Raw genomic sequence first — 57,671 nt, 5'->3', positions numbered from 1 at the left:
AGTGGTATACAATGCATCAGGCAAATCCTATATATATTCAGATGGTCAGCTGCATCCGATTCCATCCAATTCGGTCTTTGGCATTCCGGGAACCATTGAGGCATTAGCTGAGAGCACGCTTGTTTCAGCTGAGGGGAAGGTTGCGGCTTTAAAGGATTTTTATACAAAAAATGAACACTTTACAGAAGAAGATTCAATTGGAAAATTTCTAGAGCACTTTTTCGGGAAAGAGCTGGTAGAAAAGCAAATCGCTCCTGTATTATCTGGCGTGTATTCGGGTGATCTGAATCAATTGACGATTTCAGCGACATTGCCGAGTGTGCTCAAATACAAAAATGAATATGGCAGTATCATAAAAGGCTTTGAAGCCAATCTGGCGATGTATCAAAGCAGCGGCGAAAAACGGTTTTTATCATTTGAAAATGGACTCCATACCGTTATTGATGCCTATGCAGATCGTTTAGAGGACGTGCATCTGCTTATGAATAGTAAGGCTGAGCGAATTGAAAAGCAGGATGGCCACTACAACGTGACGTTTACGAATGGGGAAGTGGTAACTGCAGATCATATTATTTTAAGCATTCCGCATAAGGCTGCTGAAAACATGCTTGCTGACCAGAAGTTGCAGGATAGCTTTCAGCAATTAAAGTCCAGTTCTTTAATTAGTGTCTATCTTGGCTTTGAAGTGCCTGATAGTATACTGCCTGCTGATGGAACAGGCTTTATTTCAGCAGATCCTGATGAATTAACATGCAATGCTTGCACATGGTCCAGCAGAAAATGGTCTCATACGTCAAAAAGCGGAAACCTTCTGTTAAGACTATTTTATAAAAGCAGTCTGACCAATTACGCTTCTATAGAAAAGATGACAGAAGAGGAACTGCTGCAGACAGCCTTAACAGATGTGAAAAAGGCATTAGGAATTGAGGCGGCACCTGCCATCAGCGAAATTACCCGCTGGGAAAACAGCATGCCCAATTACTTAATTGATCATAAAGAAACAGTAACCAGCCTGGAACAAAAACTTGCGGAAATCTATCCTGGCATCGAGCTTGCCGGCTGCTCCTATTACGGAGTAAGTCTGCCGGATTGCATTGAAAATGGAGAGAAGACAGCGCAGAAGGTTATAACTGAATTAGTGTGAAGAGAGGAGGCAGCCAGTGGGGCTGCCTTTTCATTTTTGTATGGAGACAAAAAAAACAGCGATTACTCGCTGTCTTTTTTCAATTATTTAAATATAATCGATACCAATTCGTCCATGGTCATGCCGCTCTCAACTTCAAATGTACCTGGACGCAATTCGTTGGATAAGCCGCGTTTTTCAACTTCTTTGAAAAAGTCGTTGGCGTTTTTGATGACGTTCGCTCTTTCAAGTGCATCACCGACATCAATGCTTGTCATTCCGGAAGTAACAGTCAGCATCGTACGGTATACGACTTTCTCAGCTGATTCTGTTTCCTTCTCATCTTCTTTGGCAGGTTCTTCTGTTTTTGCAGGTTCAGCAGAAGCTTTTGCTTCAGCAAGCTGCTTGCTCCATTCATCCTCTGTAAGAATGATATAGTCTTTATCAGTTAACTCTGCTTTCATCTCATCTTCACTTAAAGCTATGGCTTCTTCTTGAACTTCTTTTGCTACTGTTGTTTTAGCTTCACTAGGACTAAGGAAATAAACGATGGCGACTAAAGTGGCAGCTGCCAAAAGGCCCGCTGCAAAACTGCGCATTGTACCAGCTGTCATTGAGCAACCTTACTCCTTTCATCCTTTTGTTTCATATAAGGAGCGAGAACCTGCTGAACTTCATTTGGCGTCAACTTCATTTTCATTGCAATGCTTTCAAATGAATAGCCGCGGCGATGCATCTCGAGCATCTCTCTCAATGTATTCTTACGTTCTTTCTCATCAGCGGCAATGCCAGCTTCCGTATCAGCAATTTCGCTGTCTAGTTCAAGATTGCGGATTTGCTGCTTCAATTGATGAATTTCATCCATTAGTGAAAAAGAAAGCTGATCGATCTGCTGATCTGTGCTTGCAGCTGTTTTTCTCGCTTTAATAAAAGATAATACGAGTAGTACTGCGGCAGCACCAAATAAAACTGCGATTACCCAACCCATAAAAATTCCTCCTAAAATTAAAGATACATCTATCAATCTGTCATTATGTGAAACTGAATATTAGCAGCAATGGTATGTACCATATAGCATTTTTGATGGCTGTCATTAAACCTATTTTATTATACACTGCTTACTGCCGAATTTCGATGACATTCGCCAAAATACCACAATAGTCATATCTTTATGAGAATATAAGGAGAAACTGCTACTTTTTTCTGTATGGCCGGACACCTTGCCTTCATACAATGTACTCATGCTGGGGAGATGCTTTTGCCTTCTAAAAAGGCGGTTTGATAGGAAAACCGGTAAGTTTGATAGGAAAGTCGAAAAGTTTGATAGGAAAGTGCAGAAATTTGATAGGAAAGCTGAAAAGTTTGATAGGAAAGTCAGAAATTTTGATAGGAAAGCTGAAAAGTTTGATAGGAAAGACAGAAATTTTGATAGGATACCACAGATATTTGATAGGAAACCCCCAATTCATATACAAAAATCTCAAAGATTGAAGGTGAAATTCAATTATAGCTCAGAATAAACGATCTGGGTCCCTAACTTTAGTATAAAACCCAAGGATACCAACATTTTCAGCACATTTTCTCACTGAATCAAACAAAAGTTCATAAATTCACATTACCTTCATGCAAATTTGCTATAATACACCATATCCTTTTTAGACAGGTGGTTAGTTTAATGAGAACTAAAGATCATCAGATTCAATCATTTAAAAACAAGATGAAGAACCGGGGCAGACTGTTAATTCAATGTCCAGATCAGCCAGGCATTGTAGCAGCTGTTTCACAGTTTTTATTTGAAAATGGCGCGAATATTATGGAGTCAAATCAGTTTTCAACAAATCCAGAGGGAGGAACGTTTTTCATTCGTATTGAGTTCGAATGTCAGGATTTGCTGGAGAGAAAGAGCTATCTTCAAGAAAACTTTGCCAAGATTGCAGAAACTTTTTCGATGGAGTGGAAGCTAACGTTTGTTCATGATCTTAAAAAAACGGCGATTTTTGTATCAAAGGAACTGCATTGTTTACGCGAGCTTTTATGGGAATGGGAAAGCGGTGAATTAATCACAGACATTTCGCTTGTCATCAGCAACCATACGGAAGCAAAAGAACTGGTAGAATCGTTTGGCATACCTTTTGTTCATATCCCGATGAGCAAGGACAACAAACGGCAAGCAGAAGAGAAACAGCTTCAGCTTCTGCAGGAGTATGAAGTGGAGACCATTATTTTAGCGCGGTATATGCAAATTTTATCGCCTGATTTTGTGGAAGCACACCCTTTTAAAATTATTAATATTCATCATTCCTTCCTGCCGGCGTTTGTTGGTGCACGCCCATATGATCGGGCGTATCAGCGTGGCGTCAAGATTATTGGAGCGACTTCGCATTATGTTACAAATGAATTAGATGAAGGTCCGATTATTGAGCAGGATATAATACGGGTTGATCATCGAGATCATGCCGAAGATTTGAAAAGGACAGGAAGAAGTATTGAGCGCAGCGTGCTTGCGCGTGCCGTTAAGTGGCATCTGCAGGATCGTGTGATTGTTTATGGAAATAAAACGATTGTATTTAATTAAGCATGAACAAAAGGGCGCATGAATCCAGCGCCCTTTTCACATCTGTAGAATTGGAGAAATTCTATTTACTCTATGAAAGGTCTGTCATTCCCGAAAAGAACGGAACCCACAGATATCAGGAATAACCCAAGGCGAGTCATTCCCGAAAAGAACGGAACCCACAGATTTCGGGAATGACCGAAGGCGAGTCATTCCCGAAAAGAGGAGAAGACACAGATTTCAGGAATAACCCAAGGCGAGTCATTCCCGAAAAGAGCGGAAGCCACAAAGTTCAGGAATCACCCAAGGCGAGTAATTCCCGAAAAGAGCGGAAGCCACAAAGTTCAGGAATGACCCAAGGCGAGTCATTCCCGAAAAGGGCGGAACCTACAGATTTCGGGAATGACCGAAGGCGAGTCATTCCCGAAAAGAGCGGAAACCGCAGATTTCAGGAATTACCCAAGGCGAGTCATTCCCGAAAAGAGGAGAAGACACAGATTTCAGGAATGACCGAAGGCGAGTCATTCCCGAGAAGAACGGAACCCACAGATTTCAGGAATGACCCAAGGCGAGTCATTCCTGAAAAGAGCGGAACTAAAGATTTCAGGAATAACCCAAGGCGAGTCATTCCCGAAAAGAGCGGAAGCCACAGATTTCAGGAATTACCCTCACCCCATTTATTCTTATAATGAGCAAGTGCGAGCAGCGGAAATATATAACGATAGCTATGATAATGAATATATAACTCGCCAGCCATCCCTTGGCCGTGCGGATAATCTGTTGTCCAATCATCTTGATCGAGGTTTTGAATTAGGAAGGATATTGCCTTTTTAATTTCAAGAGTTGGGTGGTCTGAGATGGAAATCAGTGCATCAGCTGCCCAGGCTGTATGCGTTAATGTACTTGTTCCTAGCGGAGTGTAGATCATGTTAGAGTCACTTTTACACGACTCTCCCCAGCCTCCATCAGCATTTTGTATTTTTTTAAGCCAGCTTTTGCCTTTTTCAATTGCTTTATGCTTTGGAGAAACGCCTGCTGCTGCTAATCCTGTTAAGGCTGCCCAGGTGCCGTATATATAACAAATTCCCCATCTGCCATACCACGAACCGTTGCTCTCCTGATTTGAGACAAGCCAGCGGATACCATCCTTCATTGGTGCTAAAGTTTTCCCCATATTTGTATATTTCCCCAAGTATTCAAGCGTTCTTCCGGTCAAATCGGCACTGGAGGGATCGGTCAGAATAAATTCTCCTTTTTCAATCGGCAAAAACGAGAAAAATCTGCTGTCCGTATTTTTTTCAAAAGCGGGCCAGCCGCCATCATCATTTTGCATCGAGGTAACCCAGTTTGTGCCTTTGTCCCATGCGTATAAGAGAGGGCTATGATCTGTTGCGTCTGTGGTAATGGCACGCAGAGTGGCCGTGCTGTCATCTACATCAGGGTTAATGGTATTAATGTTCGAAAAGCCCCAGCCGCCAGGCAGACTTTGTGGATTATGCACCGCCCAATCACCATATTTGCAATGCTGTTTTTTGAGTAAAAAATTATTTGCTTTCGCGATCATGGGATCGTGGGAAGAAACTCCCGCTTCTTGAAGCGCATGACTGATCAAGCTTGTATTCCAAATGGAAGCGGTCGTATATTGCATATGTGTGGTTCCTTTAATGGCTGTTCTCATGGATTTCAAGCCATTGATGGCATTTTGGATAGTGGGATCATTTTTAGAATATCCAAGCGAAATCATTGCATAAATCATAAAGAAGGTGGAGCTGAAGTAGCTGTAAAACGTACCATCCTCTTCAATTCGGCCAAGGATATACTGCTTTGTCTGATTCACTGCCATACTGTGCAATTGGGCGGGCAGGCCGGCAAGATAGGTGAGGCTGTTTTTGATAGCAGTAAAAACCTGCTGCCATTCATTTGAGCGGGACCAGCTGAAAAAAGCATCTTCGCGGTTTCCATACAGTTCACGGAGGTCGGGGCGATTTTTTGTTTTTAACCGGAATCTTTTATCAGCTAAGATCATAACGGGTGCAATGTTAGAGCGGCCATAAACGGAGAGACTGTAAAAGTTGATCGGAAAGGATGACGGCAAAAGAATAAATTCAATGGGAAGCGGAAAAAAAGCAGGCCAGCGCTGCTGCCCTGTCAGGGTAAGCATCATTTTCGTGAACATATTCGCTTTTTCCATTCCGCCGTTGTTTAGGATAAATCTTCGGGCTGCACGAAGGCGCGCATCATTTTTCTGATAATAGCGTGAGTAAAGAAGGGCGTAATAGGAGTCAATCGTTGCCGAAATATTTCCGTCGAGCTCATCGTGAAAAAGCTTCCAAGCTCCGTTTTGTTCCTGTCTGCTCATTATCCGCTCTGCTAATTCTTCAATCAATTGTTCATCATCAATCTCTAAGGACCTTAATAAAATGATCATATAGGCATCTGTCGTAATCCCCGTCTCAAATGGATATTCCCATGAACCTTGCTCTGTTTGGTCGTGTTTTAAACGTGTAACCAAGTTATCAATTGACTGAGTAATGTTCATCTTTCAAACCTCCTCGAAACAATCTTCCATAATACATATTCTGAAGTGGGAAACACCATTCACAAAGATAAGGAGGCTGAAGCATGGACGTACTTTTAAAAGTGCTAAAACAACTAAGATTGCCCCCTGAGCTGCAGCCGCTCAAAAAAGAATTGAAAAAAGTGCTGAAAGAGAAGCACAGTGTGAAAGTGTATTCAGCCGAGGACGAAGAACTAATAGCTAAAATTAAAGCTGAGACAATCAGATTAAATAAAAATAATGTGACCAGAACGCAGGCCTACTACGACTACTACCAGGAATGTCCGGAGATTCATTGGTCCTTCTTGGCACATATGGTTTCAAGAAATGCAGGCTGGAACATGACCGATTTACGCGGTGAGTTTCTATCCAGAATTTTAAACGGAGAAGAACAAAAAGCCTTTTTTGCCTTCTTGGAAAGAGGAAACTGGCTCATTTTCCAGGATGCATATCCGCAGCTTCTGCTTTATAGAGAATGGAAAAGAACACGTAAAAATAGGTTCCATTTATTAGCTGATTTTCATGTTTCGGCTTTTATGGAGGTGGTTTGGAACCATTATCTGCAAAGTAAAGATGTTGGGATCTTAACACATGGATTAATCATCAATGAACAGAATTATATCCAAAGCAGAGTGATGAATAATGCTGTCTTTCAAAAGAATGTTGTAGATACATTGGAGTTTAAACTGCAGGATTATTTGGCATTTAATCACATTCTTTTTCCATACATGCAGGATGGCAATGTTTCGTTAAAAGGGGATACTGTTCATCAATTCCAGCATGTGGAGGCACGGATACGATTCGGGAAAAAGCTGTACCAGATCCTTTATAGCACTGAAATAAAACAAGCGGAGCAATGGTCAGCTGCAAACCAGCATACAGGCTCACGAAAGGATTATTGGTCACATCTCTTTAGTGATATACAAGACAAAGTGCCAGATGCTGCTTATACAGCCAAGCTTCAGGGATGCCATCTAAAAAACGCCAGCAGTCGTTTATATAGTCCGCAGCTTTTAGCAGTATGGGATACGTTTGACCATGAACCAGCACAGGCAGAAGAGTGGTGTAAGGATTGGCGAATATTATATTTAATGAAGGAAGAAGAGGCTGCAGGAGACGGAAGAATTGAAGCTGATTATTGTCAGTCCTTAGAGGGGTTAGAGCTTGCAGCTCTTGCAAAAAAAGTAATTTCCGCCTTTACTTGAATTTCAGAAATAATTTTGTGCAAACGTTTGCTCTTTTCTCTGTTTTTGTGGATAATGAAGAGAGCGTTTACATTAAATTATATAGAATTAGGTGATACGTAATGGAATGGTGGAAAAAAAGTGTAGTATATCAAATCTATCCGAAGAGCTTTATGGATAGCAATGGAGATGGAGTCGGGGATATTCCAGGCATCATCAGCAAACTTGATTATTTAAAACAGCTTGGCGTTGATGTCATCTGGCTTTCACCGATCTATGATTCTCCGCAAGAAGATAATGGCTATGATATTCGTGATTATCAGGAGATTTTTCATCAATATGGTACAATGGCAGATTTTGAACAGCTGCTGGAAGAAATGCATAAGAGAGAGTTAAAGCTTGTGATGGACTTGGTTGTGAACCATACGTCGGATGAGCATCAGTGGTTTGTGCAATCAAAGCAAAGTAAGGACAGTGATTATCGCGATTATTACATATGGAGAGATGGAAAGGATAATGGAGAGCCGCCGACAAATTGGGGTTCAACCTTTGGCGGATCGGCATGGACATTGGATGAGGAAACCGGTCAATATTATCTTCACATTTTTGCTAAAAAACAGCCTGATCTAAATTGGGAAAATGTTAGCTTGCGAGAAGATGTTTATAGCATGATGAAATTTTGGCTGGATAAAGGCATTGATGGATTTAGAATGGATGTCATTAATTTTATATCAAAGGATCCAGATTTCCCAGAAGGTGAAAAAAATCCAGGTGATGCTTATGGAAACGGTGGGCAGCATTATATTAACGGACCGAGAATTCATGAATACTTACGCGAAATGAATCAAGAGGTTCTCTCCAAATATGATGTGTTAACAGTCGGCGAAATGCCAGGAGCAGCTCCGGAAGATGCACAAATTTACACAAACCCGGAGAATCAAGAACTGAATATGGTGTTTACGTTTGAGCATATGGACTTAGACAGTAAGAATGGCGATAAATGGAGTTTTACTGATTTACATCTCCAAGATCTAAAAGAAAACTTTGAAAAGTGGCAGACATCTCTGCATGGTGTCGGCTGGAACAGCTTGTATTGGAATAACCATGACCAGCCGCGCATTGTATCACGCTTTGGGAATGATGGGGAATATCGTGTCAAGTCAGCCAAAATGCTTGCCACCTGTCTGCATATGCTGCAGGGAACTCCGTACATTTATCAAGGCGAAGAAATAGGAATGACCAATGTACGATTTGATGAATTAGACGATTACCGTGATATTGAATTGATCAATATGTACCATGACCGCAAGCAGCAAGGCTGGAATCATGAGAGATTAATGGCGGCAATTTATAAAAAGGGGAGAGATAATGCCCGCACGCCGATGCAATGGAACAGCAGGGAAAACGGCGGTTTTACAACAGGTACACCATGGATCAAATCTAATCCAGTCTACACTGATATCAACGCTGAGCAGGCTTTGGATGATGAAAATTCAATCTTCTACTATTATCATAACCTGATTCAACTAAGGAAAAAGCATGACATTATAACAACAGGTAAATTTGAATTGCTGCTGAGAGAGCATCCTCATATTTTTGCCTATAAGCGTGTGGAAGGAAATCAGCAGTTATTGGTTCTCTGCAACTTCTCGGATCAGGAGCTGGTGATTGAAGATGAAGAGATTCTGCAGTTCATTGGAGAAGCATCTGTGTTGATTGCGAATGAAGATGCTCGGGAAAATGAAAAGCTGTCTCCTTATGAAGGGATTGTTTATTCATTATAGTGATTTGGGAGAATGGCGGATAAAGTGCTGTTTTTGGCGGATAAATCATAAATAACCGCGGATATCCTGGTTATTAATCTATTATTTAATGATAAAAAGATAAAATTTGAAGGTCAGAGGGTGTTTCTCTCTGGCTTTTTTATATTTTTCGTTAATAAGAGACTGGGACAAAACGAAAATATTATTTCTAAAACACGAATATTCATAGTCATGGTTTGCGAGTTTACATAAGCCCGTTCCATTGCGCTGCGGACACTCGCTTTCCGTGGGGAGGAAGCTGAGCCTCCTCGGAGCAAGTGCACTGCCCCCCTATTGTTGGACACTCCAACAATAGGAGGCGAACTCATAAATGACTCATCTTACCAAGGAAAAGAAACTTCAAATTGCTAAACGTTATTTAAACGAAATGATTAGTTATCGAGAACTAGCGAATCAGGTGGGCGTAGATCATTCCACTCTCCGTTACTGGGTGCTGCTCGTTCGTTACCATGGGGATCAGGCTTTTTCCTTTCCCTATACAAACTATCCTTCTGCCTTTAAAATGAGGGTAATTCAATTTATCACGGAAAAGAATTACTCCATTCGAGAGGCATCCGCGATTTTCCATCTCCCTGATCCATCTATGCTTCGCAAGTGGAAGAAAACGTGGGAGACAGCTGGAGTAGGTGCCCTTGAACCAAAAGAAAAGGGGCTTTCTATTATGACATCTAATCAGAGGAAAAATAAGGACAAGAGTAACTCTCAGAATCCATCGGTAGAAGAGCTGATAGAAGAACTGGAATACCTTCGTATGGAGAACGCGTATTTAAAAAAGCTGAAAGCCTTAGTTCAGAAAGAACAATCACCAACCAATATAAAGCGAAAGTAATATATGAACTAAGGAAGGACTTCCCGGTGATTAAAATGATCAAAATAGCCAAGATGCCTAGAAGCACTTACTACAGCTTCATAAAAAAGTGGAATCAACCAGATCCTGACCGCAAATGGAAAAGAAGAATTTCATTCATTTACCGCAAACACTCAGGTCGGTTTGGATATCGCCGCATTACGGACGTGCTTCAGGAAAAAGGATATCAGATCAACAAAAAGAAAGTACTTCGAATAATGAGAGATCTAGGGCTTAAATGCATGGTGCGTATGAAAAAGTATAAATCGTATAAAGGGGAAGTTGGAAAAGCAGCTCCAAACATCCTTAACCGTGACTTCCGTGCCCAGAAACCGAACCAAAAGTGGGTGACGGACATTACAGAATTTAAAGTGTTTGGAGAGAAGCTTTATCTTTCTCCCATTTTAGATCTATTTAATAGCGAGGTCATCACCTATACACTCCAATCAAGGCCGACGTTTGATTTGGTCGATAGGATGTTGGCCCAAGGATTAAAATACGTAAAAGAAGGCGATGAGCTCTTACTACATTCCGACCAGGGATGGCACTATCGAATGCCCAAATACCGAAGGACGCTAAAAGAACATAAGATTACACAAAGCATGTCTAGAAAAGGAAACTGTCTTGACAATTCTGTCATGGAAAACTTTTTTGGGATCTTAAAATCAGAGTTTCTTTATTTACAAGAGTTTGAAAGTATCGAGCATTTTAAAGCCGAGTTAGAAAAATACATCTATTACTACAACCACTTGAGAATTAAATCAAGATTAAATCGGAAAAGTCCAGTAGCTTATCGGGTTAGTACTGAAGTAGTAGCTGCTTAAGCTTAAATATAAGTGTCCAATTTTATGGGTCCAGTGCAAAGCTCCTGCGGGGTCTCACCTTTTCCTCTATTGCCCACAGGAGTCGAGTGTCCTCCGCTCCATTTCACTCATGTTAATAAAATATATTTTATAATCATAAAAAAACCGAATGATTAGAAAGATGACTTCCTAACCATTCGGTTATATGAGAGTGTTAAATACTAATGTCCCAGCCTCTCCCTGTATTATTTTAACGCTTCCTCAAACTCCTCAAATTCCTTTTCTACTTCTACTGAAGGTTTAGCTGTAAGCATACTTACAACAACAACTGCCAGTAAGCTAGCAGCGAAGCCTGGAATCATTTCATATAAGAAATCGGACAGATCTGCCATTGACCAGATAATTACCGTAGCGGCACCAACGATCATTCCGGAAAGCGCGCCAGCTGATGTCATCCGTTTCCAGTAGAGACTTAAGAGAATGAGAGGTCCAAAGGAAGAACCAAATCCTGCCCATGCATAGCCGACTAGGTCAAGGATCGTTTCATTTTTCTCCCATGAGATGAAAAGGGCAATGACTGCGACAACTAGCACTGATAAGCGCCCAATCAAGACAAGCTCCTTATCTTTTGCCTCGCGGCGGAAAAATGTTTTATAAATATCTTCCGTTAATGAACTGGATGTTACCAAAAGCTGTGAAGAAATTGTGCTCATGATGGCTGCTAAAATAGCGGCGATCAGGAACCCTGTAATGATCGGATGAAAAAGAATTTCGCCTAAAGTAATAAATACCGTTTCAGGGTCATCGAGCGTTTGGCCAGCCTGAGAAAAGTAGGTAATGCCCAGGAAACCAGTAAACATGGCTCCAATGATTGAGAAAATCATCCAGCCCATTCCAATGTTTTTGGCCTTTTTGATTTCTTTTACTGACGAAATGGCCATAAAGCGCACGATGATATGCGGCTGGCCGAAATATCCGAGACCCCAAGCGAAAAGGGAGACAATTCCAAGTACGCTTGTGCCTGTAAAGATATTAAGACGAGCAGGATCAATTTCCCGCGGAATCTCCACTGCAGGTCCAATGCCGCCAATATGAAAAATCGTTACGAGCGGAACAAGAATAAGTGCAAGAACCATAATAATTCCTTGAATAAAATCGGTCCAGCTTACTGCTAAAAACCCGCCAAAAAGCGTATAGGCAATAACAACAGCAGAAACCATCCAAAGCCCTGTATGATATTCAAGTCCAAAGATGCTTTGGAATAAAACTCCGCCTGAAACCATGCCAGATGAAACATAAAAAGTAAAAAAGATTAAGATAACTAAACCAGAAATAAGGCGAAGCAGCCTTGAGCGATCTTTAAAGCGGTTTTCAAGATAGCCTGGAATGGTAATAGAATCATTGGCAATCTCTGTGTAAGTACGCAGGCGCGGAGCAACATAAATCCAGTTTGCCCATGCACCCAATGTAAGGCCAATGGCAATCCAAGAAGCACTTAAACCGGAGGCGTACATTGCACCTGGCAGCCCCATCATGAGCCAGCCGCTCATATCTGAAGCACCGGCACTTAGCGCGGTAACCGCGGGTCCAAGCGTACGACCTCCCAGCATATAATCTGATAGATTGGAAGTCTTTCTATAAGCCCAGATTCCAATCCCGATCATCCCCGCCATATAGACTGTAATAGAAATGATTAAGCTATAATCCATAATATTCTCCCTTCTTCCCCTAGTAAATGATATAAAATTATGAATTTTAAATCATTTGCCATATTATACAACACTTTAATGCGTCTAGGTGATAAATTTTTCAAACAGAAGAAACTTTTTAAAAATAAAATTCGTCTAGTTTAGGGAGGGAGGGATTCTGGTGAATCTGATGAAAAGTTTATTATTTCTTGCACTATGCGGGGTATTACTGCTTGGATGCGGTAAAGAAAATCAGGTTGATACATCAGAAGCTCCTCAAATCGATTACGAACTAATCGCAAGCGAGAAAACACTGCCTGCTAACTTTGATGAGATCGCTTATGAAAGAGAAGAATCTCCTGCTTTTCAGTATTTAATCAAAGCAGCATACAACCCAATTGACTTTGAGCAGTTGTGGAATTTATTTGATTTTGAGAAAAAGATCCCAAAAGTGGATTTTGAATCAAAGAATGTCATGATTGTCGGGCTGCATGAATCCAGCTGTCCCACTCATATAGAAGAGATTAATAATGAACAAGAAACGCTCACCATTAATGTGGCTACAAAGGAAAATACTTGTGATGAGCTTGCTGCACCAAGAGCCTTTGTGATCGAATTAGATAAGGGGATTTCTGAATCTCTGCAAGAAGTTATGATCGTTGAGAGCGAAATAAAAACCATAGTTCCTATTCAGTAAAAAAATTGGGAAAAGCCTAGGAATGTCCTAGACTCTGGTGAATGGTTCCTATTTCCCAACGACTTTATTAACAGCGTCTTCTACATCGTTTCGGCTCATTTTTTCTTTGCCTTCCATTAATGCCTGTAGCGTTCCATGTGCCAGTGTTAATGGAATTTTGCAGAAATGCAGGATGGTTGTATTGTCGATGTCCTTAATATAGAGGTCTGCTAATTCAAGATTGCGCTGTGCATAGGCAAACATCTCATCAAGATTCCAGCCTTCCGGAAAAAAGCTGACACCACGTGTTTCATCTTCCTTATAATTGCGGAGAATGTTAACGGCCTGGAGTCCTCTGCCAAAAGCAATGCCAAGATTTTTATCCGCGGTTGTGCCGTCATACCAATTCCAGATATCTGTCAGCATGACACCAACTAGCCCTGCAACCGTATAGGTATAATCATCGAGTTCTTCCTCATTGGTGATCTTCCATTCCTTTTCCACCCACTTTGCCATCCCCTCGGCCATTATTGAAGTGGATTTAAGAACCTCTTTTCGAATGCCTTCAGGACAATACGTAACCCAGTCTGAAATCCGGCTGGTTACTTCCGGAAGTCGGTTTTGATGTGGCTTTAATAATTCATTCAGCTGTTCGCGAGGATCATCTACTTTAAGAATGGTACTGATTGAAGAGAGGAGCTGTATTTTCAGACTGCTTTCCATTTCTGGATCATCTTCAATTTCATCAATTGCCCTCATGCATAAATAGGCTGAACCAACGCCTTCCTTTAACCCTTTCGGCAGCAGGCTAATAGGAATAAAGAAGGTTCTGCTTGTTTCCTTTAGGACTTCGGTTGCTTCCGTATGTAAATGATTACTAGTTTTCACCGTGTCATACCATCCTTTTTTCATATTCATCATTTTATATTGTACCACCAATCATGAACATATGGTGTTTGTATACATTAAGACTACTGTAATTGTAGCGTGTATGCAAAAGTTTTGTCATGTATAAAGGAGATCGTTTGAGATGGTGTTTTTTTACATGTAGGCTCAACATGGGGGATGATTAGAGCAGATGATGAATAACTAGGAATAATGACATCTTTGGAGTGGTAAATGAAATATGGAGGAATGTTAAAAATAATGTACTTGTACATAGGTTTCTGATCATAGCATTAACCTTTAAGAGTAGTAGTATCCATTGGTTTGAAGATTGTTTTCAAGGTTGCGCCAAAAGTATCGCAGCACAAGTGAGATGGGTGGTTAAAATCCAAATATAATGTCCCAAAAAAGTCACGGAGTTAAGCTGCTGCCACACTTCACCACCCTGCCTGCAGCAAACCAACTATCTAATCCCACCATCGGCATTTCACAAAAAACAAACAAATATTCACCAGAATTATTTAAAAATTTTGCAAAAGGTTATATGATAAAAAAATACACTTTAATATTTAGCTTTTCGAAAGAGTTTCGCTATAGAGATTTAGGGGGCATTGAATGAAGAAGATTGCTGAATTTTTAAAGCCATATCAACTGGCGGCCGCTGTAGCTATTGTGCTGATGCTGACCGAATTGGCTGCTGAGCTGCTGCAGCCGCTCATTATGGCTAAAATTATTGATGACGGTATATTAGTGCAGGATTTACATGTTATTACGGTGTGGGGGACGATACTGATCGCGATTTCCATGCTGGCATTTGCATCTGGAATCATAAATTCTTTTTATGCAGCACACGTAAGTCAGAGCTTTGGATTTGATGTGCGCACGAGCTTATTTAAGAAAATACAGTCCTTTTCATACGCGAATTTCAATCTTTTTCCGACATCATCTCTTATAACGAGAATGACCAACGATATTACACAGCTGCAGAATACAATTTTTATGGGCTTACGCATCATGATGAGGGCGCCGCTTCTCATTGTCGGGAGTCTGGTGATGGCGTTTGTGGTCAACTTTCAACTCGCGCTGATTCTGTCGGTTGTGATTCCCTTTTTGTTTTTCTTTCTTGTATGGGTGATGAGAAAAGGAGGTGCACTGTTTCAATCTGTCCAAAAGAAACTGGATGGAGTGAATAGTGTCATGAGGGAAAACCTGACGGGCATTCGTGTCATTAAAGCTTTTATCCGAAGAAGCTATGAAGTCAAACGGTTCACCAAAGCAAATGATGAATTGAAGGAAAAGACGACAAAAGCACTGCGGTTAATGGAAGTAACAATGCCGATTCTGCTCTTGATCATGAATGGAGCGATCATCGCTGTTTTATGGTTTGGCAGCATTCAGGTGAATACAGGGGAAGTGCAAGTGGGTGAAGTTGTTGCTGTAGTCAATTACGCCATGAGAGTAACCTCAGCTTTTTCGATGCTATCGTTTATCATTATGGCATTTTCCCGTGCGAGAGCTTCATCAAAACGGATTGCGGAAGTGCTTGAAACAGATGCTGATTTGGTCGATAAGCTGGCAACAGATCAAAATCAAACTGTAACAAACGGAAAAATACAATTCAAACAAGTGGCTTTTAAGTATCCAGAAACAGATAAGCATGTACTAGAAAATATTAATTTCACTATTCACAGCAGGCAAACAGTAGCGTTATTAGGAGCTACTGGCTCTGGAAAAACCTCGCTGTTTCAGCTTATTCCCCGTTTATATGAAACAAGCAGCGGAGAAGTGCTGATTGATGGTCAAAATGTAAAAGAAATGAAGCTTGAAGATCTTAGGAGAAAAATTGGTTATGTACCGCAGGATGCTCTTTTGTTTAGCGGAAGTGTCAGAGACAATATCGCCTGGGGGAAAGAAGATGCGACCATGGATGAAATCATCCTTGCAGCGAAAAATGCTCAAATTCATGACACCATTGAGAAACTGCCCCATCAGTATGAGACGAAGCTTGGCCAAAAAGGCATTAACTTATCTGGCGGACAGAAACAGCGCTTAACGATTGCAAGAGCTTTAGTACGCAAGCCGAAGATCCTCTTGCTTGATGACAGTACCAGTGCACTCGATATGAAAACGGAAGCAAAGCTTCTGGAGGCGATCAAGCAGTATGACTGCACAACGTTTATTATTACGCAAAAAATCAATACAGCGATGGAAGCCGATCATATCTTTCTTTTAATGGAAGGAGATTTGATTGCTGAAGGCAGCCACGAAGAGTTGTTGAAGACATCCGGCCTTTATCGAAGCATTTATGAGTCACAGACAGGAGGAGAGGATCGGAGCTATGCCTAAAAAAGATCTGTTAACGCCTTTCCAATATGATAAATCGATTTTTGCCAAGCAGTCCAGCAAAACACAGGAACAGAAAAAAGCAAAACCAGGCAACTATAAGGAAACATTAAAGAGACTTTGGAAATACTTAGCAGTCAATAAAAGCCTTCTAATCTGGGTAGTCATCATGGTAGTGATCAGCTCGGCAATGGGCTTGCTTGGACCATATTTAGTCGGATACGTCATTGATCATTATATTGTGGAGGATGGAACTGCAAACTTCCTGACTCTATTAGTGATGTTAGGCATCATTTATCTGTTATTTTCCTTATCAACATGGTATCAGAACTATTGGATGATTGGAATTGCGCAGAAAACCGTTTTTACTTTACGGACGAATTTATTTGCGCATCTGCAAAAACTGCCGATTCCTTTTTTTGATAAAAGGCAGCATGGAGAATTAATGAGCAGAGTGACAAACGATATTGAAAACATTAGCTCAACATTAAATAGCTCTGTTATTCAAGTTATATCGAGTGTTTTAACCTTGGCAGGCACACTCGGCGTCATGCTTTGGATGAGCCCGCTGCTGACTCTGCTGACGCTGACGATTGTTCCGCTTATGTTCTTTGGGATGAAGTGGATTACAAACCGAACAGGCAAGTTATTTAAAGAGCAGCAGAAGAATCTTGGGGAATTAAATGGCTATATCGAGGAAACGATCTCTGGCCAGCGGATTGTTAAAGCATTTTCACAAGAAGAGAAGGTAATCAATGAATTCTTAGAAAAAGGGGATAAGCTCCGCACAGCTGGCTTTTGGGCACAGACGTATTCCGGCTTCATTCCAAAGCTTATGAACGGACTGAATAACCTTTCTTTTGCCATTATTGCTGGAGTAGGAGGCATTCTTGCGATTAATGGCTGGGTTTCCATCGGTACGATTGTTATTTTCACAGAGTACTCGCGCCAGTTTACTCGGCCATTAAATGATCTCGCCAACCAATTCAATACCCTGCTCTCAGCTATTGCTGGAGCAGAGAGGGTCTTTGATATTTTAGATGAGCAGGAAGAGTATAAAAATGAAGAGGGTCTTGATGAACTGAGCTCAATCAAGGGTGAAGTAATTTTCAAAAATGTTTCCTTTGAATATGAAGAAGGAGGCAAGACGCTAAAAGACATTTCGATCTCTGTGATGCCTGGCGAAACCGCCGCCTTTGTCGGTCCCACTGGGGCAGGAAAAACGACGATCATTAATTTGCTTTCCCGCTTTTACGAAGTGAATGCAGGCAAGATTTATTTGGATGGAACAGATATTAGCAGGATAAAAAAAGAGAGTATGCGAGAGCATATGGGCTTTGTGCTGCAAGACCCCTTTTTATTTCAGGGAACGGTCATGGATAATATTCGCTATGGAAGATTAGATGGAACAGATGAGGAAGTGGTGGAGGCGGCTAAACTGGCAAATGCTCATTCCTTCATTATGAAGCTGCCGAAAAAATATAAGACCGTCTTAAGTCAGGACGGCAGCGGAATCAGTCAGGGACAGCGCCAGCTGCTTTCCATAGCCAGAGCCTTTTTGGCAAATCCATCGATCTTAATTTTAGATGAAGCTACAAGCAGTATAGACACAGTGACAGAGCTGATAATTCAGGAAGCATTGCAAAAACTGATGGTGGGGAGAACAAGCTTTGTCATTGCCCACCGTTTAAATACAATCCGTCAGGCTGACAAAATCTTTGTTCTGCAAGACGGCAGAATTACGGAAAAAGGAACACATGAGCAATTAATGAAGAAAAAAGGTTTTTATTTTGAGCTCAATCAAGGCTTGGCAGCAGTTGGAGAGCATGTGACATCCTGACTTACAAGCTTACAGCAGCCTTAAAAAAAAAAAAAACGGCCCCTGGATCTCCAGGGGTCATTTTAATCAGTCAGATCTTCTTGTTATACGCTGATTAGCAGCGTTTGCTCTAGCAATGACTTCAAGTTCAGCTTGATCTGTCAGTTCTCCAGCATACTCTTCATTCGGAGAATTTTTTAAGTTTTTAGGTGTTTGCGGCAGCTTTGCTTTTGCTTTTGAGTTATGATGCTGATTGCCTAAGCGTCCCATAGTAATCCCCTTTCAATGCTTGATAAGCATAAAAAAAGCGCTCATCAGCAGGCTGAAGTACGGAAGAGTGCTCCGTAAATATAGCTTGCTCAAGAGACGCTTTTATATGATACAAAAGGGTAAAATGGTTAAAACTAATTGCGTTGTCGAGCTCCTGGCTCATCTTAAGCTTGTCGTCCCTGGGCAAGCGCATTCCGCTTTTCGTATTAATGTTTTGAACGGCCGCCTGTATAGCCGCCAGCGCGATCAGCCATTTTGAATTCCCGGCTATATGTAACTTCCTGCATGCTGGATAAAGTGCTTTTCGTTTTTTCCTTACGCTTTTTTTCTCCTGTCATTTCAGACACACCCTTTCAAAATTTAAGAAGCATTAGCAATTTTCCCTAATTAAGAGGTGTTCATACATAGGTGTTAATAAATATCCTCTAATGCTTCCTTTAAATGGGGATATGAAAAGGGGTAACCTGCTGATAAAAGTTTTTTCGGTGTGACATGCTGTCCTTCGAGCATCAGCATACTCATTTCACCTAACATCATTTTCATAGCAAAACCAGGCAAAGGAATCCAATGAGGTTTATGTAAAACTGCTCCTAGTGTTTTCCCGAATTCATTCATTTGCACAGGGTTTGGTGCGGTAAAATTAACTGGGCCATCTATTTTCTTATTTTCCAGGCAATAAAGAACGGCTTTGACCACATCTTCTATATGAATCCAGGACACCCACTGAATGCCTTTTCCCAATTTTCCGCCTGCGAAGAATTGATAGGGAAGAACCATTTTCGGCAGTGCACCACCATGCTTTGAGAGAATAATGCCGAAGCGGGTAAAGACCAGGCGGCTATTTGGAAGCTTACCTTCACGGGCAGTTTGTTCCCATTTATAGACTGTTTCTGCTAAGAAGTCAGAACCAGCCGCTGTTACTTCTTCTGTAAAGAATTTTGTATCAGACGTGCCGTAATAGCCGATTGCACTCGCTTGAATGACAACATTTGGAGCTTCCTTTAAGTTATGTAAAATACGATTGACCTCTTGTGCCGATTGTGTCCGGCTTTTTATAATCCTTTTTTTTCTTTCCTCAGTCCATCTGCCGCTGTTAATTGACTCTCCAGCTAAGTTGATGAACGCCTCAATGCCTTCTAATTCCTTTTCTGGTGCATCACCATCATTAAGCCATTGCACGTACTTCACTTGATCGGCTGCTGTCTTATTTTCAGTATTTCTTGTGAGAATGAAAATTTCATGACCTTTCTGCTTTAATGCTTCTGTTAAATAGCTGCCGACAAAGCCGGTTCCTCCAGCAAGCGCAATTTTCATATCATTTCCCCTTTCGGCTTCAATATATCCTGTTTATGTATCTTTAATAGTTCTCTCTTTCCTCTTAAAACCCTTTTCTGATATGCTACAAACATAATGAGGTGATGAAAAAATGCCGGTGATTACAAAAATTTCAATCCAAAAGAAAAACAAGGACCGTTATAATATTTTTACCGATGATGGAAGCGGGGAAGCGTATTCCTTCAGTGTGGATGAAGATGTACTCATTAAGCATGGACTCAAAAAGGGAATGGAGCTTGATGAATTTTTACTATCTGAAATCGGCTACCATGATGATATCCGCAAGTCTTATAATGATGCAATCGGTTATCTTTCAAGGCGAATGCGCTCTGAATATGAGGTAAGGACGTTTTTAAAAGGAAAAGAAGTGGACGAGGCCATTATCCAGGAAACCATTCACAAATTATATGATTACAGCTTTTTAAACGATGAAGAATTTGCTCTTGCATTTGTGCGCACACAGATGAATACGACGGATAAAGGCAGAGGCCTGATTAGAATGGAGCTAAAGGAAAAAGGGATCAGTGATGAGCTGATAGAGAAGGCACTGGAGCAATTCAGCTATGAACATGAGCTAGAAACAGCGATTAAATTATGTGAAAAAAACTTGAGAAAAAACACGAAGGAATCCACCAGGATTGCCAAGCAAAAGCTAGAGCAGGTACTAAGCAGAAAAGGATTTTACTCTGACATCATCAAAGAAGCTATTTCTGCATCTGCACCGGAAAAAGAAGAAGACGAAGAACTGGCTGCATTGCGCCATCAAGCCGAAAAGGCAAGCCGGAAATACAGAGCGCTTCCTGAATTTGAGTACCGCCAGAAAATGAAACAGGCATTAGCACGCAAAGGATTTTCGTTTGATTTAATTGATAAGGTGCTGAGGGAGGAAGAGTAAGTTTCCTGCAATTCCCTTGCTTTGAAAGGACCCTTCTGCCTATCTAATTCTTTGCTTGGTGAGCTATTTTTACTATACTTATACTGAATATAACAAAGGGGCGCTTAGAAAATGTCAGAAAAAAGATATAGCGAACTGACTCCATACGAATTACAGCAGGAAATTGCCAGTTTAAACGAAAAAGCACGTAAAGCAGAACAAATGGGAATGGTCAATGAATACGCGGTCCTTGAGCGAAAAGCCGTAATGGCCAAATCATACCTGCTTGATCCAAAGGATTTTAACAAAGGCGATATTTACGAAATTGAAGGGGATCCTGGCCAATATTTTAAAATTGATTATCTTAACGGTGTGTTTGCCTGGGGCTACAGACTGACTGGAAATAAAGAAGAAGAAGCCCTGCCGATCTCTATGCTGAAAAAAACGGCGGCAGTGGAATAGGGTTTGGATTTACGGGGGGCTGGTCGGTCGAGAATTGGTGAGAGTCCATTCCTCCACGGTGCGAAAATAGGCATGAAGGAATGGAAAGCTATGAACTCCACACCCAACCGTGCCAGGAGCCAAAAAAAAGCTTCCAAAGAGAAATTCATTCTCTCTGGAAGCACGCTGCATTTAAAAATCAGGTGTGTCACTGTCGCGGTTAGTTGAAGCTCTCATTCGCTCCTGCGGATGAGTGTTTATGGTGCCGTCTGCGCGTTTTGATGCATATTCAGCTTTTGCGCGTGGTTCACCTTCAAATTTATTGTTGTTTTGATTTGGGAAATTAGTTACTTTGTTACGCATTCTGTTTCTCCTCCTCAGATCGGGGAAATGGTGAATCAGAAATAGTATTTGTAAAAAGACAGCTTATGATACAGCGTAAGAACATGAGAAAGAGGGATTTTTTATGAATGAATATCAGCAAAGACTATATGAACTGCTTTTAGAAAAAAACAAACAAATTTCTGCAGCTCAGGCTCAAACATGGATTGAATTGCTTTGGGAAGATTTTGAAACAACATATGCGAAGGCAGGCCGTGAATATAAGGGAAGTGAAATGACGGCAAAGGTTGTTGGTCAATGGATTGAAAACTATGGAGAAAAGCTTCATGAATTTGTAGCCCAAAATCCTAAATACAAGCATTTACTCAACGAGGATCCTAAAAAACTGCATTAAAAAACGAGCCTTTAAAAAGGCTCGCCTGCATGTTAATTTGGAATAATATCTAATTTTTTTCTTAGCTTTTCCTCACTAAAAATCCAGCCAGTGTAAGAGGTTTTGATATTATAGTCCTGATCGAGCTGAACGACAGCTACGAATGGATAGTAATCGTTGCTGCGATACCTCAAGTCGATGAAACGGACCTCATAATAGTCATCATATTCATCAACCTCCCAGCGGTAGACCGGAGAGAAGGAAAGAAAAGCTGAAAGATTTTCGTCTTTTTTTGCTTCCTCAATAACCTTTGTTTCTGGAACAGGCACCCGGTTAAACTGATCTTGAATCAAAATTTGTTTATTTTCAGATCGTCCCACAAAGAATTGATGCTTGTTCGTGGCGGCAATTCTCCAGCTATGCATTTTCATGGTTGGTGCAATGATGATATCATGCGCATCTGGGATTAGTACTTTAACCGCCTTCAGCACTTGACGCTGGGCGATAAAACGATAAATATAATACAATATCAGAATCCCGTAGATGATTAAAAAGGTGTAGCCGGGATCTGCACCAAACGCCCAAATGAACAAACCTACTACTTGAATTCCGAAAATAAACGGATCAAAAGTATTGATGGTGCCTAGAGCCACCCATTTAGGAGAGAAGGGTCTTAAGGCTTGTGTGCCATAAGAATTAAAGATATCAACAAAAACATGTAAAAATACGGCAAGGAATGTCCAAAGCCATAAATGAAGCAAATTAGCTTCTGGGAAAAAAGGATAAACGACAGCTACAATGACTAATGGCCATAAGAGCACTGCCGGTATCGAATGTGTAATGCCGCGGTGATTTCGTATATATACAGCATTATTTCTCAGCTTTAATACGGTATCAATATCAGGAATCTGTGAGCCAACAATTGTGCCAATCATGATGCTAGTCGCTGTAACCGAGTTTTCGGCAACGGCTGGATCAAGTGTTGCCAACCCGCCGAGTGACAGCCCCATGACAACGTGTGTACCAGTATCCAAGAGGAAAAAACCTCCTTGTTTGTTGTATTGCAGCTACTGTCATTTTAGCAGTATTTGTTTTCATATTAAAGTTAAGATTTATTTTTATACGAACAGACAGTATAAATGAGCAGACCAGAAGAATGATCGATATAGCGGCTCATTCCAGGAATGTAGTATAAGTGCAGCTAAGCTTCTGTCTGCGTCCTTTCAGGGACTTGCCAATCGGCAAGTATCATTATGAAAAAAATACTGTTTGGATGAAAAGCAGCTTCATTTGATTGTATGAGTTAAAATGAACACTTACCTATTATATTCCCAAATTTACGTTTCTTTAACATCATGGAGGGGGAAAAACTTGGACAAACAAGATGTACAGCCATTAGAAACCATTGACATAGAGCAATTTCAGACAGACTTAATATCCTGGTTTCAAAAAGAACAAAGAGAACTGCCATGGAGAAAAGATAAGGATCCATACAAGGTATGGGTCTCTGAAATCATGCTGCAGCAAACAAGAGTAGATACCGTTATTCCTTACTTTCATCGTTTCTTAGAACTATTTCCGGAAGTAAAAGACTTAGCACAGGCGGAAGAAGATCAGGTTCTAAAAGCATGGGAGGGGCTGGGCTACTATTCAAGAGCCAGAAACCTCCAGAGTGCCGTGAAAGAAGTGTATGAAAAGTATGGCGGAATTGTCCCGAATACGCCGAAGGAAATTTCGTCCCTGAAAGGAGTTGGCCCATATACCGCCGGGGCAATCCTAAGCATTGCTTACGGGATTCCGGAACCAGCTGTAGATGGCAATGTGATGCGTGTCTTCTCCAGAATCCTTTCCATTTGGAATGATATTGCAAAACCGGCCACAAGAAAGGTCTTTGAAACGGCCGTAAGAGAACTGATTTCGCATGACAATCCTTCCGATTTTAATCAGGCATTAATGGAGCTTGGTGCCTTAATTTGTACACCAACGTCCCCGTCCTGCCTGCTCTGCCCAGTCAGAGATCATTGCGCTGCTTTTCACGAAGGCACTCAGCATGAATTGCCGATTAAAACGAAAAATAAAAAGCAGAAGCATGTGAAAATGGCAGCAGCCATTCTAGTGAATGATAAGGGAGAGATTCTAATTCAGAAGCGCCCGGCAAAAGGTTTGCTTGCGAATCTCTGGGAGTTTCCAAATGTGGAAAGTACATTAAGCTATGTTGATGAAAAAGCATTGCTGGAAGATCGCTTTGCAGATCTTTATTCAGGGAATGTTCACCTTAACCGTTCTATCGGGCAATTAGAGCATGTATTTTCACACCTTATCTGGAATATCAATATATATGCCGGCACAATCGATGATGGTTCAGCCAGCGAACTTCAAAATGTGAAATTTGTTTCGATAGAGGAACTGAACCAATATGCTTTTCCTGTTCCATATCAAAAAATGTTTCGTATGTATCAGCTTGAAAAAGAATAAGGTTAAAATATGTAAAAAGGGCCGCAAAAATGTGAGCCCTTTTTTTAATGCAGAGTAAAGTTAAGACTGATGCTTACATAATTCAGCTAAGTTTAAGCTGTTTTTACTTGGGGCTTGCCGGTCTATCTAAAGGCAGGGTGAATGCTCCCGTATATCCGATTTAATCATAGCTGATTTTTGTGCCGCTCGTATACGTTGCTTCTCTTCGCTCGTTGCCTCCGCGTCTTTCAATTTCTTTAATAATTTCCGTCTGAATCGTATGACCCTCAGCGTTTAAATATGGAGTGATTTGCTGTAAAGAATGATGAAAATAAGCTAGCTCACTATCATTCCAATCTGTTTTGGACATCATGGAAAGCTCGGTCATATCTCTGCCTACGTACATGATAATTCCTCCCTTCTCTATAAGAGTATTGTTGTAATCCAGATTGCCAACTATACATGGAAAAGCTAAAATGATAGCAATAGTGTTTAGTACATAAGCATGGTAAAGAGAGGGTTTTGAATATGACACAAAAAGTAGCATTGATTACAGGAAGCAGCAGAGGGATCGGGAAGGAAACAGCCTTAACATTAGCAAAAGAAGGCTACGATATCGTTATAAACTATGCACGCAGCAAAACGGCCGCACAAGAAACGGCAACGGAAATTGAAAAGCTGGGAAGAAAGGTTCTTACCGTTAAGGCAAATGTAGGAGATGTGGATAAAATTAAGCATCTTTTTGCAGAAATCGATCGTGAATTTGGCAGACTTGATGTGTTCGTCAATAATGCTGCCTCAGGCGTTCAGCGTCCTGCAATGGAGCTTGAGGAGTCACATTGGAATTGGACGATGAATATTAACAGCAAGGCCCTGCTGTTTTGTGCACAGGAAGCAGCGAAACTGATGGAGAAAAACGGAGGCGGAAAAATCATCAGCGTCAGCTCACTTGGATCCATCCGCTATCTAGAAAACTATACGGTTGTCGGTGTGTCAAAGGCTGCATTAGAAGCTTTGACAAGGTATTTGGCTGTAGAGCTATCATCAAAAAATATCGTGGTAAACGCTGTTTCTGGCGGAGCAGTTGATACAGACGCATTAAAGCACTTCCCAAATCGCGAGGAATTGCTGACAGAAGCAGCTGAAAAAACGCCAGCTGGCCGCATGGTATCAATCGATGACATGGTAAATGCAATCATGTTTTTAACAAAAGAAGAATCAAGCATGATCCGCGGGCAAACGATTATTGTTGATGGCGGCATTTCACTGTTAGTTTAAACGGAATTGATTTTGCTCATGGAATCATAGGCTGTAATCATCAAAAAAAATATTTGTTTTTTTTCTAAAAAAAGTTGGATACTTTTCTGCGTTCGGGGACAAATTAATGAGCGTGGAGGTGATTACAATGGCAAAACAACCAAACAGAACACAATCTGGTACTAACGTTCAAGAAGTAAGACAACAAAACGCTCAATCTGCTGGTCAAGGTCAATTCGGCACTGAGTTCGCTTCTGAGACAGACGTACAAGAAGTGAGACAACGCAACCAACAAGCTGAAGCTAACAAAGGTAAAAACTCTGGCTACAGCAAATAATTGATACGTAACGAAAAAAGCACCCTTTCAACGGAGGGTGCTTTTTTCTGGCATTGAGACCGAGAAGTCAAGAGGACAGGTAACTGTCCCCTAGGAATCCCGAATTATTTTAATGATACATTATGGAAGAATGGAGTACCGCTGAAGTTTACAAATAGTCCTTCAATTCCATTAAGTGCATGGACAAAGTCAGGATGCTGCAAGTAAACCATTGGCACTTCTTCTACTAGAATTTCTGAAATTTCTTTGTAAGCTTCATTACGTGCATCTGTATCTGATTCAGATCGTGCAAGATCAAGCAGCTCATCAACACGTTCGTTCTTATAGAAAGAACGGTTACCCGGTGAACCAAACTGTGAAGAATGGAATAATGCATACAGACCGTAATCAGCGTCAGCTGTTACTGTAGTCCATCCTAAGATAAACATTTCGTGGTCACCAGCAGCTGTTTGCTCTAGGAATGCACCCCACTCAACAACTTCGATTGATACATCGATGCCGATAGGAGCTAAATGTGCCTGAACCATTTCAGCAATGTCTGCACGCTCTTGGCTTCCATCATTAACGTATAGAGTAGTTTCGAAACCATCTTCGAAGCCAGCTTCAGCTAATAATGCTTTTGCCTCTTCCACATCATAACCCAGCGGCTCTAAATCCTGGTAGTTTCCTACAACTGTTGGCGCAAGAGGTCCAACTGCAGGAATCCCTTGACCATCCAAAATTCCAGTTACAATTTCATCTTTGTTAATCGCCATGCTGATTGCCTGACGAACTCTAACATCATTAAACGGTTCTTTTGTAACGTTGAAGCCAACATAGTCCATACGTGTGCCTTTCACGCGATCGATATCAATGTTTTCCATTGCTTCTACACGGGAAACGTCAGATGCACCTAAAAGCATAGCATGTGCTTCACCAGTCTCAATCATCGCAACACGAGTTGCTTGTTCAGGAACTACTACGAATTTAAGGGTATCGATTTTTGCAGGCTCGCCCCAATAATCTTCGTTCTTTTCGAATACAATTTCAGCACCGCGGTTCCAATTTGAAAGCTTGAATGGGCCAGTACCGATTGGGTTTTCATCTACTTTTTTACCGCCGCTGTTTTCTTCTTCAATTGCTGATGGAGCAATGATCGAACCAGCATTATGCGCTAAGTGAGCCGGAAGTGGAGCAAATGGCGCACTTGTCTTGAATTGAACTGTGTAATCATCCACAATGACAACCTCTTCAATTACATTCAAAATAAATGCTTTCGGAGAAGCAAAGTCAGGATTTGTAATTCTCTCAATATTCACTTTTACAGCTTCTGCATTGAAGTCTGTACCGTCATGGAATTTTACGCCTTCACGCAACTTAAACTCCCAAGTCGTATCATCAATCGCTTCAAATTCTGTTGCCAGCAATGGAATGATTGAGCCATCTTCACTATAATCAACTAATCTTTCTAAAATTTGTGTAGTAGCAGTATTGGATGCTGTGTCATTAACACCATGAGGATCTAAAGTTGGGGCATCCGATGGGGTAACAAATACTAATTCACCGCCATCAGTACTAGGCTGTTCGTTCTCAGTAGCATTTTCGTCATCACTATCATTATTATCATCTGGTTCTGTGTTACTTCCTGTGCTGCATGCTGCTAACACAAGAATGAGTGATAGCAATAAGATTAAAAAGGCATTTTTTTTGTTTCTCATTTGACTCCCCCTAAAAATAGTAAAGTTTACACACACTTGGCATGTGTATTTTTATAATAGTCTAAAAATTCGATAAGTACAACTAGATTTTTAACAAAAATATAGAATTATTTGAATATTATAGGAATATAAGAAAGTTTTCTCATTAATGAAGAAATATCCTTTCTATTGGACTATCTGCAAACATAGGATATAAGAAACAGTGAAATCCAAATAATAAAACTATTGTAATAATTATGAATACTATATATTATAAAAAAGACTGAATTGAAAGAATAATCGACAGAAAGGAAGGAAAAAGAATGAGTCATCCCCAGTTGCAAGAATCTACAGGTATTCCTATTAAAACAAAAAATAAAAGTACAACTCCTTGGGTTTCGTTTTACAAAAAATTAGCAAAAAACAAAGCAGCTCTCGCAGGGGCAATCGTCGTGCTGATCTTTACGATCCTGGCAATCCTCGCACCGTTAATCGCTCCCTATGATCCTACTGCGATGGACATGAGTAAAAGATTAGCACCGCCGTCTGCGGACCATTGGTTTGGAAACGATGACAAAGGGCGGGATATTTTAAGCAGAATTCTATATGGTTCTCGTATTTCATTAACGGTTGGAATCCTATCAACAATCCTAGGTGCAGTCGTTGGCGTCATATTAGGAATCGTTTCAGGTTATTACGGAAAATGGGTAGATTCATTGATTATGAGAATATGTGATGTTCTACTGGCATTTCCGGGAATTCTTTTAGCGCTGGCTATTGTCAGTATTCTTGGTCCAAGCACTACAAATGTAATTATTGCCGTTGCATTTTTTGCTGTTCCTACTTTTGCAAGGATTGTGCGCGGTTCTACTCTCAGTGTAAAAAAGCTGGAGTATGTCGATGCCATTCGCGCAGTGGGAGCAAGTGATTTTAGAATTATTTTTAAACATATCTTACCGAATATTACCTCACCCATCATTGTCCAATCAACCTTATACATAGCATCAGCTATCATTACTGCAAGTGCATTATCATTCCTGGGACTCGGAACACAGCCCCCAACGCCTGAGTGGGGAACAATGCTGGCTCAGGGACGGTCATTTATGGCCCAAGCACCACATATCAGTTTATTTCCTGGTCTGATTATTTTAGTCGTTGTAGTTGGCTTTAACTTATTTGGAGACGGATTGCGAGATGCACTGGATCCTAAAACAAAAAGATAATGAAGGAAGGTGAGAGACATGTTTGTTTTTATCATTAGAAGATTATTTCAAACAATTCCTGTCATGATCGGTGTGACGTTAGCTGTATTTCTTATGATGCATTTGATTCCTGGGGATCCTGCTCAAATAATGGCAGGGGAGAGAGCAGATGAAGCTCAATTAGAACAAATGAGGGAGAATTTAGGGTTAAACGATCCGCTTTATCAGCAGTATTTTCGCTATGTCGGAAACGCCATTCAAGGTGACTTGGGCACCTCTATCCGGACAGATCGGGCCGTAACAGAAGAGATATTTACAAACCGTATATGGATTACATTTGAGTTAGCGCTTTATGGGACGGTTTTAGCGGTGATTTTAGGATTAATCGCCGGGATTATTTCCGCTACTAGAAAATATTCATTTTCGGATGTATCTCTCATGATTGTCGCCCTTTTCGGGATGTCGATGCCGAATTTCTGGCTCGGAATTATGCTAATCTATTTCTTCTCTGTTAATTTAGGCTGGTTCCCAACGATTGGCTGGGAATCATGGAAACATATGGTGCTTCCTGTGTTAACGATCGGTACAGGCGGAGCAGCCATTATCGCGCGTATGACACGTTCCAGCATGCTTGAGGTCCTTGACAATGATTATATTCGCACAGCCTATGCAAAAGGGGTTCATGACAGAGTAGTCATTTATAAACATGCTTTGAGAAATGCGCTCGTTCCGGTTGTCACAATCGTAGGTTTGCAGTTTGGTACATTACTGGGCGGAGCGGTTATCACAGAAACCGTTTTTGCTATTAATGGGTTGGGACGCTTAGTTGTCGATTCAATCCGGATGCGTGACTTTCCAATGGTTCAAGGAACGATTCTCGTATGTGCCGTCTTGTTTGTCGTCGTGAATTTTATCGTTGATATCACATATCGTTTAATTAATAAACGAATTGAGCTGAATTAAAGGAAGGTGAGAAGGATGACTATATCAAATCAAGAGAATATCCTGGAAGTTCGAAATCTCTGTACCTCCTTCTTCACAGATGAAGGAGAAGTAAAGGCCGTTGATGGAGTAGATTTTTCAATAGAAAAAGGTAAAACCATTGGAATCGTGGGGGAATCTGGTTCAGGCAAGAGTATTACTTCCTTATCTATTATGCGTCTGGTTCAAGAACCAGCAGGTAAAGTGGTCGATGGAGAAATTGTTTTTAAGGGAGAAAATCTTTTAACGAAAACAAAGAAAGAAATGAGAGATATCCGTGGAAATAAAATCTCTATGATCTTTCAGGAACCTATGACCTCCCTAAATCCGACCTTAACATGTGGTGAGCAAATTGCAGAGTCACTCCGCATTCATCAAAAGCTTAATCGAAAAGAAGCACGGGTGAAAGCGATAGAAATGCTGAAATTAGTAGGAATTCCATCTCCAGAGAAAAGGGTCAAGCAGTATCCGTTTGAACTATCTGGGGGGATGCGCCAGCGTGTTATGATCGCGATTGCCCTTGCTTGTAATCCTGAGCTATTAATTGCTGATGAACCGACAACTGCCCTTGATGTGACGATCCAAGCGCAAATATTAGAATTAATTAAAAAGCTGCAGGAAGAATTGGGAACCTCTTTAATGATTATTACCCATGATCTTGGGGTCGTTGCGGAAATGTGTGATCGTGTCGCCGTTATGTATTGTGGAAAAGTCGTTGAGTATGCTGATGTGAAAACCATTTTTACGGATCCAAAGCATCCTTACACGATTGGACTCCTAAATTCAGTTCCAAGACATGACTTAAAGGTTGAAGGGGAATTGTCTGTGATCAAAGGGTCTGTGCCAAGTCCATTTGAATTGCCGTCCGGCTGCAGATTCGTGACAAGATGTCCACATGCGAGAGAGATCTGTCATAGAGAGCTGCCGGCATTGGAAACAAAAGAAGATGGAAACCAAGTGCGCTGCTGGATTCACACCGATCAATGGGAAAAGCAAGCAGAGGCGGTGTCAACTCATGAGTAAGAAGGCTTTATTAGAGGTCAATAATTTAAAGCAGTATTTCCCGATTAAAGGCGGCTTGTTTGGCGGTACAGTCAACCACGTAAAGGCTGTTGATGATATTAGCTTTGTCGTGTATGAAGGAGAAACAGTCAGTGTTGTTGGAGAATCCGGCTGCGGAAAATCAACGACAGGAAGGGCGATCCTGCGTTTAGATGACCCAACTTCAGGTGATATTTTATTCGATGGAGAAAATTTATTAGGTTTAAATAAGGCCAAAATGCGAAAAAAGCGCAAGGACCTGCAAATCATCTTTCAGGATCCTTATGCCTCTTTAAATCCACGGCAAACGGTAAGACAAATCTTGGAGGAAGCGCTTGAGATTCAAAATGTTGTTTCCAGGAAAGAGAGACGCCAGAAGGTAGAGGATCTCCTGCAAACAGTAGGCATTGGAGCGCATCAAATGGATCGTTATCCACATGAATTTAGCGGCGGACAGCGGCAGCGGATTGGGATTGCCCGTGCCTTATCGGTCGATCCGAAACTGGTGATCTGCGATGAAGCTGTGTCGGCATTGGATGTATCGATCCAGGCTCAAGTCTTAAACCTATTAAAAGAACTTCAGCAAAAGTTCCAGCTGACATATTTATTTATCTCACATGATTTAGGGGTTGTCCGCCATATATCGGACCGCATCATTGTTATGTATCTCGGCAAAATAGTGGAAATAGGGGATAAGGATTCTCTGTTTGAAAACCCGCAGCATCCCTATACAAGAGCACTTTTATCTGCAATCCCAAGCATCAATGTGGGAGAGAAAAAGAAAGAAAGAATCATCTTAAAAGGAGATGTGCCGTCGCCGATTGATCCGCCAGCAGGATGCCGCTTCCACACCCGCTGCCCATATGCTATGGACCGCTGTGCGGTGGAAGAGCCTAAGCTCCATTCGCTGAGCGAGGTCGAACATAAAGCAGCATGCCATCTGCTTGAAGATGGACCTTATGATTATTCGTAGAAACCAGGGGGATTGTCTCCTGGTTTTTTTGCTGCTTCAACATGGAACATCAGCACATCCTCGACAAAACTTCCATTAAGTCTACATTATCAGTCAAAGGGAAAAGGGGTTCTGCCGCGAATTTGTATTAAGAGATCACAAAAGGGATGGTGGCAAATGGTGCGTGAATTTAACCTTTTAGTATCAGAGCAGATGAAGACAATGGACAAGCTATTGTTTTTACAAGGGGAGCTGGAGCGCTGTGAAGAGATTGAGGAACAGCTGCAGCTGATTCAACAGGAGACAGAACTTGAAAGCATTCAGCATGAAATTAAAATGATGAAAAATGAATTGAAGGCCATTCATAAAATATTCGAAACACAGACAGAAGAGGTGATCCGGTCTTATCAGGACATGAATGTTCCTGTATAAAGGACAGGTTCTACAGCAAAATAGATGCATTATTTAAACCATTGAGCCATTTCAATGGTTCTTTTGTTTTAAAATGAACGTATAACCGTTATAATAAGAAGAAATAGGAATCGTTCTTTGCAAGCCTTTCGTCGTTTGGAGTGAAGAAGAATTTTTAATGATAAAAATTCTTTTCAAAGGATCAGATCGGATAACTTTATTTGAACAGCGGGTCAGCAGATTTACTGCTCCATATTCATATAAGGTACTTCAGTGTCTAAAAGAGAAGCAGCCGTTTTGCTTGCTTCTAGAGGACTATAGGTTTCAAAGCTTCCAGAAATGAAAGAAGGGGAAAAAATGGCCGTACCCATAGAAGGATCTCCAATACAAATACACAGCTATAAACATAATGGGCACATCCATCGCGTCTGGGAGGAAACAACGGTATTAAAAGGTACGCAAAATCTTGTCATTGGCGGCAATGATCGGACCATTGTAACAGAATCGGACGGCAGAACATGGGTAACGAGAGAACCGGCAATCTGTTATTTTCATTCCCAATACTGGTTTAATATTATTGGAATGATCAGGGAAGACGGCGTTTACTATTATTGCAATATCAGCTCGCCGTTTATATATGACGAGGAAGCATTAAAATATATCGATTATGATCTGGATATTAAAGTGTTTCCTGATATGACCTTCAATTTATTAGATGAAGACGAATATGAACGCCATCGTCAAGAAATGAACTACCCTGCTCCGATTGATCAAATTCTGTGGTCCAATGTGGACAAGCTCATTCAATGGATTCGCCAGCGCAAAGGTCCATTTGCACCGGATTTTATCGACATTTGGTATGAGCGCTATTTAACGTACAGACGCTAGGATTTTGGATTGAAAATGCCTAAGAGTTGCCTGTTGAACGGATCGTCAACAGGTTTTAGCTTTTTAAATGTTTTAGCAGCATAGAAATATACGTGAAGCCTAATGATTGTCTTTTCGGCTTGCCAATATGGCAAGTTTTCTTTTTGCATTGAAGGGAAGAAACATTAGGTATGAAAGCATGAGGAACGGGTCAATTTAAAATGAGTGCAAAAGATATGCATTTTTTTAGGCCTTGAAAGGGTGGAGGCTACTTGAACAGTATTAAAAGATATATGCAATTTGTAAAGCCATATCGGTTTCAGATTATCGGAACGATTATCATTGGAATTATTAAATTTGCCATTCCTTTGTTGATCCCGCTTCTGATTAAATATGTCGTCGATGATATTATTGGCGGTGATGCAGCCGATTCTGAAAAAACAAGTACACTTTTTTGGCTGATGGGCGGTATGATTGTCATTTTTGTTGTGGCACGACCGCCGATTGAATATTATCGCCAATATTTTGCACAATGGGTATCCAGCAAAATCTTATACGATATCCGTGACCGCTTATTTGTACATATTCAAAAGCTAAGCTTTAAGTATTATGCCAATACACGGGCTGGGGAAGTCATTTCCCGGGTCATTAATGATGTTGAGCAAACGAAAACCTTTGTTGTCACAGGATTAATGAACCTTTGGCTTGATGTGTCTACGATCATTATTGCTGTCATTATTATGTTTAATATGGATATCACATTAACGATCGTGTCATTGATCTTATTTCCGTTTTACGCTTTTTCGGTTAAATACTTTTTCGGCAATCTGCGAAAATTAACACGCGTACGTTCCCAGGCACTCGCCGAGGTGCAAGGCTATCTGCATGAGCGGGTGCAAGGGATGGCTGTCATTAAAAGCTTTGCGACAGAGGATTATGAACAGGGGAATTTTGACCGCCAGAACAGCAATTTCCTGCAAAAAGCGATTGACCATACAAAATGGAACGCAAAAGCCTTTGCAGTTGTGAACACGATTACCGACATTTCGCCGCTGCTCGTCATCGGCTATGCTGGCTACCAGGTAATTCAGGGGAATATCTCACTCGGTGTAATGATGGCGTTCATTGCTTATATTGATCGCTTATACGCACCACTGCGCAGACTTGTTAATTCATCGACTACACTGACACAGTCAATTGCTTCAATGGACCGTGTATTTGAGCTCCTTGATGAAAAATACGATATTGATGATGCGCCAAATGCAGTGGAATGCAAGGAAGTAAACGGCCATATTCAGTTCAAGGATGTCAGCTTTAAATATAATGAAAATGAGGAAGATGTATTAAAACATATCAACCTCGATATCCAAAAGGGAGAAACCGTCGCCCTAGTCGGCATGAGTGGAGGCGGAAAGTCTTCCTTAGTGGGCTTGATTCCGCGTTTTTACGATGTGTCAGATGGATCAATCCTCCTTGATGGGAAAGATATCCGTTCTTTCAAAGTCCGCAGTTTAAGAGATAAGATTGGCATGGTTCTGCAGGATAATATTCTATTCAGCGAATCGGTTAAAACCAATATTCTGCTAGGGAAACCAGAAGGAACAGATGAGGAAGTTATTCAGGCTGCTAAGGCAGCCAATGCGCATGATTTTATCATGAGTCTTCCAGAAGGCTATGATACGAAAGTGGGCGAACGAGGCGTGAAACTGTCAGGAGGACAAAAGCAGCGGATTGCGATCGCACGTATCTTCCTGAAAAACCCGCCGATTCTAATTTTAGATGAAGCCACATCTGCATTGGACTTAGAAAGTGAGCACCTCATCCAAGAGTCATTAGAGGAGCTGGCAAAAGACCGAACCACCTTCATTGTGGCGCACCGCCTTTCTACCATTACCCATGCAGACCGGATCATTTTAATCGAGCATGGTCAAATCATGGAAGAAGGCTCCCACGATGAGCTTATGAAAAAACAAGGAAGTTATTATAAGCTCTTTCAAGTGCAGCAGCTGGAGAATTAAAAAAACGCCTGGAGGCTTCGTGTTCTCCAGGCGTTTTTTATAAGCTTCCGATAAATAATATGAAAATAAGAATAGCTGCCAATCCCAGTGTTAATACCACAGAGACAATACTCCGTACGGCACCTTTCCAATTTTGAATCCCTAAAAATCCGATTAAGCTTAATATAAAAGTGAATATCGTAATAAAGAAAAGAAGATAGAGCGGATGTAAACCAAAAATAGATTCAGTTCCAGGCATCATAATAAAGAGAAAAACAAAGCAGATTGATAATATAAAAGCCCAAATATTGATTTGTTTTGTCATGGGTAAACTCCTTGTGCTGAATGGTATATCTCATACTTCCATAAAAATTGAAAAATTCCTCTTTTGATTAAAAAAACAGCTGACACCATGGTCAGCTGTTTTTTATTAATTTTCTGCCGTTTCCTCAATCGTTACTTCGTTATCTTCTTTATGATAAGCTTGAAAGCTTGAAATCAGCATATCAAGATGTTCGACCTGCTCAAGATAATCCATGAACGCAGATACGATCTGCATGGTATGCGGAAGCATGGATTCTTCAATATCGCGATCAGTGTCCATCTGCCGCTGCTGCTGAATGAAGACCTGGAAGAGCTCGCGTCTGTTTAACGTGACTTCTCCTTCTTCAAAAGAAACCTGCGGACGAACCTTGCCAATAAACTTTAGCATCACATGTTCATGATAGTGGATAAGGCAATCCAGCTGCTGCTGCAGGGTATACTGAAATTCCTCTGTAATATCCGCCATATCATTATCAAAACGATGGAGCTTCTTCAGCGTTTCTAATGCGCGTTTTGTGGTGGAAATCATTTGTCTGTAAATAACCAGCTTTCGCGATTTCGCAACAGCATTATTTTTAAAATAATTTCTTTCTTCTTTGTACATCGCGTAGATCATGTCCAATTTGCTGATAGAATCCTGCATTTTTTCAATATCAGACTTTAAGGTGTGATGCTCAGAGGCACGGCGAACGGTCAGTCGAAGCCACTTAGTCACATCCTCCGTAACATTTGAGATGCGGTTATATAACTTATTCTCATATTTAGGAGGTAAAAATACAAGATTAATGATAAACGCTGAAAAGACACCTAGCATAATGGTAGAAAAACGAATAAGAGCGAACTGAATAAATTCATCTCCAGGTGATTCCATAATGGCAAGCAGCGTAACCAGCGATAGTGCAATTGTATTTTCAATTCGAAGCTTTAAGTTAATCGTTATGAGAATAATTGCGCCTAAACCGATGATAAAAATATCATTGCCGAATAATAAAACAAAAATGACGGCGATAAAAGCGCCAATCGAGTTACCTTGAATCTGCTCAATGATGGATAAATACGATCTGTAAATGGTAGGCTGCAGAGCAAAAATGGCTGCGATCCCGGCAAATACAGGGTTAGGCAGCTGTAATAATTCGGATAAAAATAAAGCCAAAATAATTGCGATTCCCGTTTTTAAAATGCGGGCGCCAAGTTTCATACAAAATGTGTTCCTTTCTTATACAGGAGTCTTAATGAATACCTATTGTTTGACGTATTAACATCAAAAAATGTTTCACTCTAACCAATATATACTTCTAAAAATGAGGAAGTATGTCCATATTATCTACTTTAAACGTTTTTACAGGTTGTTAAACAATAATGTACTATACAGGGATTATACACGAAGTTCAAGTAACTTTTGAAAGAAAAACAGCCTAAATTTTGAAAGTTTTACTACCTTTTTTATGGAAACGGTTTAATTAGGTGACTGGGGACTGATGGGGTGGAGTGTTGGTTTTTTAGAGAGATTTATATGGGTGTGATAACTTTTAAGCATGAGATGGAGGCACGGTGTGATATTAAAAAATCACAACCACTACATAATTAATAGAGGAAAAAAAGAAACGTTCGCACAAGCAAACGTTTCTTCTCTTTTTATATTTCTCAATCACTCAGTAGAAACTGATGGATCTGCCTGTTCTTTCACAGGGATCACTTGAAGGAAGTGATCATCAAGGTTTTCGAGCAGCTGTGATAATTCAGCAGCTTCTTCGAATTGTTCCTGTGTCTTTAGCATGGCGATGTATTGGCCAAGCAGTTCTTGGATATCCTCTTTGCCTTTTTCAGAAAGAGATGTAATCGTTACTTTTGCTCCTTTGGCGATACGGCGCTGAATGGCTTCTTTTGTCAGGCCTTTTTCTGGCTGGTGGCGTAAATAAACGACACCGCCTGTCATACCTGCGCAAATCCATGGGCCAGGATCGCCAAGGACGAGTCCGCGGCCATTGGTCATATACTCAAAAGCAAATCCTTTAATATTCGCGTTTGTGCCAATATTGCCGAATTCATTTTCAGGAATAGGCTTCGTAAGCTGTCCGCCAATGATCATATCTGCGCCGGAGAGGCGAATCCCTGCACGTGCATCAGCATTTCCTTGAGCAACAAGCAAGCCTTCTTGTGCTCCATATCCAAATCCTTTTCCGACAGAGCCATTATAGTAGCGGCCGTTTTTGCCTTTGGATTTGAAAATAAGAATTTGTCCGCCAAATGATGTTTTTCCGATCCCATCTTGCGCGCCGCCGGCAACTTCGATATTGATGCCAAAGCTGTTGTATGCGCCAAGTCCGTTGCCCGGGATGGAGCCGTTTTTATATTTAAGATCAACAGGCGGAAGAGCTTTATAAGATCCATCCAGTCTGCCTCTGACACGGTGGCAGGAAACTCTGCTTCCGAGCACACGCTGTTCAGAGGTAATGCTGTTGAATTCACGTGAGCTATGCAATTCTTCAACCGTTGCATCCAGATACTCGGCTCCAACTGCCACTTGAAGCTGTGCTTCGGATAGAGCAGAAGCTGTTTCATGCTTATCAAGCTGGCGGATTTCCAATGTTTTTAACAGGAAAGTTAAGTCGAGCTGGTCGCTGCCTTTTGCTTGTTCTAAAAGATCCGAACGGCCAACAGCGTCTTGAACGTTTTGAATGCCCATTTCAGCTGCCAGTGTTTGAAGCTCTTTGCCAAACGCAGAGAATAAATTCATAATGCCCTGCACGGCTAAATCAAATTGGCGCGGCACAAAACGTCTTAAGCCGTGTTCTTTTGCTTGTGCTTCTGAGTCGATTTGTGTAGCGATTCCCACATGACATGTATCCAAATGACAGCCGCGGCAAGTTGTACAGCCAATGGCAAGCATTGATAATGTTCCAAAGCCAACCCGGTTTGCACCAAGAAGCATTACTTTTAACACATCAGAAACGCTTTTAATACCGCCGTCTGCCCAAATTTCCACCCCATCACGCAATCCAGCTTCCAAAAGGGCATTATGTGCCGCTTTGACGCCGATTTCAACCGGCAGTCCAACATGCTGGAGCGCATGTATTCTTGCAGCACCAGTTCCGCCATCAAAGCCGCTAAGTGTGATGTAATCAGCGCCAGCTTTGGCAATTCCGACTGCGATTGTACCGATATTCGGAACAACAGGGACCTTAACCGCAACCTTGGCTTTATCATTTGCTGTTTTCAGCTCATGAATCATTTGCGCAAGGTCTTCGATGGAATAGATGTCATGGTTATTAGATGGCGAAATTAAATCCGAGCCAATGGTTGCGTTACGTGCTTCCGCAATTTTGGCGGTAACCTTTGAACCAGGCAGATGTCCGCCTTCTCCAGGCTTCGCGCCTTGCCCGATTTTAATTTCAAGCAGGTTTGTCGAGTTTAAGAGCTCAGCGTTAACTCCAAATCGTCCAGAGGCAATCTGCTGTCCGCGTGTGCGCGGATATTTGCCGAGCATATCTTTAATTTCTCCGCCCTCACCATTAAAGCTGATCATATTCAGACGGTCGGCGCCTTCCGCATATGCACGGAACGCTACTTCGTTTTGCGAGCCAAAGGACATGGAAGAGATCATAAACGGCAAGTCATGATCGCCAACAGCGATATTTACCTCTTCAGGCGATAAAACTTCGCTTGCTTTTTTAAAGCTTGTTAAGTGGCGAATCGTTGTTGGATTTTCTTCTTCCTGCTCGGTAATCTTTTCTTTATAAGCACTATAGTCACCAGTTGAAGCGACTTCGCCAATGGCTTTCCAGATACGAGGGAAGAGGCTGAACGTTTTGCCGATTCGTTCTTTTTCATTGTTGTAATCGGCTGCACGGGCAATCCCATCTTCACGCATAGAAGCGAAATTGTATTTCAGCTCCTCAGAGCCAAAGAAGTTCACAATATTAAGCTCATCCGCAACTTCTTTGCTTAAGCCGATTGATGAAAATAAGCGGCCATATCCTCTTAATTCATGAATTCCAATGGTAGAAATGACTTTTTCAAGCCCTTTCGTTAACGCTGCAAAAAGATTGGTTAACGGAGCAGTCTGATCCTCATCTGCAACCGTAATAAACATATAATATGGACTTAATAAATCTGCTCCAAGTCCAAATGCTGTAATGATGTCATGCAGAGAGCGGATGGAAGCAGAGCGTAATAATAAAGAACAATCCCGTCTTAGCGCTGCCTTTACAAGCGCCTGGTCAATGGCAGACACCGCTAAATGCGGATCAATCCAATAGGCACCTTCCTGATGAACATTCGAATCATCAAGGATTAGCAATGTTTTACCGCTTTTTACTGCTTCAATCGCTTCACTCTTTAGACGCTCAATTGCGTCGTTTAATGTTTCGCTTTCGTGAAAATGAATATGAATATAGGAAACAAGCTTTTCTTCCTGGAAAAAGTTTGTCACTTGGTCAAAGCTAGGCTGGTTCAACTCACTGGCACAACGATAGCCTGAGATTCCTTCTATTAAAATAGGAGAAAGCAGTTCGATCGCTGTTCCTGCTGTTTCTTTTTCAAATAGAGATGGGCGTCTTCCAATAACCGTTCTTGTGGAAAAATGCTCCGTTTCTCTATCGCGGTCAATCGCTGGGTTTGTAACAACCGCCACGCTTTCCTTAATAAAATCTGCAATGTTCTTACGCTGCGGATTAAGTGCTGCAAGTGGAGAATCGTGTCCAAGCGAGCGAATCGGTTCGGCACCATTTTTCGACATTTGCTCCACAAGCTGAACATGATCTCGCTCCCAGCCAAAGGCTTTGTACTGGCCATTATGAATTTTATCTGGGTAGTTCATCGATACGACTTTATCAAACTTCGGCGGTGTCAGACGCAATTTATATTGATCAACTAGCATTCTAGCGGAAAAGCGCTCATACACTTCCTGCTGGTACTCATTCTGTTCATACAGAACAATGTCATTTCCGTCCCATTTAAGGCCAACTTTTTCACCAGGAGATAAAGGTTTTGGGTCATTTACATATTCACTGGACGGAATGATACCCGGTTCAGATGAAAATAGGTAAGAACTTTGGGTTTCAAGCATCCAGAGAGGACGCAAACCTAGAGCATCAACACTGAATACCGCTTCGTCGCCATATCGGGAAATGATGCCGGCAGGTCCCTGTGAAAAATGTCCCCATGCTTCGCGAATATAAGCATACAGGTTCTGCAGATATTCAGGGTATGCTTTAATTTCATTTACGATCGGCGGGAAGAGAATATCTACCGCCTCAAAAAGAGAATAGCCATCACGGCTGATAAATGTATCAATTGTCCGGTTTAAATCCTGTGAATCACTGCCGTCTTTTACAAGCGGCACACCCACCATTTTTGCTTCATCACGCAGCTTTGCAATCGTGTTAATTTCACCGTTATGGCCAAGTACACTAAATGGCTGCACACGAAAAAAGCTTGAAAGTGTATTCGTAGAATAGCGGTTGTGGCCGAGAGTCATAGTTGAAGCCACAAGCGGGTTAGCAAGATCATGATAATATTTAGGCAGAATATCTCCAGCACCCATTACCTTATAGACCGCATGATGCTGACTTAATGAAGCAACATGAACATGTTCGTTCTCTTCGAAATCAATGGTTAAAGCAAAAAGCGTTTTAGAAAGTTCACTTTCCTCTAAATCTGCTGTACAAGCAAATTGCCAGAAAACAGGGTTTTCTTGAATTGCGATTGGTCCAAGTGCAGACGCTTCTGTCACTTGTTCAGATTGAAACACAACATTTAAACCATTATTTTCTAATTTTTCAATCAATTTTTCTTTGAATTGTGCTGTATCTTGTCCTCTGGACATGAAAATATGGCCGACAACAAAATTACTTTGATCTGCAGCGTTCGCATCTGCACCAGCTGCTGCTAATTTTTCCTTCCATAATACACGGGGGATATCGATATGAATACCTACGCCATCACCTTCGCCGTTAATAAAGCCGGCTCTGTGGTTCATCGTTACGAGGGCATTTATACAACTGAAGATATTTTCTCTTGTAGGGGTTTTTTGCTTCTCAACACTTGCGACAATTCCACATGCATCGTGTTCCTGTCGATGAAACTGATTGAATTGTGAAGGAGTCCATTGCTCTGTCATCATTTCGGCTATATAGGCTGGGCCTTTAAGCCGTTCACCTCCTGTATAGAAAAATTAATCTGAAACTTTATCGTGTTCATTATGATCGTGCGCTGAAATGTTTGAGGGACGAGATCAGCAGTTATACATAATGATGTACCGCGTTACCACGCGAAAGTAGCAAAGGGTGTTTTACACAAGAATATTGATTTAATAGTATCATATGAATTTTCAGAAATCAATTAAATATACAGAAAGTTGGATAGAAGGTATTGGGGTAATTGTATAATCTGTGAATAAAAAGCTATATATGTAAACGTTTTCATCGTTGGTTCAGTATAAACGAAGGCCAGAACAGCCTTCGTTTAATGAATAAAAAATGTATAATTATTGAGATGCTAATGCTTCAAAAGCATTGTTGACAGCGTGTAGTGTTGCTTCAATATCTTCCTCTGTATGAGCGATTGTTAAGAACCATGCTTCATATTTGGAAGGAGCGAGATTGATGCCTTGGTGCAGCATGAGCTTGAAAAACTTAGCAAACATTTCACCATCTGTGTTTTCTGCCTGCTCGTAGTTTTCTACCTTCACGTCTGTAAAGTAGAGTGTTAATGCACCCTTTAAGCGATTGATTGTGATTGGAATGTTATGCTCTTTCGCTGCTTTTAGGATGCCTTCTTCAAGGATTGCGCCTAATTGATCTAAATACTCGTAAACTCCGTCTTGCTTTAATACTTCTAAACATGCAATTCCTGAAAGGATGGATGCCGGGTTTCCGGCCATAGTGCCTGCCTGATAAGCTGGGCCAAGCGGAGCGACTTTTTCCATTATTTCTTTCTTGCCGCCATATGCTCCAATCGGCAAACCGCCTCCAATAATTTTACCCATTGCCGTTAAATCAGGACGTACACCAAGCATGTCCTGTGCACCGCCATATGAAAAGCGGAAAGCAGTGATTACTTCATCATAAATAACAAGCGCGTTAGCGGCATGTGTTAACTCATTCACCTGTTCTAAAAATCCGGGGTGCGGTTCCACAATACCGAAGTTTCCTACAATTGGCTCAACAAGGACAGCTGCCACTTGATCTCCCCATTTTTCTAACGCTTCTTTAAAAGGTTCAATATCATTAAATGGAACGGTGATCACTTCTTGGGCAATGCTTTTTGGAACACCTGCAGAGTCAGGCGTACCTAAAGTAGATGGACCAGATCCAGCAGCAACAAGCACTAAATCGGAGTGTCCATGATAACAGCCGGCGAACTTGATGATTTTATCTTTACCTGTATAAGCTCTGGCAACACGGATTGTTGTCATTACCGCTTCTGTACCGGAGTTCACAAAACGAACCTTCTCCATCCATGGCATTGCTTCTTTGATCATCTTGGCAAACTTCACTTCATGCTGTGTTGGTGTGCCGTATAAAACGCCTCTTTCAGCAGCTCTTGTGATCGCTTCTGTAATATGAGGGTGTGCATGTCCAGTAATGATCGGACCGTAAGCAGCAAGATAATCAATATACTGATTTCCGTCTACATCCCAAAAATATGCGCCGCTCGCTCTTTCCATCGCAATCGGAGCACCGCCGCCAACTGCCTTATAAGAACGAGATGGGCTATTTACACCGCCTACAATATGTTCAAGCGCCTCGCTATGTAATCGTTCTGAATTTGTGAATTGCATGGGTATTCCTCCTTGAATCTCTTCTATACACTTTTTTAAATACAGGTGTCTCGCCTTAAGCTTGTCGTCCCTGGGCGAGCGCCTTCTGCTTTTCTAGGTGTCCAGCTCCAGGCGCTAGGGACTCGAGGTCTTAAGTCAATCCGTCTAGAAGGTTAAAGAACAACCTCCCAGTCGTCTTGCCTTAAGCTTATCGTCCCTGGGCGAGCGCTTTCCGCTTTTCTAGTTTACCACGTTTTCTCTATAGAGTATGTGCCGGGAACATGACAAGCACTCATAGAAGGTGTTTTTTGTGCATATGAATGAGTAGACAGGCTTGAAATGAGGTATGGTGATGGTACTTTATATTTCTTTAGCTCTAATTCTGCTTTGCATGATCATGAGTCTGCAGAGCTTATTTACTTCAAAAAGGATCAAAGGGAAATGGGTTTCGATTGAGAACATGATTTATTTAGTGTTTCTGTATGGAACGATCATGATTGGGTTTGGGCTCATCTATATTATTCTTGATTTAAATGGACATATTGTTTTAATAGAAGAAACTAGCTATCTGGAGGTCAGTTTTTTGGATCGGCTGGAGACTGGTTTTTATTTTAGTGCGATGACGCTGTTTTCTGTTGGATATGGGGATATTGCGCCAATTGGCATTGGCCGGATGATCGCTGTCATTGAGGCGCTCATTGGTTATGTGATCCCAACTGCATTTGTAGCGCGAGTTGTTTTTGATATCGATCAACAGACATGATGCTTATCTGTTGTTTTTCTGTTCTTTTTTCATTAACGTAAAAGTGGAGAAGTTTTTGGACAGTTTATTATTATTTTGTAGAGGGAAACTTACTTTTACATATGAATAAAGGAGAGGTCAAAAATGACAGCAATTACAGGAGAATTCGCACCAGACTTTTCACTCCCGGCAAGTACAGGGGAGACATTTACATTATCAGAACACCGAGGCAAAAACATTGTGTTATATTTTTACCCAAAAGACATGACGCCTGGCTGTACGACACAGGCTTGCGATTTTCGTGATCGCCACAGTCAGTTTGCAGAAGAAGACACTATCGTGATTGGCATCAGCCCGGATCCTTTGAACAGACATGATAAGTTTGTTGAAAAGCATGAGCTGCCATTTCCGCTGCTTGCTGACGAGCAGCATACAGCAGCTGAACTATATGATGTCTGGAAGCTGAAAAAAAATTTTGGCAAAGAATACATGGGAGTGGAGCGTTCTACTTTCGTTATTGATAAAGAGGGACGGATTGCAAAAGAGTGGCGCAAAGTAAAGGTTAAAGATCATGTAGAGGAAGTCCACAGTTTTGTAAAAGAAGAGTTGAAATAAAGAGAAACCCAATTGAGCCGGATTTCCAGCCTATTTTACAATTTCAAGGCTTTTGTCCAATTCAAAAAGCGGCAATCTGAATATCATTTTATTAGGGCATACCTCCTCAGATAGTCATAATGCGGACCTTAAAAAGGTCCGTTTTTTTTATGACTTGAGCAGGAGAGAGGGCTGATGGGAGTTTAAGTAATTTTCACCTTTAAAACGTATATACTATATATGAATAATCAAAGATTATCGACTTTCCATATTGATGCACAAGTAATTCTGCGGTACTTTTTTTCTTCTCATCTTTAATAGCTTGTTTAAATGTTGCTGAGTATTCAAAAGAAAAACCTTCTTCCGATAATCTCTTTCGGAAATCATACCAAACATTACCTGACAATCCTTTATGCCCCTCATCAACCAGTACTAAGTTGTTTTTTTCGAAGCTATCGACAGAGACGGTTTTTTCTTTTCCTTTCTCAGCAAGTTTGTTAATATCAATCACAAATACTTCTGATTCATCTTGTAAAGTATCTTTTTCAAAGAAGTTACAAGGAATATTTGAAAGTCTCAATTCTTCAATATGTTGGTTTGATAGACCTTCGTTGGGAGTCAGAAGTATAATTTTATTTAACCTTATTGAATTATCATAATATTTAGCTTTGTTAATATACTTTTTATATTGTAGTATATTTACATGCATAATAAGAGTTTTACCACTACCTGTTGCAGACATATAGGCAAGTTTATTTAAAGAATATTTATCAAATTCAGTAAGAAAAGTATCATTATTATTATTAAATACTTGAACAAATTTATTCAAATCATCCACGAATTTTTCCCTATCAAGGAAAAATCTATCAAGATACATTTCTGTAAACAAAATAGAGAGGTATTGAAAGTATTTCAAGCTTATTTCATCTCTATTTTCACTGATATGTCTTACATATTGATAAATATTTTCATCATACTCTTTAAGTTTTTCTTTATTTAGAAAACCTAGTTTTAAATACTTTCTTATGATTAGTTCATAAAAGTACGAGTTGTTTTCTTCATTATATCCCTCTAAATCTTCCATTCTCATATCTTCAGATAACTCTTTAAAATTTGATTTACCAAATAGAGATAAAAAATATTTATTGAGAACTAAGGACGCATCGAGATCTAGATTACGTGTGACTGCTAGAATAAAGTGTACAGTTTTTGCTTGATAAGATGAAACGCTTATTTACCCAAATATACCAGCAAAAAATATCAACCTATCACTGTAAAATGATCATAGTTCATACTTGCAGTGGAGGTTAGCGAAGGTGGATAAGTGGGAAATGTACATGGAGATAAAGCAATTATTAAAGCAAGGATTTAGTCAGACAAAGATAGCTGAAAAGTTAGGGGTTTCTCGAACAACTGTTTACAGGCACTTAAAGAGATCTCCTTCGGAGATGGCGGAATGGGTTGATTCTCTTCAGTATAAAAAGAAAAAATTAGATCCATATAAAGAACTGATTTTATCTTGGTTGAGAATGCATCCGGATATGTCAGCAGCACAAGTTTATGATTGGCTTTTAGAGAAATATAAAGATCTAACTGTTGGAGAAAGTACAGTAAGAACATATGTAAAAGCATTAAGAGAAGAATACAAAATAAATAAGGAAACATCTCCTCGAATGTATGAGGCAATTCCTGATCCCCCAATGGGAGAACAAATGCAAGTAGATTTTGGTCATACGAGACAAAAAACTGTTGATAATAAGGAAGCCAAACTCAACTTTATAGCTTTTGTCTTATCACATTCTAGACAAAAGTATAAAGAGTGGTTGGATAGACCATTTACAACACGGGATGTTATACAAGCCCATGAGAACGCGTTTAAATGGTATGGAGGAATGACCAATGAGATCGTTTATGACCAAGATAGTTTAATTGTTGTTAGCGAAAATGGTGGAGATCTAATTTTAACTAAAGAATTTCAGCAGTATAGAGAATCCAGAGGAATAAACCTTCGGGTTTGTAGAAAAGCTGACCCTGAGAGTAAGGGAAGAATAGAAAATGTAGTTGGATTTATCAAACAAAACTATGCCAAACATAGAGTGTTTCATAACATCGACTCTTGGAATGAGCAAGGGTGGGAATGGCTGAACAGAACGGGTAACTATAAAATACACAATACAACAAAAAAGAGACCATTCGAAGTGTTCCTCCTGGAAAAGCAACACTTAAAACCAGTCTCCCAAAATATAGATATTCAAAATAACTATGAGATAAGTATAGCAAGATGTGTTCATAAGGACAATACTATTCGTTACCAATCTAATCGGTACTCTCTTCCACTTGGAACTTATAACAAATATGAAAAAGTATGTATCAAGGAAACGGAGACTAAAGAATTAGTTATTTATATACCTGATACTGGCGAAATTATTGCAAAACATTCAATTCCCGAAGGGAAAGGGATGTTAATAAAAGATAAAAAACATAGTAGGGATCGTACAAAAGGTGTTGGAGCATTCATTAATACAGTGGCTGAGAGATTTGAAGATAAAGAACTAGCCTTTAAATATTTAGAGAAGGTTAGGGAAAAAAATCCTCGTTACATTAAAGACCAGTTGCAAATCATCTTGCGCGAAACAAAAGGTATCGATAACGAAGTACTGACTAAAGCGTTAGCAGAGTGTTTAAAAAGGAAATTATACAGTGCAACTGATTTTGGCGATATCATTGCATATGTGAAACGTCAGCGCCAGGTACATGAAACAGTTATTGATAAAAAGAAAGAAGTTAAGACTTTGAACAGGCTATCAGAATGGGTTTTAGAAACAGAAGCATACAAAAGAAAAGTAGATACTTACACGGTTTTAATGGAGGTTGAATAGCGATGAGCCAAATCCAACAATTACAAGACATAATGAAAGGGTTAAGACTCGTTGAAACTGCCAAGCATCTCCCCCATTTGATCAGAGAAGCTGAGCAAAAAGACCTTTCATTTACTCAATTCCTGTTAGATGTCACTTCTTATGAGCAAACTCGAAGAGAAGAAAAGCAACTAAACAACCGATTAAAGTGGGCAACTTTTCCTTTCAGCAAAACACTTGAGGAGTTTAATTTAAAAGAACAAAAGTCTTTAAGCAACAAACAACTAAATAGATTAAAAGATTTAACTTGGATAGAACAGCTGTACAATTTGATTTTATTAGGGCCACCAGGTGTAGGTAAAACTCACCTGGCCGTAGGCCTAGGAATAGAGGCTATTAACCAAGGGTATAAAGCGATATTCACATCAATGGGAGATTTAATTCATAACCTGAAAACAGAAGAAATCACACGAAAGTCAAAAGCAAGAATGAAAAGAATTAGAGAGGCTGATTTAGTCATAATAGATGACTTAATGTTTATGGCAATGGATCAACAAGAAGCTAATATGTTCTTTCATTTAATTAATGACTTGTATAATCAGTCTTCCATTATCTTGACCTCTAATAAGGCACCAAAAGAATGGGGAGAATTATTGGGTGATCAAGCTATAACAACAGCAATTCTAGATAGGATTCTTCACCGAGTAGAAATCATTCATTTAAATGAAGATAGTTATCGTATGAAGCATCGTTCTACCATATTTGGGGAACAAAGTGTTTCAAAATAACGAGCAAAAATTGTTTCATTCTACTTGACGGTCACAAGTACTTTGACTTGTTGATTTTTTGCTAGATTGATCAGATCTAAATAGAAGGGAAGTTTCTCTTCAAATTGTAAGGGGGATGAGAGATATGAAAAAAAGCTCGGTGTTTATAGTTATTGGAATTCTAATCATAGTGTTAATTATATTTAAACCATTTCGTTTAGAACCGCCGACTCCAAAAATTTCAGCAGCAGAGACGCAAATACCAACAACACAAGGATCATATTGTTGGGATGGATTTTTATTTGCGCAATGTGTAGATACCATTCATACTACTCCAATCGACATGACAGAATCACATACCCCAACAAGGGTATCAAAAAACGAGAAAATCGCTATTGAATTCCCTATCGGTTATCAACCCAAAACCTTGAAATTAGAGCAATGGCTTGATGAAAATAATTCAAAAGTCATCGAAATAAATAGTGGAAAAATTAATGCACCAAATGAAAGTGGTATATATGCATATCATATAATTGCTGACTGGAATCAGGGAGATGGAAATTATGCGTTCTTGATAGAGGTAGAATAAACTTAAGTTTACATATCATGACTTATCGGAAGTTCTTTAAAAACAAATACAAGAAAGGAAGAGGGAAGCCAATTTATCAGCTTTCCTCTTCCTTATATATAAAATCACTTATGATTCAATGCTTGATTGATAAATTGGTATAGCTCGCCATCTATTTCATACTGCAGTTCGTTCCCTGGGTTTTCAGCGTGGAAATGTTCGGCTTGCTTGCGGAAAGTCCTATCGTCTTCGGAAAAGGCATTCACGATGTCATTCCATTTTCTCGCTAAATCTTGTACTTTTTCATCGGAAGGAGAAGCACCTTTTTCTTTTTCAAAACGAATTTCCTTGATAAGACCGTTAAATTCTTGCTCTGCTTGCTTTAAAAGTTGTTTGTCGGCGTTTTCATATCTGCTTTCCATGGTATCCAATTGCTGCTTCGAAAAGTATTTTTCCTTATTCATTTTCAGCGCCTCCATTAATTTAGTAAGTTCTGAAATCGAGAGGGTCCGGTTGCTGTGTACAGCCGATAACGCATTTTCCAACTCCGCTACTAGTTTTTGCTGAACCTCTATCTCTTTTTTGACTCGAGAAATTTGGGTTTGCAAAATCTCCGCAACGGTTTGTTCCTCCGGATTAGACAACAGAAGTTGTATTTCTTCTAACGATATTCCCATCTGCTTTAAGGACAAAATTGGCTGAAGACGTACCAAATCTGCTTTCGTGTAAAGCCGATGTCCTGACTCCGTATACTGAGAAGGTGAAAATAAACAGATTTGATCGTAATAGCGTAAAGTTCGAATCGTTAAACCCGTCAATTCTGCAACTTCTCCGACTTTCCAATATTCCTTCATTCGCTTAGCCTCCATTCAACACCATTTCTATTCACCAACTAAAAACGAGAAATTCGAAGTTAGAAGAGTTGCTGCATCTCCTTTTGCTCAAACGTGTAGGTTTTCCCGCAAATATGGCAAAAAGTTTCGATGTCTTTATTTCGTTCAATGCTCCGTTTGATTTCCTCTTCACTCAATGAATAAAGCATGCCATAGAACATTTCTTTACTGCACCCGCAGAAAAATTGACTGGAGCTATGGCCGATAATTTTTGCATCCCCAAAGAACTGGGTTAACGCTTCTTCGCTGTCACTCGCTTCTTCAGCGTTTAGTTTACTGAAAATATCCGGATTGGCTTTTACAATCATTTTCACTTCTGAAAGCAGTTGTGATGGTGCACCGGGAAGTAGTTGTGCATATAGTGCATGGCTGGAAAGAAGGGAAGCTCCATTATCCAACTGAATGTCGGAATAAAGATAGGTCGGCGTCTGATCACTCTGCACAAAATAGTTGGCGATATCATCCGTGATATGTTGATTTGGCATATCGGTAATGCTGGTGAATTGATTCATCTCAGAACCCTTTATGACACGGATCATCCCAGAAGGTCCAATCAAATCTTGCATCGACTTTTCTTCTATATTAGAAAATCTCAAAAGTTCCTCGTTCAGGTATCCTCTGACATTTCCATTCGCTTCGGCTTCCGCAAAAATCTTATGGCGAGGATTGCTCAACGTTACCTGGAGGCTCATTCGCTGGTTCCCTTTGAGCGTACCAGAGAGTATGCTCATTGCTGATATCGTTTTGCCTAACAACAGGTTAAGCGGTTTAGGTAGTTCCTGGTTTAAGGCATAGATATCGCGAAGCAGCTGGGTATTATCAATAAAATATAGACGAATTTGTTCTTCTTTAATTAACGTCTTTACAAGAACATTTTGCACAATGATTCCCCCCTTGTAAAAGTAGAATAGTTTCACTATAAAACATTACCCTACGTAAGGTTCAAGGAATAAATGTAATTTTTACGATATTTATTTTTAGTTAACATATGAGGGATTATCGGTAGTTTATCTAAATGAAATATATAATTACAAAACCAGTAATCTTTAAAGGTTACTGGTTTTATTTCAAATATTCAAAAAAAAGTTTAAAATCATGCGTAATCTTAGAAAATGGTACTGTGAAATTTTTAATATACTATTTTGAAAGATTTTAAAATGATAGATTTCAATTGAAATATTTAGTAAAAAATTGATTTATGATAAATTTAAATATTTTATTATCTCGGTTAATCCTTCTTTACTAATCCAAGCTTCACCAATACGAATCGCTTCATTCGTTACTTTTCCAGTGACAGCACACACGTATCTTTGGCGGTGGGGCTCAATGATAATCCGTCTTTCATCATGTGTAATATCTACACGATCTCCTTCTTTTAGCTGAAAGACATCTAAGATCTCCTTCGGAATCACCATACGTCCATGATTTGTTATCCGTTTTGTATGCACATCATCCCCCCTCACTTTTATCCGTCTTAGATTCTCTCGAAATCAAGTAAACTAATTATAATCGATTATTCGCCGTTCTTGATTCATAAATTGAGTACTCACGAAATATTCTTTACTCACTTCATTATAGAAGGCATTCTCTTCTTTTTTTCTTCAGTAGCTTGTGTCAAAGCAATATTTAATCCAACTGCTAAAAGTAAGATGATGGCTACTCCCACAAATAGTTTTGAGTTGCCCTGTTGACTAGTCTTTTTTAACTTCTTTTTAGAGGTTGATGGTTTAGCATTCTGAAACTGAACTTTATCTTTCACATGCGCACGAAACTTCTCGAAACCGTTGCGTTCGTTCAATAGCCTTTCCTGTTCTAGTTTCTCCGCTCTTCTTTGTTCCTCAAACTGTTCTATCTTTTCTTTTATATACCCTTCTATTTCATCAAGTGAATTGAGTTTCAAGAAAATCGTTTCCGCAAATCGAATTACTTCTTCACTTGGTTCTAAGAAATCCATCCTCTTTGGTCTATCTATTAGCTCATTCATCTTGGTCAAAGAGATGATAATCAATTCTTTCACAGCCGATACAGGATCCTTACTATCAGCAATGGACATGACGTCACTCTCGATGACCATTCCAAATAATCGTTTCGCCTCTCGATCTACTACGAAGTTCTCTTTTTGCCAAAGTACTTTGACTTGTTGATCTTTTGCTAGATTGATTAGATCTAAATAAAAGGGAAGTTTCTCTTCAAATTCAAAAGTTCGGAGTGCTGTAAATGCCATTAATCCTGTCACATCGTATTCATAACGTATCTGCCCTGCTTGGAAAGTGCCCTCTTTGACCGGCACTAAAGGTGTCGACTCATTAATACGTGAATATGATTTTTCATAAGTTTGCTCAATTAATCCCATGTCATCAGTTTGAAAAGCCGTCAGAGGCTGCAAAAAATATACCGAATCTTGATTAATCTCGATAGTTCCTACACGGTTAGCAATTGTTCGAATGACCATTTCTTTTCACCACCTTCATCACTATTGAAGTTCTGGATAGAGTTCAAGAATTTCTTTGGCTTCATCTCGAAACTCTTCTTGTTCGAACTCAACTTCACTTCCAGGTACATTAGATTGGATTTTGTTGTATTCTTCATCAATCTTCTTTATATCTAAGCTTTCAATGTGTAAGAAAGGTACGTGTGAAAAAGTAAGTTCATTTTCTTTAGTTTTCACAAAACTAATGGCGCCTGACTCTTCCTGTTCTTCGTCTTTGGAGTTCATTTCAATATCATTGAAAATTAATTGGCTAAGTTCAAAAACCTCTGATTTGTATAGTTCAGTATCGTCAAAATTGTAATCAACATCGTAGACCTCAATCTTATCGAAAGTACAATTTCCAAAGCCGCACGGCTCCGTACTCAATGCTTGAAATGTGATTGCTATATCTGATGACCCTTTTGCAATTAGACTGTTCGGATACTTTTCTAGAAAAGGTTGAATAACTACTTGTTGACCCAGTGAATTGACTGATTTAGTGAATTCCTCATTGTTACCCACTTCAATTTCTCCATTTTCAATCGCTGCATTAGCTTCGATTTCAAATTCCTTCATCTTTTCATCCAAAAATACAGTCATTTCTTCAGCTTTTACGATATCTTCATCTGTAAAAACTTCCTTGTTTTCATTTGTTTGATTCGACTCTCCATTGCTTGAATTACAAGCTATCAGTAAACTCGTCAGAATGACTATCAATAGTCCGAGAATAACTTTCTTCATGCTATCCATCTCCTTTTATCTTCTTGCTGCATATCTCGCCACATATTTCACAGATGAACCTACAGCACGAGTTGTGCCAGTTGAAGCTCCGAATTGATTAAGTAGTGTCGGTATAGACAAACCTACGATGAAGAAAATTACACCGAATACCATATTTCCCGACTCTAGACTCACCAAGGTTTTGATACCTAATACAAAACAAAGTAATTGCAGTGTCAACGTCAGAATGTTACTCACAACTGTCTTCAACCATAGATTAAAGAAATTGTATTGGTCATTCACGATTGTTGGAATCGCTAAGACACCTGTAATATACAAGATGACGAACAGAACAGTGCGATATAAGACAGATAGGAAGAATACAAACAAGATTGCTGAAACTACAATCATCAATACCAAGCCGTATCCTACTGAGTTCACAGCCATCACCTGCATAATGTCATAGTGTGTGGCTGGAGTCGTCAACATTATCTCCGTCAACAAATGTGTCAGTTCCAAGAGCCATTCAAATAACTGTGAGTAGATTCCTAGTAGAATACCCCCTGTCACAATAGCCACTAACTTGTCTTGAAGGGAGTTCATCCCCTCTTCGCCATTACCACTATATAAAATGATGATTTTCGTGGTCTGCCACAAGATAAAGATGGCCGCAATCGTCCACGCCAATGTCTTGAAGTTAAGCATATATCCCTCATAAACTGGATTTCCCATCACAATTTCAGAATCAATCTGAAATTTGCTGAAGCTATCAATTGCTCCAAAAACGAAACCGCTGATTGTAGTGAAGAAAAAGCCATTGGTATGACAGCCTATCTCATGCCACTTACAATTTAAAGAACCATGATTGTTGGACAGGCATATAGATGAAGAATGATTGTCATTGTTGACAAAGTCACTGTAAAATGAGTACACTATTTATAAACATTATAAAGTAATAATCTATGTTAGAAAGAGGTGCATGACGTGACGCACGATCAACTTAAAGAAGCTCTGGATACTTTAAAAGATACAGGAGTCCGCATTACTCCTCAGCGTCATGCGATACTTGAATATTTAATAAACTCCATGTCACACCCTACAGCAGATGATATTTATAAAGCTCTAGAAGGAAAGTTTCCGAATATGAGTGTGGCTACAGTTTACAATAATTTGAGAGTATTTCGTGAGGTTGGATTAGTAAAAGAACTAACTTACGGGGATTCTTCAAGCCGTTTTGATTTCATTACAACACAGCATTATCACGTAATCTGTGAGCAATGCGGCAAAATTGTTGATTTTCATTACCCGGGATTAGATGAAGTGGAGCAGCTTGCTTCCCATGTAACGGGTTTTAAAGTTAGCCATCACCGTATGGAAATCTATGGAACTTGTCCAGAGTGTCTTGCAAAAGAAGCGCATTAATCTAATTCATTGACTAGGCTGCCTGATCTGAGGCGGCTTTTTTATTTTGTCATTCATTGCAGAATAGGAACGAAATGGCCAAACAAAAAACTCGGCATTAATTTGCCGAGTTTTGCTGTGATTTACGATTGTATTTTTCATCAAACTCTTTGCCTTCTAATGTCTTGTCTAATGTTAAAGGCTCTTTGCAGTACATGCACATATCGACGCGTCCAAGTACCTTTGTATATTTACCGCAGCTTGGACACACAACTTGTACAGCTTTCGTGGATAATAACCCGATCCAGAAATAAACACCTGTACTAGCAACAATGAATATAGTTCCAAGCAGCATAAAAAAGGTCATGAGAACAGGAGATTCTCTAAAGAAGATTCCGATATACATAACAATAAAACCGACAAAGATCAAACTCAGTGCAAAGGTACGAATTTTATTGATTTTGCTTGAATATTTAGCCATGCAACACCCTCCTAAAAGTTAACTATAGCATATAAGCCTGCCTGCTATAAATATCAATTCCTATTCCTGTCGAAAATTGTCTCTGTTTTATGAAGGAATTCAACTTCATTTTGGCGAAAGTATTACATAAATGACCCTCTCTAACTGTCTGAATTCAATTGTTAGCAGGGAAAAGAGATCGTAACTGTTCGTTATGGTCTGGTATAATGGCTATTATTGATTGAAAAATGGATTGAAGTTTCACTTTAATTAATGGAGGAATTGTAATGGAAGATATTCTCCGCCCGATCTATCAGGAGCGGGCAAGCCAGGCAAACACAAAGGGTGTTTTGCTTGTTGAGAAGAGGCAGAAAGCACTGCCGACAACCGATACCTTTGATGCGGTTCTGCTGATTATTGTAACGGAAGCGGATGAACCGGTTTTTATTAAACATTATACATATATGGAAAAGAAGGCTGCATTATATATCATTACGGAGCAGCAGCTAAATGAATGGCTGCTGATTGGCACTAATAAAAAGGTGTTTGATTGGATTTATAATGGAAAGATTCTGTTTGATCGTAATGAATATATGCAAACGGCGAAGAAAGAACTGCAGGAATTCCCTTTTCACGGACGTAAGTTGAAAATGGGTCTTGAATTTGCCAAACTTATTAAGCGGTATATGGACGGAAAAGCATTTTTTGAGAACAAACAATATTTTGATGCATACAATCATATTGTTCATTCATTGCATCATTTGGCCAGACTTGCTGTAATAGACCATGGCTTTCATCCGGAGAATACGGTTTGGAATCAGGTCAAACAAATCGAGCCAGAGATTATGAAGTTATATGAAGAGTTAGTGAATAGCCACGAGCCTTTAGAAAAACGGCTTGAGCTATTGTTTCTAGCAAGTGAGTTTCTGATTCATTCAAGAACCAAGGATGGAATCAGCCATCTTATTGATATTTTAAGTGAAAGAGAACATTGGACTGTGCAGGAGATCTTAAATCATGAAGAACTCGGCTTATATGCAGTAGATTTAACGATGCTTCTAGAGTATCTGATTGATAAGCATTATGTTGAGGTTGTGAATGTGGAGACCAAAGGAAAAGGGATACTCCATCGCTATTATAAAGTCGGGAAAAAATTATCGTAAAAAAGTTTTAAAAAGTATTGACCTTTAATAAAATACTTGGTATATTTATATCCGTCGCTGAGAAACGAACAAAAAACGTTTTTGTAGCTGACGGATATTTTTTAAAAAAGTGTTGACATGAAAAACTCAACATGTTATATTAAGAAAGTCGCCTCGGAGCGACACTTAAGAAAAATTGCTCTTTGAAAACTGAACGAACAATAAAACGTCAACGTTTAAAAAAGATTCTTCGGAATCAACAATGTACATTATGTACACAAGAGCTAATCAACTCTTTCTTGGAGAGTTTGATCCTGGCTCAGGACGAACGCTGGCGGCGTGCCTAATACATGCAAGTCGAGCGGACGGATGGGAGCTTGCTCCCAGACCGTCAGCGGCGGACGGGTGAGTAACACGTGGGCAACCTGCCTGTAAGACTGGGATAACTTCGGGAAACCGGAGCTAATACCGGATAATGCTTTTGGACTCATGTCCTTAAGCTGAAAGATGGTTTCGGCTATCACTTACAGATGGGCCCGCGGCGCATTAGCTAGTTGGTGAGGTAACGGCTCACCAAGGCAACGATGCGTAGCCGACCTGAGAGGGTGATCGGCCACACTGGGACTGAGACACGGCCCAGACTCCTACGGGAGGCAGCAGTAGGGAATCTTCCGCAATGGACGAAAGTCTGACGGAGCAACGCCGCGTGAGTGATGAAGGTTTTCGGATCGTAAAACTCTGTTGTTAGGGAAGAACAAGTACCGGAGTAACTGCCGGTACCTTGACGGTACCTAACCAGAAAGCCACGGCTAACTACGTGCCAGCAGCCGCGGTAATACGTAGGTGGCAAGCGTTGTCCGGAATTATTGGGCGTAAAGCGCGCGCAGGCGGTCCTTTAAGTCTGATGTGAAAGCCCACGGCTCAACCGTGGAGGGTCATTGGAAACTGGGGGACTTGAGTGCAGAAGAGGAGAGTGGAATTCCACGTGTAGCGGTGAAATGCGTAGAGATGTGGAGGAACACCAGTGGCGAAGGCGACTCTCTGGTCTGTAACTGACGCTGAGGCGCGAAAGCGTGGGGAGCGAACAGGATTAGATACCCTGGTAGTCCACGCCGTAAACGATGAGTGCTAAGTGTTAGAGGGTTTCCGCCCTTTAGTGCTGCAGCAAACGCATTAAGCACTCCGCCTGGGGAGTACGGCCGCAAGGCTGAAACTCAAAGGAATTGACGGGGGCCCGCACAAGCGGTGGAGCATGTGGTTTAATTCGAAGCAACGCGAAGAACCTTACCAGGTCTTGACATCCTCTGACACTCCTAGAGATAGGACGTTCCCCTTCGGGGGACAGAGTGACAGGTGGTGCATGGTTGTCGTCAGCTCGTGTCGTGAGATGTTGGGTTAAGTCCCGCAACGAGCGCAACCCTTGATCTTAGTTGCCAGCATTCAGTTGGGCACTCTAAGGTGACTGCCGGTGACAAACCGGAGGAAGGTGGGGATGACGTCAAATCATCATGCCCCTTATGACCTGGGCTACACACGTGCTACAATGGATGGTACAAAGGGCTGCAAGACCGCGAGGTTTAGCCAATCCCATAAAACCATTCTCAGTTCGGATTGCAGGCTGCAACTCGCCTGCATGAAGCCGGAATCGCTAGTAATCGCGGATCAGCATGCCGCGGTGAATACGTTCCCGGGCCTTGTACACACCGCCCGTCACACCACGAGAGTTTGTAACACCCGAAGTCGGTGGGGTAACCTTTTGGAGCCAGCCGCCTAAGGTGGGACAGATGATTGGGGTGAAGTCGTAACAAGGTAGCCGTATCGGAAGGTGCGGCTGGATCACCTCCTTTCTAAGGATGAA

General features: G+C 40.5%; 53 protein-coding genes and 1 rRNA gene (1 of these 54 running past the window's edge). 29 read left to right on the top strand and 25 right to left on the bottom strand.

Features of this window, described 5'->3' with window-relative positions; genetic code table 11:
- On the top strand, positions 1-1,144 hold the 3' portion of the coding sequence (hemG, locus tag A6754_RS18545; protein ID WP_066449270.1) for a protoporphyrinogen oxidase. Its footprint begins 245 nt before the window's first position; only the last 1,144 of its 1,389 coding nucleotides appear in the window; its start codon lies beyond the left edge, outside the window; the stop codon is at positions 1,142-1,144.
- An 83-nt stretch (positions 1,145-1,227) separates the two neighbouring features.
- Here the strand turns inward: hemG and A6754_RS18540 are convergent, their stop codons facing one another.
- Positions 1,228-1,737: a hypothetical protein gene (locus tag A6754_RS18540; RefSeq protein WP_066449267.1), complete on the bottom strand. Its 510-nt coding sequence runs from the start codon at positions 1,735-1,737 to the stop codon at positions 1,228-1,230.
- Positions 1,734-2,111, bottom strand: coding sequence for a hypothetical protein (locus A6754_RS18535; protein WP_066449265.1), 378 nt, complete (start codon positions 2,109-2,111; stop codon positions 1,734-1,736). Before A6754_RS18535 ends, A6754_RS18540 begins: the two co-directional genes overlap by 4 nt.
- Before the next feature lie 687 nt (positions 2,112-2,798).
- Here A6754_RS18535 and purU point away from each other — a divergent pair.
- A complete protein-coding gene (gene purU, locus A6754_RS18525) occupies positions 2,799-3,698 on the top strand; it encodes a formyltetrahydrofolate deformylase (RefSeq protein WP_066449261.1) in 900 nt (299 codons plus the stop codon).
- Positions 3,699-4,332: 634 nt separating this feature from the next.
- On the opposite strand, the gene A6754_RS18520 is transcribed toward purU, so the two are convergent.
- On the bottom strand, positions 4,333-6,216 hold the full coding sequence (locus tag A6754_RS18520; RefSeq protein WP_066449258.1) for a terpene cyclase/mutase family protein: 1,884 nt from the start codon (positions 6,214-6,216) through the stop codon (positions 4,333-4,335).
- Between the two features lie 83 nt (positions 6,217-6,299).
- On the opposite strand from A6754_RS18520, the gene A6754_RS18515 reads away from it, so the two are divergent.
- The 3 genes from A6754_RS18515 (at position 6,300) to A6754_RS22520 (ending at position 10,912) form a co-directional block, all read left to right on the top strand.
- Positions 6,300-7,439, top strand: a complete 1,140-nt coding sequence (locus A6754_RS18515; RefSeq protein WP_066449255.1) for a DUF2515 family protein — start codon at positions 6,300-6,302, stop codon at positions 7,437-7,439.
- A gap of 101 nt (positions 7,440-7,540) precedes the next feature.
- The gene (locus A6754_RS18510) at positions 7,541-9,202 is read left to right on the top strand and encodes a glycoside hydrolase family 13 protein (protein WP_066449252.1); all 1,662 of its coding nucleotides are present in this window, start codon (positions 7,541-7,543) and stop codon (positions 9,200-9,202) included.
- Between the two features lie 349 nt (positions 9,203-9,551).
- A protein-coding gene (locus tag A6754_RS22520) for an IS3 family transposase (protein ID WP_371806953.1) occupies positions 9,552-10,912 on the top strand; the annotation gives its coding sequence in 2 pieces (ribosomal slippage) (positions 9,552-10,017 and positions 10,017-10,912; 1,362 coding nt in all).
- A gap of 224 nt (positions 10,913-11,136) precedes the next feature.
- Here the strand turns inward: A6754_RS22520 and putP are convergent.
- Positions 11,137-12,600, bottom strand: a complete 1,464-nt coding sequence (putP, locus tag A6754_RS18495; RefSeq protein WP_066449249.1) for a sodium/proline symporter PutP — start codon at positions 12,598-12,600, stop codon at positions 11,137-11,139.
- A 160-nt stretch (positions 12,601-12,760) separates the two neighbouring features.
- On the opposite strand from putP, the gene A6754_RS18490 reads away from it, so the two are divergent.
- Positions 12,761-13,276 carry a hypothetical protein gene (locus A6754_RS18490; protein WP_066449246.1) on the top strand — a complete coding sequence of 172 codons (516 nt, stop codon included), beginning with the start codon at positions 12,761-12,763 and terminating at the stop codon, positions 13,274-13,276.
- A gap of 48 nt (positions 13,277-13,324) precedes the next feature.
- On the opposite strand, the gene A6754_RS18485 is transcribed toward A6754_RS18490, so the two are convergent.
- Complete coding sequence (locus A6754_RS18485) at positions 13,325-14,143, bottom strand: squalene/phytoene synthase family protein (protein ID WP_371806980.1); 819 nt, start codon at positions 14,141-14,143, stop codon at positions 13,325-13,327.
- Between the two features lie 612 nt (positions 14,144-14,755).
- Here A6754_RS18485 and A6754_RS18475 point away from each other — a divergent pair.
- Both A6754_RS18475 and A6754_RS18470 read left to right on the top strand, forming a co-directional pair.
- Positions 14,756-16,486 (top strand): ABC transporter ATP-binding protein, encoded by a 1,731-nt coding sequence (locus tag A6754_RS18475; protein ID WP_066449239.1) that lies wholly within the window; start codon positions 14,756-14,758, stop codon positions 16,484-16,486.
- Positions 16,479-18,323, top strand: a complete 1,845-nt coding sequence (locus tag A6754_RS18470) for an ABC transporter ATP-binding protein (RefSeq protein ID WP_066449236.1) — start codon at positions 16,479-16,481, stop codon at positions 18,321-18,323. Before A6754_RS18475 ends, A6754_RS18470 begins: the two co-directional genes overlap by 8 nt.
- Before the next feature lie 66 nt (positions 18,324-18,389).
- Here the strand turns inward: A6754_RS18470 and A6754_RS18465 are convergent, their stop codons facing one another.
- The 3 genes from A6754_RS18465 to A6754_RS18460 form a co-directional block, all read right to left on the bottom strand.
- Positions 18,390-18,572 carry a YfhD family protein gene (locus tag A6754_RS18465; protein WP_066449234.1) on the bottom strand — a complete coding sequence of 61 codons (183 nt, stop codon included), beginning with the start codon at positions 18,570-18,572 and terminating at the stop codon, positions 18,390-18,392.
- 206 nt (positions 18,573-18,778) lie between these two features.
- The gene (locus tag A6754_RS22515; protein WP_082851741.1) at positions 18,779-18,910 is read right to left on the bottom strand and encodes a YfhE family protein; all 132 of its coding nucleotides are present in this window, start codon (positions 18,908-18,910) and stop codon (positions 18,779-18,781) included.
- A gap of 73 nt (positions 18,911-18,983) precedes the next feature.
- Positions 18,984-19,886 (bottom strand): TIGR01777 family oxidoreductase, encoded by a 903-nt coding sequence (locus A6754_RS18460; RefSeq protein ID WP_066449233.1) that lies wholly within the window; start codon positions 19,884-19,886, stop codon positions 18,984-18,986.
- A gap of 112 nt (positions 19,887-19,998) precedes the next feature.
- Between A6754_RS18460 and recX the strand changes: the two genes are divergently transcribed.
- A complete protein-coding gene (recX, locus tag A6754_RS18455) occupies positions 19,999-20,802 on the top strand; it encodes a recombination regulator RecX (protein ID WP_066449229.1) in 804 nt (267 codons plus the stop codon).
- 111 nt (positions 20,803-20,913) lie between these two features.
- Positions 20,914-21,243 carry a YfhH family protein gene (locus A6754_RS18450; protein WP_066449228.1) on the top strand — a complete coding sequence of 110 codons (330 nt, stop codon included), beginning with the start codon at positions 20,914-20,916 and terminating at the stop codon, positions 21,241-21,243.
- Positions 21,244-21,414: 171 nt separating this feature from the next.
- Here the strand turns inward: A6754_RS18450 and A6754_RS18445 are convergent, their stop codons facing one another.
- Positions 21,415-21,585: a small, acid-soluble spore protein K gene (locus A6754_RS18445; protein WP_066449225.1), complete on the bottom strand. Its 171-nt coding sequence runs from the start codon at positions 21,583-21,585 to the stop codon at positions 21,415-21,417.
- Between the two features lie 103 nt (positions 21,586-21,688).
- On the opposite strand from A6754_RS18445, the gene A6754_RS18440 reads away from it, so the two are divergent.
- The gene (locus tag A6754_RS18440; RefSeq protein ID WP_066449223.1) at positions 21,689-21,958 is read left to right on the top strand and encodes a YfhJ family protein; all 270 of its coding nucleotides are present in this window, start codon (positions 21,689-21,691) and stop codon (positions 21,956-21,958) included.
- A gap of 32 nt (positions 21,959-21,990) precedes the next feature.
- On the opposite strand, the gene A6754_RS18435 is transcribed toward A6754_RS18440, so the two are convergent.
- The gene (locus A6754_RS18435; RefSeq protein ID WP_066449220.1) at positions 21,991-22,971 is read right to left on the bottom strand and encodes a metal-dependent hydrolase; all 981 of its coding nucleotides are present in this window, start codon (positions 22,969-22,971) and stop codon (positions 21,991-21,993) included.
- A gap of 337 nt (positions 22,972-23,308) precedes the next feature.
- Between A6754_RS18435 and mutY the strand changes: the two genes are divergently transcribed.
- A complete protein-coding gene (gene mutY / locus A6754_RS18430; RefSeq protein WP_066449216.1) occupies positions 23,309-24,412 on the top strand; it encodes an A/G-specific adenine glycosylase in 1,104 nt (367 codons plus the stop codon).
- Between the two features lie 160 nt (positions 24,413-24,572).
- Here the strand turns inward: mutY and yfhS are convergent, their stop codons facing one another.
- Positions 24,573-24,797 (bottom strand): mother cell protein YfhS, encoded by a 225-nt coding sequence (yfhS, locus tag A6754_RS18425; protein ID WP_066449213.1) that lies wholly within the window; start codon positions 24,795-24,797, stop codon positions 24,573-24,575.
- Positions 24,798-24,919: 122 nt separating this feature from the next.
- On the opposite strand from yfhS, the gene fabL reads away from it, so the two are divergent.
- Positions 24,920-25,669, top strand: coding sequence for an enoyl-[acyl-carrier-protein] reductase FabL (gene fabL, locus A6754_RS18420; protein ID WP_066449210.1), 750 nt, complete (start codon positions 24,920-24,922; stop codon positions 25,667-25,669).
- 127 nt (positions 25,670-25,796) lie between these two features.
- Positions 25,797-25,985 (top strand): gamma-type small acid-soluble spore protein, encoded by a 189-nt coding sequence (locus A6754_RS18415; RefSeq protein WP_066449208.1) that lies wholly within the window; start codon positions 25,797-25,799, stop codon positions 25,983-25,985.
- A 104-nt stretch (positions 25,986-26,089) separates the two neighbouring features.
- Here the strand turns inward: A6754_RS18415 and A6754_RS18410 are convergent, their stop codons facing one another.
- Positions 26,090-27,682 carry a glutathione ABC transporter substrate-binding protein gene (locus A6754_RS18410; protein ID WP_066449205.1) on the bottom strand — a complete coding sequence of 531 codons (1,593 nt, stop codon included), beginning with the start codon at positions 27,680-27,682 and terminating at the stop codon, positions 26,090-26,092.
- A 302-nt stretch (positions 27,683-27,984) separates the two neighbouring features.
- Here A6754_RS18410 and nikC point away from each other — a divergent pair, with 302 nt between their 5' ends.
- From nikC to A6754_RS18385, 5 genes are all read left to right on the top strand, one after another.
- Positions 27,985-28,884, top strand: a complete 900-nt coding sequence (gene nikC, locus A6754_RS18405; protein ID WP_066449202.1) for a nickel transporter permease — start codon at positions 27,985-27,987, stop codon at positions 28,882-28,884.
- 18 nt (positions 28,885-28,902) lie between these two features.
- Positions 28,903-29,826: an ABC transporter permease gene (locus A6754_RS18400; protein WP_066449199.1), complete on the top strand. Its 924-nt coding sequence runs from the start codon at positions 28,903-28,905 to the stop codon at positions 29,824-29,826.
- A gap of 15 nt (positions 29,827-29,841) precedes the next feature.
- Entirely contained in the window at positions 29,842-30,867 is a 1,026-nt protein-coding gene (locus A6754_RS18395) for an ABC transporter ATP-binding protein (RefSeq protein WP_066449195.1), read from the top strand.
- On the top strand, positions 30,860-31,858 hold the full coding sequence (locus A6754_RS18390) for an ABC transporter ATP-binding protein (RefSeq protein ID WP_066449193.1): 999 nt from the start codon (positions 30,860-30,862) through the stop codon (positions 31,856-31,858). The genes A6754_RS18395 and A6754_RS18390 overlap by 8 nt, the downstream gene beginning before the upstream one ends.
- A 159-nt stretch (positions 31,859-32,017) precedes the next feature.
- Positions 32,018-32,269, top strand: a complete 252-nt coding sequence (locus A6754_RS18385) for a YgaB family protein (protein WP_151574905.1) — start codon at positions 32,018-32,020, stop codon at positions 32,267-32,269.
- Between the two features lie 221 nt (positions 32,270-32,490).
- Here the strand turns inward: A6754_RS18385 and A6754_RS23270 are convergent, their stop codons facing one another.
- Positions 32,491-32,619, bottom strand: a complete 129-nt coding sequence (locus A6754_RS23270) for a hypothetical protein (protein ID WP_257298544.1) — start codon at positions 32,617-32,619, stop codon at positions 32,491-32,493.
- Between A6754_RS23270 and ntdP the strand changes: the two genes are divergently transcribed.
- The gene (gene ntdP, locus A6754_RS18380) at positions 32,606-33,136 is read left to right on the top strand and encodes a nucleoside tri-diphosphate phosphatase (protein ID WP_066449191.1); all 531 of its coding nucleotides are present in this window, start codon (positions 32,606-32,608) and stop codon (positions 33,134-33,136) included. The two genes, A6754_RS23270 and ntdP, sit on opposite strands and share 14 nt — an antisense overlap.
- A 251-nt stretch (positions 33,137-33,387) precedes the next feature.
- Positions 33,388-35,133, top strand: coding sequence for an ABC transporter ATP-binding protein (locus A6754_RS18375; protein WP_066449189.1), 1,746 nt, complete (start codon positions 33,388-33,390; stop codon positions 35,131-35,133).
- Between the two features lie 37 nt (positions 35,134-35,170).
- Here A6754_RS18375 and A6754_RS18370 read toward each other — a convergent pair whose 3' ends face one another.
- The 4 genes from A6754_RS18370 to A6754_RS18355 form a co-directional block, all read right to left on the bottom strand.
- Complete coding sequence (locus A6754_RS18370) at positions 35,171-35,437, bottom strand: hypothetical protein (RefSeq protein WP_066449186.1); 267 nt, start codon at positions 35,435-35,437, stop codon at positions 35,171-35,173.
- Between the two features lie 105 nt (positions 35,438-35,542).
- The gene (locus A6754_RS18365; protein WP_066449183.1) at positions 35,543-36,634 is read right to left on the bottom strand and encodes an FUSC family protein; all 1,092 of its coding nucleotides are present in this window, start codon (positions 36,632-36,634) and stop codon (positions 35,543-35,545) included.
- Positions 36,635-37,084: 450 nt separating this feature from the next.
- Positions 37,085-41,557 (bottom strand): glutamate synthase-related protein, encoded by a 4,473-nt coding sequence (locus tag A6754_RS18360; protein WP_066451732.1) that lies wholly within the window; start codon positions 41,555-41,557, stop codon positions 37,085-37,087.
- A gap of 366 nt (positions 41,558-41,923) precedes the next feature.
- Positions 41,924-43,219 carry a glutamate-1-semialdehyde 2,1-aminomutase gene (locus A6754_RS18355; RefSeq protein ID WP_066449181.1) on the bottom strand — a complete coding sequence of 432 codons (1,296 nt, stop codon included), beginning with the start codon at positions 43,217-43,219 and terminating at the stop codon, positions 41,924-41,926.
- Positions 43,220-43,550: 331 nt separating this feature from the next.
- On the opposite strand from A6754_RS18355, the gene A6754_RS18350 reads away from it, so the two are divergent.
- A complete protein-coding gene (locus A6754_RS18350; RefSeq protein WP_066449180.1) occupies positions 43,551-43,961 on the top strand; it encodes an ion channel in 411 nt (136 codons plus the stop codon).
- A 123-nt stretch (positions 43,962-44,084) separates the two neighbouring features.
- Entirely contained in the window at positions 44,085-44,555 is a 471-nt protein-coding gene (bcp, locus tag A6754_RS18345) for a thioredoxin-dependent thiol peroxidase (RefSeq protein WP_066449177.1), read from the top strand.
- 199 nt (positions 44,556-44,754) lie between these two features.
- Here bcp and A6754_RS18340 read toward each other — a convergent pair whose 3' ends face one another.
- Complete coding sequence (locus A6754_RS18340; RefSeq protein WP_066449175.1) at positions 44,755-45,618, bottom strand: DEAD/DEAH box helicase family protein; 864 nt, start codon at positions 45,616-45,618, stop codon at positions 44,755-44,757.
- 232 nt (positions 45,619-45,850) lie between these two features.
- Here A6754_RS18340 and istA point away from each other — a divergent pair, with 232 nt between their 5' ends.
- The 3 genes from istA (at position 45,851) to A6754_RS18325 (ending at position 48,748) form a co-directional block, all read left to right on the top strand.
- Entirely contained in the window at positions 45,851-47,413 is a 1,563-nt protein-coding gene (gene istA, locus A6754_RS18335; protein WP_016205450.1) for an IS21 family transposase, read from the top strand.
- Between the two features lie 2 nt (positions 47,414-47,415).
- Positions 47,416-48,180 (top strand): IS21-like element helper ATPase IstB, encoded by a 765-nt coding sequence (istB, locus tag A6754_RS18330; RefSeq protein ID WP_025909801.1) that lies wholly within the window; start codon positions 47,416-47,418, stop codon positions 48,178-48,180.
- Positions 48,181-48,304: 124 nt separating this feature from the next.
- Complete coding sequence (locus tag A6754_RS18325; RefSeq protein WP_066449171.1) at positions 48,305-48,748, top strand: hypothetical protein; 444 nt, start codon at positions 48,305-48,307, stop codon at positions 48,746-48,748.
- Between the two features lie 104 nt (positions 48,749-48,852).
- Here the strand turns inward: A6754_RS18325 and A6754_RS18320 are convergent, their stop codons facing one another.
- From A6754_RS18320 to A6754_RS18295, 6 genes are all read right to left on the bottom strand, one after another.
- On the bottom strand, positions 48,853-49,581 hold the full coding sequence (locus A6754_RS18320) for a MerR family transcriptional regulator (protein WP_052651613.1): 729 nt from the start codon (positions 49,579-49,581) through the stop codon (positions 48,853-48,855).
- 59 nt (positions 49,582-49,640) lie between these two features.
- Positions 49,641-50,501 (bottom strand): Hsp33 family molecular chaperone HslO, encoded by an 861-nt coding sequence (locus A6754_RS18315; protein WP_066449162.1) that lies wholly within the window; start codon positions 50,499-50,501, stop codon positions 49,641-49,643.
- A gap of 315 nt (positions 50,502-50,816) precedes the next feature.
- On the bottom strand, positions 50,817-51,068 hold the full coding sequence (locus A6754_RS18310; protein ID WP_082851736.1) for an AbrB/MazE/SpoVT family DNA-binding domain-containing protein: 252 nt from the start codon (positions 51,066-51,068) through the stop codon (positions 50,817-50,819).
- Between the two features lie 116 nt (positions 51,069-51,184).
- Entirely contained in the window at positions 51,185-52,072 is an 888-nt protein-coding gene (locus A6754_RS18305; RefSeq protein WP_066449161.1) for a hypothetical protein, read from the bottom strand.
- A 21-nt stretch (positions 52,073-52,093) separates the two neighbouring features.
- Entirely contained in the window at positions 52,094-52,831 is a 738-nt protein-coding gene (locus tag A6754_RS18300) for a hypothetical protein (RefSeq protein ID WP_066449159.1), read from the bottom strand.
- A gap of 15 nt (positions 52,832-52,846) precedes the next feature.
- Positions 52,847-53,542: a conjugal transfer protein TrbL family protein gene (locus tag A6754_RS18295; RefSeq protein WP_465251930.1), complete on the bottom strand. Its 696-nt coding sequence runs from the start codon at positions 53,540-53,542 to the stop codon at positions 52,847-52,849.
- A 252-nt stretch (positions 53,543-53,794) separates the two neighbouring features.
- Here A6754_RS18295 and perR point away from each other — a divergent pair, with 252 nt between their 5' ends.
- Positions 53,795-54,232, top strand: a complete 438-nt coding sequence (gene perR / locus A6754_RS18290; RefSeq protein ID WP_066449157.1) for a peroxide-responsive transcriptional repressor PerR — start codon at positions 53,795-53,797, stop codon at positions 54,230-54,232.
- Positions 54,233-54,329: 97 nt separating this feature from the next.
- On the opposite strand, the gene A6754_RS18285 is transcribed toward perR, so the two are convergent.
- A complete protein-coding gene (locus A6754_RS18285) occupies positions 54,330-54,692 on the bottom strand; it encodes a YgzB family protein (protein WP_066449155.1) in 363 nt (120 codons plus the stop codon).
- A gap of 266 nt (positions 54,693-54,958) precedes the next feature.
- Here A6754_RS18285 and A6754_RS18280 point away from each other — a divergent pair, with 266 nt between their 5' ends.
- Together A6754_RS18280 and A6754_RS18275 are read left to right on the top strand one after the other, a co-directional pair.
- Positions 54,959-55,834, top strand: a complete 876-nt coding sequence (locus A6754_RS18280) for a nucleotidyltransferase-like protein (RefSeq protein WP_066449152.1) — start codon at positions 54,959-54,961, stop codon at positions 55,832-55,834.
- Positions 55,835-56,109: 275 nt separating this feature from the next.
- Positions 56,110-57,660 (top strand): 16S ribosomal RNA (locus tag A6754_RS18275).
- The last annotated feature ends 11 nt before the right edge of the window (positions 57,661-57,671 follow it).

The sequence above is a fragment of the Cytobacillus gottheilii genome, from assembly GCF_001636345.1.
Taxonomy (GTDB): domain Bacteria; phylum Bacillota; class Bacilli; order Bacillales; family Cytobacillaceae; genus Cytobacillus; species Cytobacillus gottheilii.
Note: the sequence above shows the minus strand (reverse complement) of the source record. Positions and strands in the feature narration are given on the sequence as shown.

Coding starts and splice junctions, on each gene's coding strand:
- A6754_RS18540 (WP_066449267.1), bottom strand. CDS start 1,737: ATGACAGCTGGTACAATGCGCAGTTTTGCAGCGGGCCTTTTGGCAGCT.
- A6754_RS18535 (WP_066449265.1), bottom strand. CDS start 2,111: ATGGGTTGGGTAATCGCAGTTTTATTTGGTGCTGCCGCAGTACTACTC.
- purU (WP_066449261.1), top strand. CDS start 2,799: ATGAGAACTAAAGATCATCAGATTCAATCATTTAAAAACAAGATGAAG.
- A6754_RS18520 (WP_066449258.1), bottom strand. CDS start 6,216: ATGAACATTACTCAGTCAATTGATAACTTGGTTACACGTTTAAAACAC.
- A6754_RS18515 (WP_066449255.1), top strand. CDS start 6,300: ATGGACGTACTTTTAAAAGTGCTAAAACAACTAAGATTGCCCCCTGAG.
- A6754_RS18510 (WP_066449252.1), top strand. CDS start 7,541: ATGGAATGGTGGAAAAAAAGTGTAGTATATCAAATCTATCCGAAGAGC.
- putP (WP_066449249.1), bottom strand. CDS start 12,600: ATGGATTATAGCTTAATCATTTCTATTACAGTCTATATGGCGGGGATG.
- A6754_RS18475 (WP_066449239.1), top strand. CDS start 14,756: ATGAAGAAGATTGCTGAATTTTTAAAGCCATATCAACTGGCGGCCGCT.
- A6754_RS18470 (WP_066449236.1), top strand. CDS start 16,479: ATGCCTAAAAAAGATCTGTTAACGCCTTTCCAATATGATAAATCGATT.
- A6754_RS18465 (WP_066449234.1), bottom strand. CDS start 18,572: ATGGGACGCTTAGGCAATCAGCATCATAACTCAAAAGCAAAAGCAAAG.
- A6754_RS22515 (WP_082851741.1), bottom strand. CDS start 18,910: ATGACAGGAGAAAAAAAGCGTAAGGAAAAAACGAAAAGCACTTTATCC.
- A6754_RS18460 (WP_066449233.1), bottom strand. CDS start 19,886: ATGAAAATTGCGCTTGCTGGAGGAACCGGCTTTGTCGGCAGCTATTTA.
- recX (WP_066449229.1), top strand. CDS start 19,999: ATGCCGGTGATTACAAAAATTTCAATCCAAAAGAAAAACAAGGACCGT.
- A6754_RS18450 (WP_066449228.1), top strand. CDS start 20,914: ATGTCAGAAAAAAGATATAGCGAACTGACTCCATACGAATTACAGCAG.
- A6754_RS18445 (WP_066449225.1), bottom strand. CDS start 21,585: ATGCGTAACAAAGTAACTAATTTCCCAAATCAAAACAACAATAAATTT.
- A6754_RS18440 (WP_066449223.1), top strand. CDS start 21,689: ATGAATGAATATCAGCAAAGACTATATGAACTGCTTTTAGAAAAAAAC.
- yfhS (WP_066449213.1), bottom strand. CDS start 24,797: ATGTACGTAGGCAGAGATATGACCGAGCTTTCCATGATGTCCAAAACA.
- fabL (WP_066449210.1), top strand. CDS start 24,920: ATGACACAAAAAGTAGCATTGATTACAGGAAGCAGCAGAGGGATCGGG.
- A6754_RS18415 (WP_066449208.1), top strand. CDS start 25,797: ATGGCAAAACAACCAAACAGAACACAATCTGGTACTAACGTTCAAGAA.
- A6754_RS18410 (WP_066449205.1), bottom strand. CDS start 27,682: ATGAGAAACAAAAAAAATGCCTTTTTAATCTTATTGCTATCACTCATT.
- nikC (WP_066449202.1), top strand. CDS start 27,985: ATGAGTCATCCCCAGTTGCAAGAATCTACAGGTATTCCTATTAAAACA.
- A6754_RS18400 (WP_066449199.1), top strand. CDS start 28,903: ATGTTTGTTTTTATCATTAGAAGATTATTTCAAACAATTCCTGTCATG.
- A6754_RS18395 (WP_066449195.1), top strand. CDS start 29,842: ATGACTATATCAAATCAAGAGAATATCCTGGAAGTTCGAAATCTCTGT.
- A6754_RS18390 (WP_066449193.1), top strand. CDS start 30,860: ATGAGTAAGAAGGCTTTATTAGAGGTCAATAATTTAAAGCAGTATTTC.
- ntdP (WP_066449191.1), top strand. CDS start 32,606: ATGGCCGTACCCATAGAAGGATCTCCAATACAAATACACAGCTATAAA.
- A6754_RS23270 (WP_257298544.1), bottom strand. CDS start 32,619: ATGGGTACGGCCATTTTTTCCCCTTCTTTCATTTCTGGAAGCTTTGAA.
- A6754_RS18370 (WP_066449186.1), bottom strand. CDS start 35,437: ATGACAAAACAAATCAATATTTGGGCTTTTATATTATCAATCTGCTTT.
- A6754_RS18365 (WP_066449183.1), bottom strand. CDS start 36,634: ATGAAACTTGGCGCCCGCATTTTAAAAACGGGAATCGCAATTATTTTG.
- A6754_RS18360 (WP_066451732.1), bottom strand. CDS start 41,557: ATGACAGAGCAATGGACTCCTTCACAATTCAATCAGTTTCATCGACAG.
- A6754_RS18355 (WP_066449181.1), bottom strand. CDS start 43,219: ATGCAATTCACAAATTCAGAACGATTACATAGCGAGGCGCTTGAACAT.
- A6754_RS18350 (WP_066449180.1), top strand. CDS start 43,551: ATGGTACTTTATATTTCTTTAGCTCTAATTCTGCTTTGCATGATCATG.
- bcp (WP_066449177.1), top strand. CDS start 44,085: ATGACAGCAATTACAGGAGAATTCGCACCAGACTTTTCACTCCCGGCA.
- A6754_RS18340 (WP_066449175.1), bottom strand. CDS start 45,618: ATGGAAGATTTAGAGGGATATAATGAAGAAAACAACTCGTACTTTTAT.
- istB (WP_025909801.1), top strand. CDS start 47,416: ATGAGCCAAATCCAACAATTACAAGACATAATGAAAGGGTTAAGACTC.
- A6754_RS18325 (WP_066449171.1), top strand. CDS start 48,305: ATGAAAAAAAGCTCGGTGTTTATAGTTATTGGAATTCTAATCATAGTG.
- A6754_RS18320 (WP_052651613.1), bottom strand. CDS start 49,581: ATGAAGGAATATTGGAAAGTCGGAGAAGTTGCAGAATTGACGGGTTTA.
- A6754_RS18305 (WP_066449161.1), bottom strand. CDS start 52,072: ATGGTCATTCGAACAATTGCTAACCGTGTAGGAACTATCGAGATTAAT.
- A6754_RS18300 (WP_066449159.1), bottom strand. CDS start 52,831: ATGAAGAAAGTTATTCTCGGACTATTGATAGTCATTCTGACGAGTTTA.
- A6754_RS18295 (WP_465251930.1), bottom strand. CDS start 53,542: ATGGGAAATCCAGTTTATGAGGGATATATGCTTAACTTCAAGACATTG.
- A6754_RS18285 (WP_066449155.1), bottom strand. CDS start 54,692: ATGGCTAAATATTCAAGCAAAATCAATAAAATTCGTACCTTTGCACTG.
- A6754_RS18280 (WP_066449152.1), top strand. CDS start 54,959: ATGGAAGATATTCTCCGCCCGATCTATCAGGAGCGGGCAAGCCAGGCA.